Here is a 50584-nt window from a genome sequence, read left to right on the forward strand (position 1 = left end):
AAAAAAAAGTGCTCCCAAAGTTGTTAGATTATGTCTAACAATTTTAGAGCACTTCAGTTTGGCGGCTTTTTTGTATACTTATTATTTTGTTGGTGCAATTAAATCAATCAAACGATTAACTAATTGAGTCACACGGTTAGCATCATTGGCAATTACATCAACGCCACGATTGTTGATCATCGTATGTGTTACTTGTAGAAGCCCAATTGAATCGGTTTCATCGTTAAATTTAGCAATCGGTAAAGTTACATTATGGTCATACATAGGAACGTTCCCCGCTTCAACTTTCACGATTTTAGCTCCCTCAGGCATACTGAGAATATAACTTTTGATTCGTTTAAGACTGAAATTGTCTTGGTAAAAGCCATAAATGACTTCCAATTCACTAATAATAAATTTTATTTCATTATTCATCTTAATCACCTTTTACAAAAATAGTTTCTTATTAAATAATTACTTAGCTCTCCATTTTATTGCAATAAAAATAATCGATTGACAGATTATGATCAACACTGCAAAAGCAGCCAAAACCAATAAACTGATTAATCTAGTTTGGTCAGTTTGAGCTACACCTGCACCATCAACTTTACGAACCATGATCCACAAGACACCGATTGCAAACATCAATAACCAAAAGAAATTAAATTCCCACCAAGATTTCATATAAAAACACTTCCCCCTCAAAATGATGTTCATACATTAAGTATCACGCAAATGACCTTAAATTGACAAGTGATATTCCATAAACAAATAAATTTGGACGATCAAATAGCAAAAACGCTCCATCAACGATAAAGTACTGTAACTTTATTCATCAATCGAGCGTTTTTTAGTTTTCATAAGTTGGTAATTCTTGGCCTAATTCTTTCATTCTGTCAGTATTTACTACCTCAACTCTAGTGTCTTTGAGATAACGATTCTTACCTATTTTCCACCACTGTTGTCCCTTGATGGTTACTTGACTAGCTTTCCAAAAATTTATTTCAGATTCGTTGTGAAGTTTAACAAATTTAGAAGTTTTAAACATCTTCTTTTTCTTCAACTTGTAAACTCGATATTTATTCGAATCAGATTTACTTGATGCTGAAATACAAATAGTTTGTTCACCCTCATAAGTCTTTGATGATGCGTTAACTGTTTCAACATTAGTTACTAAAACTAACATCAAACTCATAAATAATGGGGCTAATACTTTTTTCATTATATCCACCTTTCTATTCTCAGATTTTAATTCATCATATAATTATTATTATGACATTTTTTACAATCAATTGCCAATGACGAAAAAAACTGAGCACCCTATCCGCAGATGATAGCATACTCAGTCTTTTATTTTGTATTTTTGATTAAACGGGCGATGTTCTCTGATACTTGTTGAAGATTCTTGTCAGTATCAGCAATGGCTTTGGATAAATCTTCTACCCCCGGAACACAAGTGAAGATAGCATCAATACCCAAAGGATATAACTCAGAAATTTTTTTGCCGACGGAACCAGCGATGGCAATTACTGTTGCATTGGGATTGACAGCCTTCGTAGCTTTGGCAACCCCAATGGGAGTTTTACCGAATTTAGTCTGAAAATCGATCTGACCTTCGCCAGTTATAACGACGTCAGCATCTCGCACAAACTCTTTTAACCCGGTATAGTCAACAACTATGTCGACCCCTGAACGCATTTGTGAATTAGTAAACGCTAGAAGTCCAGCTCCTAATCCACCTGCGGCACCGGCACCAGGTGTTTGTTCTAAATCTTTTCCTAAATCACGCTTTAAAACATCGGCATAATGTGATAGAGCTTCATCTAAGAAATCAGCCATCTCCGGACTAGCACCTTTTTGTGGTCCAAAGACGTGACTAGCACCATCTTTACCAGTTAAAGGATTGGTAACATCAGAAGCAATGATAACTTTGACATTCTTTAATTCTGGTAACATTTCAGAAATATCAATATGGTCTAATTTTTTGAGCACAGCACCACCATATTGCAATTCTTCGTCTTTGTCATCTAACAATTTAGCACCTAAGGCTTGGGCCATTCCGGCACCACCATCATTTGTGGCAGAACCACCGATTCCAATAATGATAGTCTTAGCACCCTTTTGAATAGCTGATTTGATCAATTCACCAGTTCCAAAAGTTGTTGTAACATAAGGATTTTGAGTGAATTGATTAATAAATTGAATCCCACTAGCTTGAGCCATTTCAATAACAGCTACTTGGCCATCATCGATCAGACCATATTGAGCTTGTGTTTTGTTACCTAAAGGATTAACCACTGTTTCCGTGATCATTTGACCATTTCTTGCATCAACCAATGATTGGACTGTTCCTTCACCACCGTCAGCCATAGGTACATTGACGAATTCGGCATCAGGATAAACTTTGGCAAAGCCCTTTTTCATTGATTGAGCAACTTGTTTGGCAGTTAACGAGTTCTTATATGAATCTGGAGCTAATACTATTTTCATTTATACATCACCTCTAGAACAGATTTCCATACATCAATGTTGCAACAATTGTCATCGAAAGTCCAACTAACATTTCCCACAAAACAACACTCATTCTTTCCTTAAAGTGCATTTGAACAGCTTGGGCTGTAACGTGGAAATAATTACCGTGTGGCAATTGATCGATTACCGTGGCACCAGTGTGAACCATTGCAGCTGCACCAGTCCCTGAAATTCCAAATGACATAATTGATTTGGCAAATGAGTTTGAAGCTAAGATAACACCGGTTGAAGTTGAAGCTGTGGCTGCAGCCATCAAAATACCAGCAATTGGAGCTAAGAAAGTGCCAGAAATTCCAGTTGTTTGGACGATTTCAACTACTTTTTGTGGCAAGTTAGAAGCTGAAACCAACCCTGCAATCGCACCAGCACCAATCAAAATCATCACAACGTCAGTCATTCTAGCTAAACCTTTAGCCATATACTGCAAAAATTTCTTACCTTGTCCCATAGCTAAGGTCCCAACTAAGCCAGCAATTGGCAAGATATACATTGCATCAAGGTTAAATGAAGCTAAAATCTTAATCCCAAAAATATCTCCAACTGGTGTGATCAAAAGCAAAACCACTGCTACCAAAGGTGTAACGATGGAAGCTTTTAAACTTGGCAAATCAGCTTGTTTTTTCGACTCAAATTTTTGATACTCTGGTACAAAAGAACCACGATGCTTAATTAAAGTAGCCAATAAAACCGTAACGATCAAGCCAACGACCGCTGGCACAAAATCAGCAATCATCACTTGTGATAAATCAACATTGAACCCTTTTGCGGCCGCAATTGTATTAGGATTAGGCGAGATAACGTTACCCGCTTTACCCCCACCAGATAGTGCCACTAATAATGAAAGCTTACTGTAATGCATCTTTTGACCAACTTCTAGTGCAATTGGTGCAACGATCAAAACTGCTACTGGAATAAAGATCCCAACACCTGTCAAAACCATAGTTGAAAGTGCTAAAGCTAAAATTGCTAATTTATCATTAAAACGATCTACGATATTAGAAGCAATCACATTAGCCGCACCAGATTCCATCATGACACCTGCTAAGACTCCGGCTGCGATTACACGAATAATCGTCCCCATGACACCGGAACTACCTTTGACGATCGTATTAGTCGTTTGTGTCAAAGACATCCCACCGACTAAACAACCAATAATTGCGCCAAAGATCAAAGCATAAACCGGATTAACTCTGAATAAAATCAATCCAATTGCTAAAAGCAACCCCAAAAGAGCTGCCCACCATGCAATAACCATCCTAAAATAACACCCTTTCTTAACTTCTCCAGCCAATTGTTAAATAATTAACAATTGAGCAACGTGAGTATAATACCTTTTTGCTTTTTTAAAATCAATGTACATTTGCACAAATTATAATGTCAAAATGATGAAAATTTATTTTTTTTAACTGATAAATCAATGTTTTATTACTCAAAAATATTGTAAAATAAATACATGCACAATTTTATGCTTTACGCTTTCATTAATGCTTGAATATTTTTTAACAAGGAAGAATACTAATATGAAATTAGACCCGAATCTGGCACAGTCTATCGTTGATAAAATGATGAAGAGTGTGCCTTATAACATTAATATGATGAACGAAAAGGGAATTATTATCGCTAGTGGTGATAAGTCTAGAATTCATACTTTACACATCGGTGCTGTTGATACCATCCAAAGTGGTAAAACTAAACCAATGATCCAGTCATTTGGCAGATATGGTCAACCCGGCGTCAATATACCTGTACAATTCAACAATGAAACTATTGGCGTGATCGGCATCACAGGTGACCCTCAAAAAGTCACTCCCCTAGCTTCATTGCTGAAAATTTCAACTGAATTATTGATTTCTCAAATTAATAACACAAAAGTTGAAGGTCGTCGTAAAGAAAGCTTAAACCACTTTTTATACGAATGGACCAATACAGAAAACGTCTTGTTGAATGATGAATTACAGTTGCGAGCTGAGACTTTGAACATTGATTTATCTATTAATCGTTACATAGTATTGATTGAAACAAATGATTTGAACGACTTACAAATTAGTCCCTTTGATTTTTCTTTCAAAAAGACTCCTGGAGAATATTTACTTATTGTTAGAAATGAAAACGATCTGAAACGGTACCTTAACTTTAGTAAGGAACATCATTTGATGATTGGTATCAGTAATAAAATGACTAATCTCAAGCATGCATTGCATCAAGCTCAAGATACGATAACTGTTAGTAAAGAACTACAACTAGAGGGCTTTTTCTATTTCAAAGAGATTCGCTTCCTCAATCACATTCTTGACAGTAATTTATATTCAAAAAAAGCCTTGAGTATTTTTAAGAGTTTTCTCAAGACTAAATCGGGTCTAGAATTACTTGACACTATCGATTGCTACTTCAAGCATAACGGTAATGTAACGGAGACTTCTAAAGCCCTAAATGTTCATCGTAATACAACTAACTACCGACTTAACAATATTTCTGAATATTTTGGCTTGGATTTAAAAGATTTGACTGATGTTTTACAATTGTATGTTAATTTCCTCTACTTCAAAAAATATCAGTATGAACATCGTTAAAATTGAAATTCTTTAAAAGATTGCTTATTATTTGAGTGAATAAAATCATATTGTGAGGTTTATCATATGGTATTAATGAATTTAAATTACAGAACCAATTACTTGCACACTTATTTCAAAACCACAGTCGTACTTCCTGATACTAATGAACCAGCTTATACAACAGTCTGGTTACTCCATGGTTATACTGGTGACGATAGTGCTTGGATAAGGCATGTTAACGTTGAGAAATTAGCTCGTCAGCACAATGTTGCGATTGTTATGCCTGAAGCGAGAAATTCATTTTACTCTGATTCCAATTTCATACCTTATTACTCTTATTTCATCAATGAGTTTATCCCCAAAATGCAGCATATCTTACCTATTTCAAAAGAACGTGATAAGAATTACATTGTCGGCTCTAGCATGGGTGGTTACGGTGCGTTAAGAATAGCCTTTTTGAATAATGACTTATTTAGTAAGGTTGCTGCTCTTTCACCAATCACCGATATTGAGCATTTTCGTGATAATCCTAAGAGCCCCATGCCTAAAATTACCTTTGACAGTATCTTCGATAGTCCTGAAAAATTAGCTAAAAATCAATTAACTAATATTTACAACAATCGCCAACCTAAGCAACAAATTTTAACTCTTTGTGGTGATAGTGATTTTATGCATGAAGATAACGTCATGTTCAAAAATTTCTTATCAATTCATGCTAAAGGGCGCTACACTTGGATGCCAGTTAAAGGAGATCATTCTTGGAACACTTGGAGTCAAAACATCGAGCAAGTCTTTGACTGGTTAGAAAAATGAGCAAAAAAAAACCGCTAATCTTGAAGTTAGCGGTTTTTATTATTACCAAACGAACAATCCAACAAATGCGGCTGACAATAATGATACCAAAATACCTGATAGCAACATGTAACCAACATTCTTAGAAATAGCATCGTTCTTTTCTTTATCAACGATACCTTTGAAACATCCGATAATCATTCCCAAAGTTGAGAAGTTAGCAAATGATGTAATGAAGACTGTTAAAACAGCCTTGAAGTGAGGATCAAAACTCTTAATGATTCCTGTAACTTTACCCATTACAACAAATTCATTGGTAACTAATTTTGTTCCCATGTATTGAGCCATCTGGAATGAATCATGTCCATTCAAACCAAGCAACCAAGCAAATGGATACATCACGATACCTAGAATGTGTTCTAAAGTTAACCAAGGATTTACCAATTGCAAAATTTTATCGATCAAAGCAGCCAAAGCAACAAAAGCAATAACATTAGCGGCAATAATCAAAATCAAACGACCAGCACCAAGAATTGAGTCGCCAAGAAATGAGAAGAATGGTTCTTTCTTACCATCTTCACCATGAAGCTTAGCAATCGTATCTTCTTCTGGTTCAACTGTAACAGGATTCAATAAACTTGTTACGATAATTGCATTAATAATATTGATAGGAATAGCTGTTAAAATAAATTGACCTGGCATCATTTGGATATATGATCCGATGATTGAGGCAGTAACACAACTCATTGACATCATTGCCAAAGTAACGTTACGTTGTGCTTTGATTTGTTTTAACTGCAAACTTGATACGGCTAAGGCTTCCGTATTACCTAAAAACATCATTTCAACGGCAAAAAATGATTCGAACTTAGGCTGACCAGTAACAAATGACAATCCCTTACCGATCCACTTAATAATAAAAGGTAGAACTCCAATATATGTCAAAATGTCAAACAGTGGCACAATTAACAAAATTGGTAGTAGAGCACTAGTTACAAAGTCCATGCTCTTTACATGAACCCAACTAGGTAGAGCGAATTCGATACCGGTGTAAGCAACTTGAACTAACCAATTAAACCCATCAGCAGCTCCAGAAACAATTGCACGACCAACACCGAAACTAGTTAGAAACCATGCCAAGAATAAGTTCAAAACGACCATGATGGCGATCGATTTCCATTGGATTCCCTTACGATTCTTCGAAAAGAGGAATCCGATCCCTAGAAAAATAAACAGACCTAAAATATTAACTACTAGGTACATACTCATCTATACTTAACCCCTTTTTTTATTTGAAGTCAGAATTCGTTAAACTTTTCACTTCTTTTTTTATATTACATGGCAAAAAAGCCTTTGTAAATGAATTTTTACAATTTGGAGGGATTAAATCGTCTTCATTTCATAATTAATACGATTGGCTTTATAATAGTAATGTTATCCCTTACAACGTTATGTTTCATAATTACTTATTTAATATCGAAAGCGAGGAATAGTTTTGAAATCAATTACATTCAATCATCAAAATACTTCAGCCATTGGGATGGACTCTTGGCACATCGGTGAAGGCAATCAAACTAGAACTGAATCAGAAATGGCAGCTTTAAAGTTTGGACTCGATCATGGCATCAACGTCATCGATACAGCAGAAATGTACGGTGAAGGAAAATCAGAAACTCTAATCGGCAACGTCATTAAAGACTATTCACGTTCAGATTTTCAATTAATCTCCAAATTTTATCCATTTCACGCTACACCTAAATTAATTGAACAAAGCCTTAAAGCTAGTCTTAAACGATTGCAAACTGACTATTTGGATCTCTACTTACTACATTGGCGTGGTCAAACTCCACTAGCACAAACAGTTGAAGGATTGGAAAATATGGTTCAAGCCGGCTTGATCAAAAACTGGGGTGTCTCTAACTTCGATATCGAAGATCTCAAAGAATTGGACGCTCTTCCTGCTGGTAAAAATTGTCGTGTCAATGAAGATCTCTACAACATCGGCAGTCGAGGTATTGAATATTCAATATTACCTTGGCAAAAAGAACATCACATGTCATTTGTCGCCTATTCACCTTTTGGTTCAGACGGCAGTGAATACTTAAAGATTGCTCCCGTTATTCAAGAGATGGCTAAACAAAAACACATTACAGCTTATCAACTATTATTAGCTTGGGTAATCAGAAATCATGATTTATTGAGCATCCCTAAGTCTTCTTCTGTAGAACATACGAAACAGAATATTGAAGCAGTTGACGTTAGTTTTTCAGCGGATGAATTGGAGTTGCTTGATAAAACTTATCCAGCTCCTAAAGGTGAAAAACCACTCGATACGATTTAAAATATGGCATAAAAAAATCAGTCCATTGATTTGGGCTGATTTTTTTATACACATTATTATAAAGCATATTTTTCAATTGCTTGTGCTACGCCATCGTGATCGTTATCGGCTACCACGACATCACTTAAATCTTTTACTTTAGAAATGGCATTCCCAACAGCGACACTGAATTTTGCAGCTCGAAACATCGGCATATCATTATCATAGTCCCCAATAGCCATGACTTCTTTGGGACTGATTTTTAGATATTTAGTTAGTCTCTCTAGGGCATTACCTTTGTTGACATTCTTTGGAAAAATTTCTAATTCTTTTTCACTCGTTTGAACAACAAAATAATTACTATCATATTGCTCATGTACTAGCTGCAATACTTCTGGTAGTTTATGCTTTCTAGTTTTCAATAACACTTTGACGATACCCAATTTTGGATTTAGCATGTGCTTTTCAATCCAATCTTGATACGACTGATAAAGTGTTCCCGTATTATCGATAAATTTATAATGAATCTTTTTATCTGTTAAAAAACGGGCAATTTCTTCACAATTTTCATTCTTTAAAGTCCGTTGATAAAGGACTTCTTGATCATAATTTTGAATAACACTCCCGCCATAACAAATCATATATTGATCCGATTCATTGATTCCTAATACTTTGGCACTGTCAATTATCCCATCGTAAGCTCTGCCTGAACAAAGCACTATATAAACTCCCTTTGATTTAGCTGCTTGAATTGCTTGAATATTTTTTTGAGAAACTTTTTGCTTGGAATTCAAGAGCGTACCATCCATATCGATTGCAATTAATTTATAACCCATACATAACACTCCTTAAATTACTCTTTCTATTAAAATTGTAATCCAAAATAACGATTTTGTTATATAGAGTTAATAGACAATTGGGATTGTTAGATATTTTTTTCGGCATTGATGACTTCAACGACATCACTTGCACATTCGCTACCTTTATTACCAGCTTTCCCCCCAGCTCGATTCAAGGCTTGTGACATATCATTTGTAGTTAAAATTCCATACATAACAGGAACACGGCTGTTCAACGAAACTTGGCTAACTCCTGAAGCAGACTCAGAACATACATAGTCAAAGTGAGCCGTTTCACCTCTAACGACTGCTCCTAAAGTGATAATTCCATCTACTTGCTTACTTTCAGCTAATTTCTTGGCCATTCGAGGAATTTCAAAAGCTCCGGGAACTTTAACCACTGTGATATCTTCTGTATCAACATTTAGTTGTTCCAATTTATCCAACGCACCAGATAGTAACTTATTGGTAACTACTTCATTGAATTTAGCGACTACGATACCAATTTTTAGTCCTTGACCATTCAAATTTCCATTAACTTGCTTCATTTTAATTTACCTCGTTTAATAAATGATTGAATTTTTGTTTCTTTGTTCTCAAATAATCAATGTCATTAGCATTGGGTTCAGTTTCTAAAGCTACGCGATTTACTTTTAAGCCAAACTGTTCCAATTGCTTCAATTTATCAGGGTTATTTGTCAATAAATCGACTGATTCAACACTTAATTCTTCCAAAATCGCTAAAACAACGCGATAGTCTCTTTGGTCAGCTTTAAAGCCTAGTTTCAAGTTAGCTTCAACTGTATCTAAACCCTCATCTTGTAATTGATAAGCACGTAACTTGTTAATCAAACCGATTCCGCGACCTTCTTGATGCAAATAGATCACAGCACCACTGCCATTCTTCTCAATTCTTTGAAGTGATTGCTCTAATTGTTCGCCACAATCACAACGTTTTGAACCTAAAATATCTCCAGTCAAACATTCAGAATGAACTCTTAATAACAAATCAGACTTGTTTTCAATTTGTCCTTTATAAATTACTAAAACCGGTTCATCTTTATAAGTAAATGACTTCAAACGGAAATGACCAAATTTCGTTGGTAAATCAACGTCTGAGATTGCGTGTAGTACATCAAAATTCTTTAAATAGCGATAATTGATGATATCCGCAATCGTGATGAAAGTTAAATTATTTTCTTCGGCAATTTGCTTTAACTCTGGCCTTCTAGCCATACGGCCATTTTCTTTAATAACTTCACAAATATAAGCTACCGGTGTTGCTTGAGCAATTTTGGCTAGATCAACTGCTGCCTCAGTGTGACCATCTCTTTCAAGTACACCGTTATCTCTAGCAATCAAAGGAAAAATATGACCTGGATGATAAAAATCGTTGGCGTCATTTGACTGACTTAATTTTTGTATCGTCTTGGCACGGTCAAAAGCTGAAATTCCCGTCGTGGTCTCTTTACTGTCAGTACTTACGGTAAAGGCTGTTCCATAAGCATCGTGTGATTTTGTCATCGGATGTAAGTTTAATTTTTCAGCTATTGATTTTTCCATAGGAACACAAAGTAAACCACGGGCATGTTTGATCATAAAATTGACATTTTCAGGTGTAACAAAGTCAGCCAGACCAATCATATCTCCCTCTGCTTCTCTTTTTTCAGAATCGGCAACGATAATTAATTTTCCTTGCTTTAGGTCAGCCACTGCTCGTTCAACTTTAGTAATAATTTCGTTATTTTTCATTTTGATTGCCCCGTTTCAAATCTTTATAGATGTATTTTCCTAAAATATCAGTTTCCAAATTAACTGTTTGATTGACTTTTAATGAGCCTAAGATAGTTTCATCTTGGGTATAAGGGATGATCCCCACTTGAAAAGTATCCTCAGTTACTGCAATCAAGGTCAAACTCACTCCGTCAATTGCAATAGAACCTTTCTCAACTATGTAAGGATTATATTTTTTGGGAATTGAAAATGTTAATAATACTGAATTCTTGGTCACTTGTTTTGACAATAATTTACCAATTGTATCAACATGTCCTAAAACAAAATGGCCACCAATTTCAGAGTTTGGTCTCAATGCTGGTTCTAAATTAACTCTCGTTCCAACTGACATTTCAATTAAATTAGTCCGTTTAATAGTTTCTGGCATAACCTCAACTTGAAATTGGTCTTTTTGAAAATCAATCACCGTCAAACAAATTCCGTTGATAGCAATACTGTCACCTAAACTTAGATTTCCTAAACTGTGATTAATAGTTAAACGATAATTGTCATTTGCTTGATTTATACCAGCAATCGTACCAATATTTTTAATAATTCCTGTAAACATTAGTCTTTCCTCCACGTTGTTATTTTCAAATTATCAGCCAATTTTTCTACAGTCAGTTCATCAAAATTAACAGGAGCAAAGTCGACACCCCAAACCGCCGGTAAACCAAAACCGTAAATTTTATTTGCTAAATAAATTACTAATTTTTTTACCAGACCAGCAGATAAAAACTTAGCTTGTAAGAAACTTCCACCTTCTACTAGAACTGCTTGAATCTTTTGAGTGGTCAAATAATTCAAAATACTGTCTGGCGTCCATTTGCCGACAATTACTTGAACATTTTCTGGTAGAGTCCGGTGATTCGTTGTTTCACTGAAAAACCAAATCGGTTCATCAGTTTGAAAAATCTTTAAATCCAAGGATATTTGATTAATATCTCTAACAACTACCGCCCTGATTGGTGGAAAAGACATTTTTCTATCTCTGACAGTCAAAGATGGATCGTCGACTTTCAAGGTATTCTCCCCAATCAAGATGACTTGTTGTTGACTACGTAATTGTTGAGAATCTTCAAAAGCGGCTTGATTAGATACGATTGATCGTCGGTCTTTATTTTTATTAATCTTACCGTCCAAAGTCATTGCATACTTAACAGTAACCAGTGGTTGATTATTCTCATAAAAATAATTGTATGAACGGTTTAATTTGGAATTAATCGACTGTTCTTCAACTACCACTCCGTGATCTCGTAAGTATTTAACACCCTTACCACTTACTAGCGGATTAGGATCAATTTGACCGATAACGACTTTTTTTACACCTAACTGAACTATTTTTTGTACACAAGGTGGTGTTTTACCAAAGTGGGAACAAGGTTCTAAAGTAACGTACAATGTCGCATTTTTGGCATCATCGATATCCTTTAAAGACTTGAAGGCATTGATTTCAGCATGTTCATGTCCAAAAGTTGCGTGATGTCCTTGACCTAAAACTTGACTATCTTTTACTATCACCGCACCAACTTGCGGATTAGTCCAAGTATCTTTTCCTTTCTTTGCTTCCTCAAAAGCTAATTTCATAAATCTATCCAAATCCTATTCACCCCACAAAAAAAGACCTCACATAAAAATATGCGGGGCCTAAGATAAGCTAAATAAGATTTCATACGAGAGCGACTCAAATAAGCCTACTAAGAGCATGAAATAATTATCTCTTTTTTCTTCTACCATCCAGACTATACTGTCGGTCCCGGATTCTCACCAGGTCCACCACTTGCGTGGGTCACGGACTTCAATTTCCTTGAATTGTCACCGTCGGTCGGGAATTACACCCTGCCCCGAAGAAATCTATTCAGTTTTCAATTAAAAATACTACAACACAAAAATATTTTTGACAAGTTCAATTTATTTATTATGTGCGAGCGATAAAATCCTTAAAAAGTTGTAATTGCTGAGAATCATGTTGCCAGAGATTTTCTGGATGCCATTGAACAGCTTGAACAGTTGCATCATCATTTTCAATTTCTTCAATCACGCCATCAGTCGCTTTAGAGACAACTCTCAATCCTTCAGGAACATTTTTAATTGCTTGATGATGTCTAGAATTGACAAAGACATTATCCCCAATCGACTTAAATAATTTAGAATCATGATTGACTGAAACAAAGTGAGTTGGTTGGTCGCCAGGTGATTGCTGATGATGCTTTAATAATTTCCCTGGATATTGACTTGATAAATCTTGATAGACTGAACCACCCAATGCTACGTCGATAACTTGGGCTCCTCGACAGATTCCTAAAATAGGGATTTTCTTAGCGACTGCAGTTCTAGCTAAAGCAATTTCAAATAAATCCCTAGTTCGATTAGTCACGCCAAGATTAGGTATCGGTTCCTCGCCCATAAAAATCGGATCAATATCAGGACCACCAGGAAAGATAATCCCATCTAATCGAGCAATTAATCCATTAACCTCTTCTTTAGGAAGTGATGGTAAACTAACTGGAATGCCACCAGCAGCGATAACCCCATTAACGAGTGGACGTGGTACAAAATCCATTAATTTTTGATTGATCACGTCGGTAGCACCTAAAAAAATGTCTGCGGTAATTCCAATTACTTTACTCATGAGCAATCGCTCCTTTTCCAATTTTATTTAAGATTAGCACTCTATTTTAATCTGTCAAACTATTTATTAATAATATTAAATATTTTCTAATTATAATTCAAGTATCTATCCTTTATAACGAGTAAACCATAACCTTTTTTAAAGAATCGTAAGGCTTTAGCAAATTCTAATTTTTATTTAATAAATACAAAAAAGGATTTATTTCAGTCAAAATAATGTCTGATTTACATCATTTTCGAGAAACAAATCCTTAGTTTATTAGAATTTTACTTATTTTGATTTAAACCATCTTCTTGCGTGATTCGCTGAATATGGATAATAAAATATAACAATTCTTTACTGCTTAATTCTACCCCCATTGCTTGTTTAATCTCGTAAGATATCTGTTTAGCAATACTCGTCGAACCAGGATAATCTCGTTCCATTTCTAACTCGATTTTCTTATCGAAATTAGTATCTTGAGATTTATTTTTCAATCTCTGTGATAAGTACTGCAAATGAACCATGAAACGATCATAGTAATTACTATTACTTTTAGTTCGAAAAATATTATTTTTTATCATTATTTGTTTAATGAGTTTATTAAAATCGACTTTCACTTTATCGTTATGCTTAGGAATCTTTTTATCGGTTTTAGCATTGATAAAATGTAACGCTATATTCTTAATTTCTGAATCTGGCAAATGAATATTCAAATTGTAATTTATGATATTCAATCCCTTACTAGCTATCAAATATTCGTCCAGATAATTATCACTCATATCGGGAATATGGCTTTCCTTATATTGGCCACTATTGTAACGCTGGTACGCTCCAAAAATATGATCACTGAGCGTTATATAAATGTAATCCATAACCGAATAATTAAATTTTTTCTTGGCATAATCGACTATTTCATACGTAGTCGTTACCACATCAATCGGAATATCTTTTAGTAAAAAATATAAATCCTTTTGCGATTCCTCAGAATCTAAATAAAAAATCCTTTCTATTTTAGAACTATCTAGAAAGGATTTTTTAGATTTATTGAAGGCTATCCCTTTACCTTTAACTATCGCATGTTGGTCATCCCCCAAATTAACGACAGCTGTGTTGTTGTTAAATACTTGTTCAATCAGTAATCGCATAATCCCCTCCTCATAATTTTAATTATTAAAGTAGTTCCAGGCATTTGCGGTCAAATCAAGCAAAATAGTGAAAGCGCATGCCAAAAAGTGATTATATTTTTACAAGGCAAATTTCTCAATTGCCAAACCGACGCCACTGTGGTTATTATCGGCGGTTACAAAATCAGCAGCTTCCTTTACTTGTGGCATCCCATTTTCCATAGCAATTCCTTTACCGACGATTTTTAACATGGGAATGTCATTGTCACGATCCCCCATTGCCATTACTTCAGAGAGATCTAAATTTAAGTTCTTTGTTAAAATTTTAATAGCATTGCCTTTGTTAACGTCTTTAGGGAAAATCTCTAAGAAACCAACGCCAGTTCTGACTACAAAATAATCTTTAGCAAATTTCTCGTTAACCATTGGTGTGATAGCATCTAATTTCTTTTCATCACCATTGATGATTGCCTTAGTGATTTCAAAATTATCTGGTAAATCTTCTGGTTCTCGAACAAATAGACCATTATCATTTTCGTAGGCTTGCATAATAGTGTATTTATCAAACCAATCACTTTGACTAGTGTAAGTCTTGCCTTGGTTGTCAACGACGTTATAATGTAGATTATTTTCTTTAATGAAATTTACAAATTCACGATAAAAATCATTACTCATCATCCGTTGATAAATGATTTTACCCTCTAGATTTTCAATAATTGCACCACCATTAGTGATCATATATTGATTTTCGCCATCAATATCCAATTCTTTAGCATAATCTACCACCGCATTGTGAGTTCTCCCCGAGCACAAAACAACTTTTATTCCTTTAGAAAGAGCTTTTTGAATCATCTCTTTATTCTTATCTGATATCGTCTTTTGAGAAGTTAAAAGCGTATCATCCATGTCTAATGCAATTAATTTGTAAGTCATCACAATCCTCCTATTTATTTACTTCTATTGTAATAGAAAAAAGAACCTTGAGACTTTTTATTATCTCAAGATTCTAAATAGTTATTAATTCATTCCTAGCTTCTCTTCAATCTTGTTGATACGTTCATACTCATCTATGAAAAATTTGCATTGATCCATTAGCATCATCGTATTCATTAAAGTATCTTGACCATGCACCATAATAAATGTTACATCCATATCCATACCGCCAGCTTCATTTGCCAATAATTTAGTTTGCTCATTATGAGCGTCTACAATAGACTTATTGGCTTCCTCAACTAATTCTTTAGCTTCTTTAATTTTTCCTTCACGCGCATTATCTAGTGCCTTTATTAAGGCAGTCTTTGCATCTCCTGCATATGCTACGATTGCAAAACCCGTCATTGATATTTCTTCCTTTGTAACTGCCATTTCTCTTACCTCGATTGTTTATTTTTTAAAATAAAAAACGAAATTACAAATAATGGTAGGAAAAGTGTTTATTGCAATTCTCCAATCATCATTTAGTAATTTCGCCTAATTTAATAGTAACAACTTACTAATCACTATTTCTTTATATAAATAAGTATATACTTTTAATCCTCAATTGTAAACGATTACATATATTTAACAAAAAAAGATTGAAATTCTTCATTCCAATCTTTCTAATTATTTTTTAGTCAGAGATTACGTGTGTTTCACTTAGTTTTTTAAACCAATATGCGCTCTTCTTGATATATCTCTTTTGAGTAGGAAAATCTACAAAGAATAAACCATAACGCTTGCTGTAACCATTTGTCCATGAGAACTGATCTTGCAATGACCAAATGAAGTATCCTTTAACATTAGCACCTTCATTAATAGCATCAGCAATTGCACCGATATACTTCTTCAAGTAATCAATTCTCTTAGGATCATCAATTACAGTATCATCTGTGGCATTTTCAGGTAATGATTCCTTCAAACCAATACCATTTTCTGTGATATAAATAGCAGGAACCAAAGGATAATCGTTATGAATACGCATTAAAATATCATGCATCCCCTTTGGATAGATTGACCAATCCCAATCAGTAGTCTCAATACCATCAGGTTTCTTCTCTTCACCGATACCATGAAGTCTGGCAACTGAAGTACCTTTAGCACCAGTCCCATTGTGGATGGTCTCTGAAGCACCATTATATTCGCGAATCCACTTACTGAAGTAATTATTTACACCGACAAAATCGAGTTGATGAGCAGCCTTACTCAATTCTGCTAATTCTTCATCAGTGTACTTAAACATTGGTTGATTGTTAGCATCCAAAATTTCTTTTACCAACGATAAAGTTTCTTTGTGATATTCACCAGCTAGAGTCCCGTCCAAATATAATCTATTCTCTAAGGCATCTTGCAGAGCGGCAGCATGCTTATCTCCTGGAGTATCGCTGTATGGATAAACAGTTTGCAAAGCATGAACAATTCCAATTTCTCCACCGAGATTCATTGATTTATATAAATTAACTATCTTAGCATGTGCAACCATTTGATTATGTTCAGCTTGGAAAGTCTTATCAAAACGACCGCTTTCTGCTGGTGGAAATGTGCCACTAGTATATTGTTGAACTGCCATAGAAGTTGGTTCATTAATTGTAATCCAATATTTAACTTCTTTAAATTCATTAAAGCAGAACTTAGCATATTCAACGAAATCATCAAGCATTTCTTGACTTAACCAATCACCTTCATTATGTAATCTTTCAGGTGTATCAAAATGATGCAGTGTAACAAAAGGTATGACATTATGTTTAGCACAAGAGGCAAACAAACGATGGTAATAATCAACTCCTCGTTGTTCAACTTTTCCGGCACCATCAGGGAAAATTCTTGACCATGCAATCGATACACGAATTGCTTGTACTCCAAATTTTTCTGATAATGTTAAATCCTCATCATAACGATGGTAAAAATCAGCAGCAGGATCCGGACTGAAACGACCTTGTTTTTCAAGAAAGTCATCCCATAAAACTCTTCCTTTTCCATCTTCTTTAGTAGCACCCTCAACTTGGTAAGCGGCACTGGCACCACCCATTAGAAAATCTTTTGGTAATGTCTTACTCATAGAATATATCCTCCTCAAAAGTTAAATTACAAGTTAGTTTCAACAAAGTTCAAAGCTTTGTCTCCATTATTAGTCAAATCAATATACTGTCTACCAGTTGTTGTAACTAGTTTTACACCATATTTATCAGTAATCTTCTTCAAATTACCTTTCATACTTTCCATTTGTGGAGCCAAGATGACCATATCCATATCTTGAATTAGATCCATATCTTGACCATAAGCACGAGCAGTTGCCGATAGTTTCAAATCTTGCTCTTTGGATAACTTATTCAATGCATTAGCTAAAATACCAGAGGTACCACCACCAGCACATAGAACTAAGACATCAACTTCGTTATTCTTGAAGTAATCTTTTGCATCAGCAGATGGGATAGCATCTTTATTGTCTGAAGACATTGCTACTTGAGCACCGGATACATCATTTCCACCTTCAACAGCATCATCAGCGTCACTGTTTTCCATTTCAGCTTCTTTAGCTTTTTCTTGAGCAAGCAATGTACTGTCATATGTACGAATGAATGGGAAGTAAATTAAAATATCCACTACCAATGCCAATAGAACATAAACAAACGCTAATGGAGCAAAACTACTTGAAATCAAAATACCAATTGGGGCAGGAACCGTCCATGGCATAGTGAACATGAAACTATTCATGCCTAATACATTAACGAAGAACTTGAACATGCAAATATTAGCAATAGGTGTTAATAAGAATGGAACAAAGAACATAGGATTCATGATAATAGGCATACCGAACAATACAGGTTCATTAACTGAGAATGATCCTGGAATAAAGGCAGCTTTACCAACAGCTTTCAATTGAGCTGAACGAGCTGCAAATAACATGATAAAGGCAACAACAAATGTTGAACCAGTACCACCAAAGTTCATAACATAGTCCATTGTATTCATTGCTAAAACGTGTGATGCATGTGCACCAGCTTGATATTGTTGCAAGTTTTGTGCAGTATTAGCAATCATAATTGGAACAACAGCAGGTTGAACGATTGATGGACCTTGAACACCACAGAACCAGAAGAAAGCCATGGCTCCGGCAATAATTGAAAGTCCAATATATGAATCACTAGCTTGGAATAGTGGTGATAATACTTGGATAATCCAACGAGGAAGAATTGTTCCTGTTGCGGCTTTAAAGACAACGCCGAACAACCAGAAAATTGTTACAGCTGATGCCATAGGAATAAGATCTTTAAATGTTTGAGAAATATTTTGTGGTACTTGTGGAGGCAACTTAATTGTTACATTATTTTTAATACAAATATAATAAATATTTGGAACAATCAAACCAACAATATAAGCACAAATCAAACCTTGAGTACCCATATAAGTTAAATCATTACCTGTCTTCAAGGGAATGATTGAAAGGATAATAAATGCAATTTCTGAAGCAATAATTACAGAAACCGGATTAACTTGATTCGTCTTAGGCAAATCCAAATTTTTACTATCAGTTAAGTTCTTGGCTGTGGTACCAGCGACGAACAATGCCAATAGACCCATTGAGTAATTGTAAGCAATCAAAATAATATTGGTAATCTTAGTGGGCCAATAGAACCCCCAAGCATTTGGAACATATGCAATCATCATGAAAATACTGGAGAAGATGATGATTGGCATACAAGCAATAAACCCATCACGAATTGCAGAAACATATCTGTTAGCAGCAATCGCTTCAAAGGCAGGTTTTAATTTATCAAAAATACTATTACTACTAGCGCTATCACTACTCATAATACTTTCCCCCTATTATTATTTTTTAATATCTAATTTACTCTCAATCTTGTTGATTCTTTCATACTCATCGATGAAGAACTTGCACTGATCCATCAACATCATTGTTGTCATCAATGTATCTTGACCGTGGACCATGATGAAAGTAACATCCATGTCCATGCCACCTGCTTCATTAGCAAGAAGTTTAGTTTGTTCATTGTGAGCATCAACAATAGATTGATTTGCTTCCTCCACCAACTTTTTAGCTTCATTGATTTTCCCTTCTCGGGCATTATCTAAGGCCTTAAGTAAAGCAGTTTTAGCATCACCAGCATAGGCAACAATGGCAAAGCCAGTCATAGAAATTTCCTCTTTTGTTACTGCCATAACCAATTCCTCCTAATTAGATTTCTCTTGAATTAATCGTTGAATATGAATAATAAAATATAACAGCTCGTTACTATCAAGTTCGACACTTAATTGAGATTGTAATGAATCATAAATTTCTTTAGCTATTTTGAAAGATTCTGGATATGAATTTTTCATCTCTCTCTCAAGATTCTCGCTAAATTCTTTATCATCTTCATCACTATCATTTAGACGTCCCGCTAAATACTGGAGGTGAATCATAAAACGATCAAAATAGTTACTATTAGCATCAATACGAAAAATTTTATTTGCATTCAAAATTGATTTAACAATTTGATTGATTCCTTTCGTAGTATCTTCTTTTAAGTCACTCTTTTGACTCTCAGCACCTTTAGCATTTATGAAATGTAGAGCAATACTTTTAGTTTCGGATTCTGGAAATTTAATGTCCAAATTTTTATAAATAATATCTAATGCATGATGCGAAATTAAATATTCAACTGGATATTGATTACTCATATCCGGTATTAAACTTTCTTGATATGTATGTGACAAAATTCGCTGATATGATCCAAATATATGATCTCCCAAAGTTATATACGCATAATCCAAAACATTATAATCAAATTTTTTGATTGCATAATCAATAATTTCATAAGTAGTTGTAACGATATCAATTGGAATATCTTTAATTAGAAAATACAGATTCTCTTGCGCTGTTTTAGTATTGAGATAAAAAATTTTTTCTACTTTACTTGAATCAATTTGATTTCCTTTTGTCCGTCTAAAAGCGATTCCTTTGCCTTTCACAATTGCTTGACGATGGTCTCCTAGGTTGACTAACGCACTGTTGTTGTTAAAGACTTGGGCAATCTCTACCATTCCATTCCCCCCTTTCTAACAAAAAAAGAGACCACCAACGACTTTTTAAACAGTACTCCCAAACAGAGTATCCATTTAAAAAATCGTTAAGTGATCTCGCCTAATTTAATAGTAACAATTCACTAAAAATATATTTTTTCTTTCAACACAAGTTAGTATAAAACATTCACAATATTTTGTAAACGGTTTCAGTTAATTATTTTTTAAATCAATTATTATCTTAATTTAAGTCATACTTCTCAAACGCTGTTGCTATGCCACTTTCGTTATTATTCGTAGTCACAAAATCCGCCAATTTTTTTATTGAATCGTCCGCATTTTCCATCACTACAGCCACACCAGCTTGCTCTAACATTGGTATATCGTTCTCCCCATCGCCGATTGCTAGTGTATCGTCTATACCAATTCCTAAATACTTGGCTAAATGCAATAATCCATTGCCTTTATTAACGTGCTGGGGCATAATCTCCAAGAATCCAACATCCGTTCTTACCACGTAATGATTGTCGCCAAACAAACGATTAACCTCAGGCGTAATTGCATCCAATTTCGGTCCATCTTCATTTAAAATAGCTTTTACTATTTCAAAATCATTAGGCAACTCTCCTGGACACTTGATAATTAACCCTTTATTATTTTCAAAAGCTTGTAAAACGGTATATTTGTCAATAAAATCTCGATTGCTCGTATAAGTATTTCCTTTAACATCCACTGCATTGTAGTGCAAATTATTTTCGACTACGTATTTATCAATCTTTCGATAAGCGGCATTAGATAGAGTTTGTTGATAAATTATCTTTCCAGAAACACTTTGGACCACTCCTCCACCATCGAGAATCACGAACTGATTATCACCATTAATTCCTAGCTCATCTAAATATTCAATCATTCCATTGAAAGTCCGGCCTGAACTGAGTACCACCTTGACTCCTTTCTCCAAGGCTTTTTGAATAGCCACCTTATTTTTTAAAGAAATATTTTTTTTATCGTCTAACAAAGTATCATCAATATCCATCGCAACTAACTTGATATTTGACATATTCTGTACCCTCCTCGTACTTTACTATTGATAATAGCTTATAAATTAAGCGCTTTCAATTCAGTTAAAAAAAAAGACCACTTATTCAGTAGCCGTCTCATCACGTAAATATTTTTTATCCAGCATCTTAATAAATGGCAAATAAATCATAACACCAATAATAATCTCCACAATTTGTAACGCCGCTCCTCGCCAACTACCTGTTGTCAACCAGCCTGAAACGATTGGTGGTGTTGTCCATGGCAGCATAACACCATTAGTGTATGGCACTAGGTGGATTGAGAAAGCTAATCCTGAAAACAAAACATTCACTACCGGCGTTATTACGAATGGTATAGCAATGACCGGATTCAGGACAATTGGTAGTCCATAAATAAGTGGTTCGCCAATGCCAAAAATACTGGGAATAATGGTTAATTTCCCCAACTCTTTGATCCGTTTAGATTTGCAAATAAATACCATCACGATAATTAACGATAAAACGCTGCCGCCACCACCATAAGTCGCAAAATCTTCGATGAATTGTTCAGTATAAATGTGTGGCAATGAATGCCCGGTTTGAAAAGCTTTTAGATTATCCTGACTCAAGACAAAGAATATCGGTGACCAAACACTATTTACTACTGACGGTCCATTAATACCAAAACACCACAAAATTGAAGCTATCAAAATATATAAGAAAACTGAACCTAAAGAATTGCCAACGTGTTTCAATGGTGCTTGCAAAATTGTGTAAATAAAATTATAAGCTGTTTCCATCGTTGTTAAGCTAAAGATAATTCTTATCAAAAAGAAAATTAAAATCACAAAACCACTTGGCAACAAGACGTCAAAAGATTCACGAACCATATCTGGAACCCCATTAGGCATCTTAATCGTCCAATTACGCTTTTTGGCAAATCTGAATAATTCAACACTGACCAAAGCCGTAAACAGCCCTAAAAAGATTCCATTAGGTCCAAGATATAAAGTTTTGACGGCTCCAATCTCTTGCTTGCCAACCGTTAAGGTCATCGGCGTTAAAATAAAAAAAGAAACTAAGGCCACGGCCGTAGCGTGAACTGGTACTAAATCACGATTCTTACCATAAGCATAAGAAATCCCAAAACAAGATAATAACCCCGTGAAATTAAAGACTGACCCAGAGACAGCACTGAACCACTCGATCCACTTGTGCCCAAATATTCCCATCCAAAATTTCGTCCAACCTGGAATCGGAAAATTACCAATCAATAAAAAGATTGAAATAACAATAATCAAAGGCGTAATAATCAAGAAACCATCACGTAACGATTTCAAAACGACGTTTTCAGCTAATTTATCAGCTAAAGGCATCAATTTTTTTTCAAATTTTTCTTGCACGAAAATATCCCCCATATAATCCCTGTTAAAAGTATACGTTAGGTTATTTTTATCTGACAAGATATAATTTTATAAATTTACAATCTTCACAAAACAATATCGGTAAAATTTTTACAAAAAGTCTGCAATTTTTATTTATAACGGTTTAAACAGTTTTTTAAAAGAATGTAAATTTATCTATAGCACTATTTGTAATCGCATCCAACATATATATTATTGGTAATTTCATAACGATAAAAACCGATATTTCACACTTTCAAGTATCTTTCAACTAAAATACGAACTATTTACTATTTATTTACATTATCATTCATGTTATTCTTACGTATATAAAATTTAAGGAAGTGTTAGATTATCACCTATCAAATAGTTATTGAGGGAACTATTATTTCTTCAGTTTCGTTTGACAAGGCGGATTTTACACCAGAAGTACTTATATGTGTAGATCAGTCAGGAATTATCGACCGAGTTATATCCGCTACTGATAGCGATTATCAGTCCGTCAAACAAACTGCGCAACAAATCGGTTCCTATTACCAAGTTGCAAAAGATAGTTACGTTCTACCAGGATTCACTGATTTGCATATTCATGCGCCGCAATGGCCCCAAGCCGGTTTAGCTCTGGACAAACCGCTGAATGAATGGCTAAATTCTTACACCTTTCCATTGGAAGCTAAATTTAAGGATAAAGAATATGCCGAAAAAATCTATTACAGTCTAATTAAAGAACTCTTGGCTAATGGGACGACAAGCGGACTGTTCTTCGGTTCGATCCACAACGAAGCCAATCTGATCCTTGCTAAAATCTGTGCAGAGCTTGGTCAAAGAGCTTTCATCGGTAAAGTTGCGATGGATAACCCCGAGCAAACGCCAGATTACTATCGTGATCAAAACTCACAAGTCGCCTTACAACAAACTGAAGAATTTATCCAAGCGATGTTCGACTTGCGAAATCAAAACAAAGCAGAAATAACCCCCGTTATAACGCCAAGATTCGTTCCTAGCTGTACCGAAGAAACTTTACAAGGCTTAGGACTGTTAGCGAAGAAATATGATTTACCGATTCAATCTCACTGTAGTGAAAGTATTTGGGAAGATCACTACGCCCAAGAACATTACAATTTACGAGATACTCAAGTTTTGGACAAATTTGACTTATTAACTGATAAATCAATCATGGCTCACGGTACTCAATTAAGTGATCAAGATTTAGATACATTCAGCAGCCGTCAAACGGCCATTGCCCACTGTCCAATTTCTAATATTTATTTTGGCAATTCAGTAATGCGTGTTCAAGATGCTCATCAAAAGAATGTCAAAATTGGTTTAGGAACTGATATCTCTGGAGGTTTCTCTCCTAGTCTTTATCGTAATATGCAACAAAGTATCATGTCGTCACAAGTTTTAACCGACCAAGGACATGACAACGCACGTATTTCAGCCGCAAATGCTTTTTATCTCGCCACTGTCGGTGGAGCGCAAGCTTTGCATATCAAATCTGGACAAATTAAATCAGGTTTCAAAGCTGATTTGCAAATTGTTCAAGATCAATATTTCGATATCTCATCAAACGAACCACAAGAAATATTTGAAAGACTGATTTACCACACGAATAAAGAAAATATCAAGCAAGTTTATGTATCTGGAAAATTAGTACATAACAAACTAGGAGAAGAATAATGGATAATAATAAAAGTAGTTTACTTGTTGGTCCTGATGACAAAATCGGCATGGGAGAAGCTGGTTTCTTAGGATTACAGCACGTTTTAGCGATGGATATCTACGTTCCACCAATCGTTTTGGCTGGTATGATGGCAATGGGTCTGGGTGACCAAATGGGATTGTTGCAATCAACTTTCTTAGCTGCCGGAATTGGAACAATTTTACAAACATTCGTCTTCATGAAGATGCCGGTTTCTCAAGGTCCTTCATTTGTTCCATTAGGAGCTGCCGCTGGTGTTGTCTTGGCATCGGGCGGTCTCAAAGGCAACGGAATGGGTACTCTGATTGGTGCCACATTAATTGGTTCAATTATATTGATCATCTTAGGTGCCACAGGAATTTTCCAAAAGATTATCAATCGTTTAGTACCCGCTTTAGTTGGTGGGACGATCATTACTTGTGTTGGCTTATCACTGATTCCAACTGCTTTAAACAGCAACATCTTCAACGCTCCAGGTAAAATTGACAACAATATTATCTTAGCTTCCGTTACTGCCTTAACTCTTTTAGTTTCTGTTGGTATCAGTTTGAAGTTTAAAAAAGTTCGTCGTTTCTTTAGAACTAGTTCAATTATTTTAGCATTGGGTGTTGGTACGATTGTTTCAACTATGATGGGCATGTTCAATTGGAAAGAAGTTAATGAGGCCGCTTGGTTTGGTCTTCCTGAAAGAACCATCTTCCACTGGGGTATCAATTTTAGTCCATCAGCAATCATCACTTTCATCATCATCTACGCCGTTATAACGACTGAAACAACTGGTACTTGGTTCGCTATGGGTGCCGTTACCAATCACGAAATCACGGACAAGCAATGGAATCACGGAATCATCGGTGAAGGTCTTAGCTGTATGGTAGCTTCACTACTTGGAACTACTCCTGTTACTGGATATTCGACAAATGCCGGCGTTATTTCTATCACTGGTGTTGCAAGTAAACGTGTCTTCTTATTCGCCGGAATCTGGTTCTCAATATTAGGATTCTTCAGTAAACTATCAGCTTTTCTAGCCGCTATCCCAGCACCAGTAATCGGTGGAGTCTTCGCCATCATCACTGTAACTATTATGTTGAACGGTTTAAACGTTATTCGTGGATTAGAAACTACAGACCGTGATCTTTATATTATCGGTATTCCAATCGTCTTAACCTTAGCTTTAGTTTTATTACCAGCTAATGTTACTAAAAATGCACCACAAATCTTACAATACTTATTAGGTTCTCCAATCGCTGTAGCTGCTATTGCTGCTATCATCTTGAATTTGGTCATGCCTAAAAGTAATCCTGAAGTAACAACAGTCTAACAAAAAAAGAAGGAATACTTTAACGGAATTCCTTCTTTTATTTTGCTGTAATTTGCATCCGGCCATTATCTTTTGATTGATACAGGTTCGCATCGACCCGCTTGTAAAAGTCATTAGGATCATTATCTTTTTTAGATACCTCAGAAACTCCTATCGAGACTGTGAAAACAATGTGTTGTCCATTGAAGTCGATTCCTAAATGGTTCAAAGCATTGAAGATTTGAGGGACGACCTTTTGAGTTTCTTCCAAATCATAGCTTGGAAATAAAACATTGAACTCTTCTCCACCTGTCCGATACAATTGAATCCGTGAATCATTCTCATCAATTACGGTTTGAACAACATCAACCACATGCTGCAAAACCTTATCCCCTGCTAAATGTCCGTAAGTATCATTGATATGCTTAAAGTGATCAATATCAAACATCATCATCGACAAATGTAACTTATTGTTATGACTATTTTGAAATAAGTCACTCACTTCAGTCATATAAGCCGCATAATTCTTAGCCTGTGTTAAAGCATCATGATGAGCGGAACGAGCTAGATTATTTTCTAAACGCTGATTCTTATTCAACATTCTAATGTAACTGTATAGTAATGCCTGAAATACTAAGAAATAACTAATTTCTTGAATAAAAATATACCATGATAACGAAAATTTAATTTTAACTAGGAACCATAATATCATTCCAAAAAAGGTTCCAGTCGAAAAGTAGACTAAAAAAACGTAATTGTGTTTTTGAGACCATTTGTAGACGTAATTCATACTCCAATAAAAGAAAATGATTGCTAGTGAATACGTCCAAGACTCCCAATACGAAAGTGATGAATTGATCCACATAAATAATACAACAATCGGCAAAAAAGCCTTAAAAGGAATATGAATAGCCAAAAAGTAAGCGCAAAAAATTACTGCAATCAATTGGAAATTCATAAATAGCCAAGAAATATCTTGCCCGGCAATTCCTAACTGTAGACTATAGACAAAAATTAAAATATAAATGACACCGAACCACGACTCAATCGTATGTTCTCGGATTTTTGGATATTTTAAACGTATCTTTGATTTTAGCCAATCGACTAAAACTACGTATAATGTAAAAACGCCCAAAATGAAAAAGACACTCGTAACTACCGGCGTCACTCGCCAAACAGACCAAGTCATTAATCATCCCTCCCATCTCAGGTATTAACTTCTAGCTTTATTCTACTACAATTTTATTATTATTCGTTTATGAAAAGACTTATTTTTATCATATTTCTTGTATCAAAAAAAGAGAACATCAATAATAAGATGTTCTCTTTAAATTGTCGTAATTTGTATACGGCCATGCTTCTTCGAATAATAAAGATTATTATCAACTCGTTTATAAAAGTCATTTGGTGTAACATCTTTGTTTGAAATTTGAGAAACTCCCATCGAAACAGAAATTTCAATCTCCTTATTATCAAAAGATACCTTCAAATGATTCAAAGCGGTGAATATTTCCTCAACGATTATTTGCGTTCCCCTTAGGTCATAATTTGGAAATAGCACATTGAACTCTTCTCCACCTGTCCGATACAGTTTTACTGACGAGTCATTAGCGTTCAAAATTGTCTGTACAACATCGACTGTATGTTGTAAAACTCGATCACCTGCTAAATGTCCATAAGTATCATTTACTCGTTTAAAATGATCGATATCAAACATGACCATTGAAAAACTTAAATTATTGTCCCTACTATTCTTGAATAAATATTTAACTTCGGTTTCATAAGCTGAATAGTTCAAAGCTTTCGTCAAGGCGTCATGACTAGCAACCTCAGCTAATCGAGCCTTTAAGCGGTCGTCTCTGAAAAGCATCCTGACATAGGAATATAATAGTAATTCAAAAATCACCAAATATGATAATTCCTGTACATAAGTCGTCCAAGAAAAACCAAATTTCACCTTCATGAAATACCAAAGTAACGCTCCGAAGAACGTCCCCGTGGCTAAATAAAAGAACAAAGGTGATTTGAGTTTTCGCGACCATAAATAACCTTTATTCATTACTGTATAAAATATTATCAACGTAATTGCGTGACACCATGATTCCCAATATTCAACTGAAGAATTATAGATCATAAACAGTAAAACAATCGGAAAAAGAAAGTAATATGGAATGCGAATATTCAAAAAATACGCACAGAACACGATTGCTATCAACTGAAAATTCATGAATTCCCAAGAATACGATTGTCCTAAGATAGAATATTGCATACCAAAAGAGAAAATCAGCATGTAAGTTATTCCGACAACAGATTCAACCGTATGGTCCTTAATATTAATGTCTTTTGAATGTAGCTTTACTTTAATCCAATCAACTAATACTTCAAAGAGTGTGAAAACACCCAAAATGAAAAAAATACTAGTAATAAATGGTGAAACTCGCCATACAAGCCAAGTCAACTATACTTGTACCTCCCATTTGTAGTAAACCATCGATTAAATCCATAAAGAATGGTACTTCCTAATATTACTACAAAAAGCCGCACTTGCGATAAATATTTTTATATTATAGCAATTTTCATCAAGTATATTACAAGTATATTAGAAGTAATCTATTAATTGAGGCTTTTCTTTCACAAAAAGCGCGGACGTTACAGCAATCTTTTTCTTGTCTCCCTTTATCAAGCCGTATTCAAACAATGAATTCAAACTACGATAGCCAAACATCGCTTTGGTTAAGTTTTGAATCGTCACTTTAAAATCTGGCTCTTGTTCATCAGCAATCTTTAAATCAACGATTCCGTCATTGATTGTTAATGACCAAATATGACTATTCCAAGCACAACTATCTTCTACTTTGAAGTTGATTCGAGGTAGATTCTTCTTTTGAATTGGATATCGCTTTAAGAAATCTTCTAAGTTTACTATCCTTGCCATCATATAAGGTACGACTTCCAATTTAGCAGCGTTAGGATTTTCCAATAAGTCAGCTTTGAAGTCAGCATCTGGAGATTCATAAATAAAGTTTTCAAAAATAGATTGGTGCTTAGTAACAAATTTCAGTAGTAATTGTAAACTCAACGGATTACTGTTGACCCATTCATGAATCACAAAATTGACGCCTTCATTGTAGTAAACTAAGTAGCCAATCATTTTATTGGCTTGATATGCTAAAGCCAATTGATATTCAGGATGCTTGTCGATCATATGATTCCACCACCAATCAGCTCGAGACATGCCGCCAAGGCGGTTCTTCTCTAGATATAATCGTTTTACTGAATCAGGTAGTTCAGTTATTTTAACTCTTTTAACAATTCCTTCTTGAGTATTCTGTACTCGTGGCAATTCAGAATTCTTGATAGTTATTCTGGTATGATCAAAAACTTGTTCAAAGCCAAATTGACGGTAGTATCCATATGAAAATGGTGCTAGATAAGATAATGTTACACCGTCGTTATGCATATCCTCTAATGCCTGATTCATCAGAAAACTAGCTCCACCGCGGCCACCAAATTCCGGAGCACTCATAACATCACCGATTCCATTCATTTTAAAATCAACGTCATGAAAATTAACATTAAAAGGAATGCTAAACAAGCCACTACCTAGCTTGTCTTCATTCATGATTCCATAAACGATGGCATGATCAAAACGTTCTTTTAAGACTGACCTTCTTTGTTGTGAGTCAGGTCGATTGAATGAATATAAATACAATTCATAAAATTGATTAAATTTATCTTTGTCGAGCAAATATTTATTCATATTTTTCTCCCCATAAAAAAATACTATTCAATTGAGAATAGTATTCTTTATTTTATTCTGCTAACTTAAAACTACTCCAAGGCTCGATATAACTCAATAAGAAAGCCTCATTAGAATTCAAATGTCCAACGATGTTGCGACGTCCGTCATTCTTAATATCACGAAGTGCAATTTGCGTCTCACCTTTATATTGTCCGTAGCTTTCATTAACTATAATGATATCACCGCGTTTAATGTCTTGAGTATCATGGGCAGGGAATTTCCCATATTTATAAATTACTCGAGTCATTGTACTACGTAACAAATAATCAGATGCATCACCACGATAAACGTGAGTAGATTTCAAAATAACTTCTTTTTCTAGATCAGTAATGTCAGAAGATAGATCAACTTTCAATACTGGAACTGGTGCATAAAAAGCATCTGCAGCTTCTTTTAATTCTTCATCCGATGCATACGTGTTACCAATGATGACATCATCAACTACCCCGCTCAACAATAAATGTTTTACTTGAGTAGAAATTGGTAAATCACGATCATCTTCAAGTGTTGGTAAACCATCTTGAACTGGCCAAGGACCAAAAGTAGCACTGTGTGAACTGACAAACGCAGCCGAGTGAATGTTACGTTCTTTAAAGAAGTTCGACCACTTGATGAAGAACTCTTCACCTAATCCAGTATATCTTTGAGGGTAAAAGTTGTGACAACCGAGTAAATTATCCTTATTAGGATGGTAGGAAAGAATATTATCTAAGTAGTGTGTACCTGAACTCATATTGATTTCAATTTTTAACCCATAAGGATTACGCGTCATCTTTGCTTCTTCCATTCCAGAGAAACCTTCATCCAAACGGACACCAAAGGCCCCTAGCTCGTGGAAAAATGATAGATCATCGTAACTGATATCTAATGCTTTAAATAGTCTAGGATTCATATCCACGATCGTTACAAAACCGAGTTTATTTCCATAAGCAATGGTTTCTTTAAAGCGATTGATAGTTTTGTCCTTGTCATCACCTAATTCGAGCAATGAAGCAAAGATTCGTGAGTAACCTAATTTACTAGCAGTATCAAGATACTTCTTATCTTCTGCCAAAGTTGAATGTTCAGGATATAGTGATAATCCTAGTCTTCTCAAAACATGACCTCCAAAAAATTGTTATTTAGCAGCTTCTTGTGCTTGACCTAATTCTTCAGCCAACTTGTCTTTATCCATTGACTTGAAGAAGTACCAGTACATCAATGTATCAAGCACAATATTGATAATTTGCATTACAGCACCAGAAATATGACCAGTTGAAATGAAACCTGATAAAATTGGTGGAGTTGTCCAAGGAATGTAAACACCCATTGGTCTAGCAACCAAGTTTGTAGCCATACCAATATATGTTGTTGTTACGTTGATAAGTGGTGTTAGAATAAATGGAACTAACATCTTATAGTTCATAACAATTGGTAGACCGAAGAGAATAGGCTCATTGATATTGAACAAGGCAGGTCCGGCAACCAGCTTACCTAAGGTCTTTAATTCTTTACTCTTTGCAGCAAAGGCTAGCAAGAATGCCAAACCGATTGTAGCACCTGAACCACCCATGTGAACAAAGTTATCAAAGAATGATGTTGTAACAATGTTTGGTAGAGCTTTACCAGCAGTAAAGGCTGCATGGTTTTGGTTCAAAGCTGTCAACCAGATAGGCATCATAACACCAGAAACAACGTTAGCACCGTGAATACCGAAAATCCATAGGAAGGAAATCAAGAATTCAGCTACCAAAGCACCTGGCAATGTGTTACTCAAGTGACCTAGTGGATCAGCCAAGAAAAAGGAAATGATGTTTGGAATACTTTGCATTGGTGTAGCTTCAACACCGATACGTACTAACCAAACTAGAAGCAATACAATCATACCTGGGAACAAAGCAGCAAATGAGTTACTTACTGCTGGTGGAACTGTATCAGGCATCTTGATTGTCCAGTTCTTGTGAACCATCCAAACATAAAAGTCGGTAATAAACAAACCAACAATAATAGCTGTAAATAGACCAGCTGAATCAAATTGTGTCAATGGAATCCACAATGCTCCAGCCTTGTCTGTCTTCAAAGGAATTGTTAGGACGAAAGCACCTAATGAAACGATTGAAGCAGAGATAGGATCAACCTTATAACTCTTAGCCAAGTTATAAGAAATACCAATAACAGCAATCAGACCCATGATGTGGAATGATGCGTTTGTTGGATATTGTAATACTGTTGCCCAGTTCTTGCCGAAGATACCAGCCATAAAGTCTAGATAGGCTTGAATTGGAAATTGCGCGATAATCATAAAGATAGAACCGATGATGATCATTGGAACAGCCAATGTCATACCATCACGCAATGCGATCAAATGACGAGAAGAAGCAAGCTTACCAGCAAGAGGAATAATTTTCTCTTGGACGAAGCTGCCAGATTTCTTTTCAGCCATATGCAAAACCCCCTCAAATATAATTTGTTACTAAGCAGAAACACTGTTATCCGCTTACAAGAACCATTGTAAACCTTTACATTAAAATATGTGTGTTTTTATAAACTAAATAATAAGTTAACGTAGAAAAAACGTGTTACTTTTCTGTGACATGTTCCGTAAAGCGATTATCGATGTGGTCTACCATCTTATGATAAGCGCTATTAGCAATCTGTTCTAAGGTATAAACGATTGGTACCTGAGTCGTCACATTGATATGTCCTTTGCGGTTTTGTGGCGTATCGTAAGAGATCGAAAAATCAGTTATTTGGTTCAAAACCGAATACGAATTTGCGGTCAAAGCAATCGTCTCTGCTCCGTTTTTTTTGTAGTAACGTGCTTGCTCTAAAACTTGATCTGTCTCGCCTGAAATCGACACTAAAACCAATAATGTCTTTGAGAAATCACGGTCGGAAAATGGTTCTGGTTGAAAAGGATCAAGAATAGGCAATGAATAAACCCCGTAACTTGAAAGGATACTGGCTCCGTATTGCGCAATTCTGCCACTGTTACCTACTCCGAAAAACAATACTAAATCGGATGCATTAATCATGTCAGCTGCTTGATTGACCTTATCGTCAAATGGTTCCTCATCGGCAACTAATTGAAAAAAGTTCTTGATAGGCTCCATACTAGGGTCTTGTTGAGATTTAACTGGTTGTTTCAGGCTCTGCTTTAAAGCAAATTTGAATTCTGAGAAACCACTATAATCCATTTTCTTCAAGAAACGTAAAATCGTCGTCGTTGAAACATGTGCCGCATCCGCCATTTCTCGAATTGTCATATTTTGAACCTCTTTAGTATGACCAATAATGTACTTATAAACGATTAGTTCCAAGCGATTGAGCTCATGCACTTTTTGATATGGAAACATAGATCTCCCTCCTCTTTAATTGGTCTATATCATTTTTAGTAAAGATATTTTAATTATATATGTAACAAGTTACTTATTCCAGAAAACAAATAAGCTGAGACAAACTAATTTGGCTTTGTCTCAGCTTATTTTAATAGATTCAGTCTAAGTCTGATCCGTTTGAACGGATAACTTTTTGATACCAGTAGAATGAATCTTTCTTTGAACGTTCAAGTGTTCCGTTACCTTCATCGTCTTTATCAACATAGATGAAACCGTAACGTTTGGACATTTGACCTGTTCCAGCAGAAACCAAATCAATACATCCCCAAGGTGTATAACCAAGAAGATCTACGCCATCTTCATTAACCGCCGTTATCATTTGTTCAATATGTGCTCTCAAATAGTCAACACGGTAATCGTCATGGATCGAACCGTCTTTTTCGACCTTGTCATAAGCACCAAAACCATTTTCAACAATCATCAAAGGCTTGTGATAGTGTTCAGTTAACCAATTCATTGAATAACGAAGACCAACTGGATCAATTGGCCAACCCCAATCGTTATACTTCATATTAGGATTTTTAACCGTCTCACGGTCACCAACGAATTTAAATTCTGGATTGTCATCACTATATTTAACAGTCATAGAATTGTAGTAACTGAAACCAACATAATCGACTGTTCCTTCACGTAAAACAACGCGATCTTCAGCCGTGATGTCTGGTCTTAAGTTGTGATTCTTGAAGTAGGCTTCCATACCAACTGGGTATTCACCTAGTGTCTGAACATCTGACCACCAGTAACGTCTTTGCATAGCCTTTTCAGCCAACAAGATATCTTTAGGATCTGACGATGCTGGATAAACGGGTGTAAAGTTGACCATATTACCAATCTTGAAATCAGGATTGATCTTGTGACCAATCTTAACAGCCAAAGCACTAGCAACAACTTCATAATGAGATGCTTGATACATTAAAGCTTCACGTTCTTGTTCTGATTCGTTGTCCCAGAAAATCAAACCTGAATCAGTCGCAATTGAAAAGTCATTAGTATAAGTAGTTTGGTTGTTTATTTCGTTGAATGTCATCCAATACTTAACTTTATTCTTGTAACGTTTGAAACAAACTGTCGCAAATTTAACGAAGAAATCGATCACACGACGATCTCTCCAGCCACCGTATTCTTCAACTAAATGATATGGCATTTCAAAATGTGACAACGTGATCACAGGTTCAATACCATACTTCAAACATTCATCAAATAGATCATCATAAAACTTCAAACCCGCTTCATTAGGTTCATCCTCATCGCCATTTGGAAAGATTCTTGTCCAAGCAATTGAAGTTCTAAAACACTTGAAGCCCATTTCAGCAAACATCTTAATATCACCCTTGTATTGGTGATAAAAATCGATTGCTTCGTGGTTTGGATAATTTTTACCAGGAATAATTCCCTTAGTAATTTCACGTGGCTTTTGGTAAGCACCAGCTGTCATAATGTCTGAAACGCTGACACCTTTGCCATCGACATTCCATGCACCCTCAAGTTGGTTGGCAGCTACAGCACCACCCCAAAGAAAATCTTTTCTTAATCCACTTTTTGTCGTTTCAGTCATTTATTACCCCTCAATTCTTTTTTATTACTCTGTTAAATCTTCACCATTAGAAGCGATAACCTTCTGATACCAAGCAAACGAATCTTTCTTGTAACGCTTGAGGCTTCCATTACCCTCATCATCTTGGTCAACGTAAATCATGCCGTAACGTTTCTTCATTTCTCCAGTACTTGCTGAAATCAAATCGATGTGCCCCCATGGAGTATATCCAATCAAATCAACACCGTCCTCGTGAACAGCTTTTTCCATTTGTAAAATATGGTCGTGGAAATATGAAATGCGATATGGATCATGAATACTATTGTCATCTTCTAATTTGTCATAAGCACCAAAACCGTTTTCAACGATAAACAATGGCTTGTGCCAACGAGTAGTCATCCAATTCATTGCGTAACGAAGTCCAACTGGATCGATTTGCCAACCCCAATCAGATTTTTCTACGTAAGGATTAGAAACTAGATCATTGTGTTCGTCATAGTCAAAATGAGTTTCCCCATCTTTAGCTTTAGTTGTGAATGACATGTAATAACTAAAGCCAACATAATCAACTGTGCCAGCCTTGATATCCGCCAAATCAGCAGCAGTGATGTCCAAATTATAACCTTTACGAGCCCAGTACTTAGTAATCCATTCAGGATAAAAGCCAAGTGCTTGAACATCGCCAAAGTAATAACGATATTGCATTGCCCGTTCAGCTTTCATAATATCGGTTGGTTTAGAGGTCAACGGATAAACTGGACACATGGCAATCATTGAACCAACCTTTAAGCTTGGATCAATCTTGTGGGCAATTTGAACTGCATGAGCACTAGCCACAAATTCATAGTGAGCAGCTTGGAACATTGCTTCTTCCCAGTTGTCATCCTTACCTAATTGCAATCCTGAATCTTGCAACAATGGATGTGGATCTCGCCAGTCAGTTTGATTATTAATTTCGTTAAAAGTCATCCAATACTTAACTTTGTCTTTGTAACGTTTGAAACAAACTTCAGCAAAGCGGTCGAAAAAGCCAATGACTTTACGATTGCTGAAACCACCATATTTCTTTACTAAATGATATGGCATTTCAAAATGTGACAAAGTAATTACTGGTTGAATACCGTACTTGAGACATTCATCAAACATATCATCGTAAAACTTCAGACCTGCTTCATTAGGCTTTGTTTCATCACCATTTGGGAAGATTCTCGTCCAAGCAATTGAAGTTCTAAAACATTTTAAGCCTAATTCAGCAAACAATTTAATATCTTCAGGATACTTATGATAAAAGTCATTGCCCCAATGGTTAGGATAGATTTGACCTTCCTCAACACCATCAGTAACTTTTCTAGCAACGCCCTTAGCACCAGCAGTCATGACATCAGCAATGCTGACACCCTTGTTGCCTTCGTTCCAACCACCTTCGAGTTGATGTGCAGCTACAGCGCCACCCCAAAGAAATCCATCAGGCATTTTAATTCCTTCACTCATAGAAATTATTCTCCTTCTTTGGCTAGTCTCTTGTACAAATCAACGATTTCTCCTGCTAAATCTCTAAATGTAATAGCATTCATGATGTGATCTTGTGAGTGAACCATCAACAAAGTAACTTTAGCATGTTCACCATTAGCTTCTTTTGTAAGCATATCTGTTTGTGAATTGTGAGCATCTACTAAGAAATCATCTGATTCCTTTAATTTTTGGTCTGCTACTGTAAAGTGACCTTTTTTAGCAGCATTGATTGCTTCAAAAGCAGAACTCTTTGCATTTCCACCGTTAATAATCAATCCCATTACTGTCTCTAGTTGTGCATCATGTTGTTCTTCAGCCATTTTTTATTTCTCCCTCAATAATTAAGCGCTTACTTGATTTTTAAATAACGAAAGGGGTGCAATCTGCGCCCCTTTTGTTTAGTTTTTATTGATGATTAGCCAATTAGTTTTACAGCTTCACGTAGAACTTTTTCACCATTCATCATTCCATAGTCTTGCATATTAATAACTTCAACAGGAATACTCAACTTGTCTTTGAATTGACCTTCCATGTATCTTACTTGAGGTCCAAGCATCAATACATCAGGATGTTTTTCTTCCAATTTTGCATCCGCATCAGCAGCAGCGGCAGCAAAGATTTCAGCATCGATACCATCACTTTCAGCAGCCTTTTGCATCTTTGATACTAGTAAACTTGTTGACATACCTGCAGCACAACATAACATAATTGTTTTTTCAGCCATAATGAAATACCCCTCTTGGTTATAAATTTATTTGTTTGTTTTTTATTTAAAACGTTTACTAAAAACGCTTTCATAGAACAATTAGAGTATATAACTCATCAAAAATTTTATCAAGTTGTTTTTATCAAAAAACAAATATTCTTTAAATTAATTCAAAAAAATAACATCTATTCAGATTACTTCAGTTTTCTGAACAAATGTTATTTAAAATTCATTTTTTAGCACTCGCTGAATCATCTTTGCCACACCATCATGATTATTATTGTCAGTCACTTTCCAAGCAACTTTTTTCACGCTCTCGATGGCATTTTCCATTGCTACACCGTAACCCACTTCTTTGATCATGTCTAAATCATTTCCATAATCGCCAAAACACATGAAATCAGTCATCGGAATTTTGGTATATTCTGAAATCTTTTGTAATGCGGCTAATTTCGTCACATCTTGACCGTTGATCTCGAAATAATAACTTCCAGAACGACTGATAGTAATTGGCATCGACGTAAATGACTCTAATTTTTTTTGCAAAGAAGTTAATTGGTTGGGCGGACAACTAAAACAAACCTTATAAATATTGATTTTAGAATCTTGATTGATCTTCATCAGATCTTCAATCGAACGAGCCTTTTTGTGATGACGGTCCATCCCTTCAAAGTAAGTCGTCCAACTGTGATTAGGATCATAAACGTAAATATCATTGAGTCCATCCAAAACAACTTTGAAATTACTGAATTCGGCTCGTTTCAAAATTTCAGTAATAACCATTGGATCCATTGGTTGATCAATAATCTTTTGTCCCTTTGGACCAACTACGACAGCACCATTTAAAACGACCCGATATCCATCAATTTTTAAATCTTTTTCAAAAAATTTATTAACTGAATGCAATGTCCTCCCCGAACATATTGCAAAGTCGATTCCAGAATTGACCGCATCACGGATAGCTTGAGCATTTTTTGTCGATATTTTACTGTAACTATTTAACAACGTCCCATCTAGGTCAGTCCCTATAAATTTGATCATTAATTAAGTAACCCCTTACATAAAATCAATTTACATTAATCATACGACACTGCCTAATAAAAACAAACACCCAATTACTTGTTAACGAGAATTTTATTCATATCGGCAATAAAACTTGGGTAAGAAACATCGATCGACTCAATGTTTTTAATTTGAAACGGACTATCAGTCAAAATTGAAGCTATACAAAGCATCATTGCTATTCGGTGATCGTTGTGACTGTCGACATCATCTTTAACTTTGATCTCCTGATTGCCATCAATTACGATTGTATCGTCGTTGACTTGCATGACTATACCCAATTTGGCCAATTCAACCCGCATATTTCGAATGCGATCTGCTAGCTGCAGATGAACATCGTGAATACCTTCAATTACCGTTTGACCACTAGCTTGTGAAGCCATCAAAGCAATCAGCGGTATTTCATCAATAATAAAAGGTACTTGTTTATTAGTAATTTTAGTACCATGCAATTTTTGATGCTTAATAATTAAATCTCCGTATGGTTCAACACTATTAACTGAACGATGATCAACATAAATATGAGCTCCCATCTGCTTAGCAACATTCAAAAGCCCAATTCTGGTTGAATTTAGGCTGACTCGAGGCAAAGTTATCTGACTTCCTTCAGACAATAAAGCCCCCGCAATATACAAAGCAGCCGATGAAAAATCACCTGGGATCGTAATACTTTGTCCTTCTAGGTGAGCTCCAGGATGAACAATAATCGTCGCTGGATCAACTGAAACATTACCACCAAAATAATTGAGTAATACTTCGGTATGATTACGTGTGGCTTGCTTGCGTATAATCGTTGTGTCACTTTTGGCATAAATACCAGCTAACATTAAACTACTTTTGATTTGAGCACTAGAAATATCTTGATGATAGATGATACCTTTTAAATTCTCACTGCCTGTTATTTTGGCCGGCAATGAGTTTTCACCTAAGGGTTGATACGTTGCACCCATTTTTTGAAGAAGCTCCACTAAGCGATGATTAGGACGTTTAGAAAGGTAATCTCCTCCAAGTACTTCATACTGATTGGGACTACTTGCTAAAACGCCGAGTAATAAACTCTCAAGAGTTCCAACATTTTCGATGTTTAATGGTTTATCTAAAGACTTTAATTGATGATCCACACCCTTAATAACCATTGCTTTAGTACTAACTTCCGTGTGAATCTTAGCTCCTAATTGTTGAAAAGTTTTAGCGGTAACAGCTAAATCATCAGCATAATTAAAATTGCCAATTTGAGTAACGCCACTAGCCAAAGATCCCAAAGTAATGGCCAAATGAGCAATACTTTTATCACCTGGGACCATCACTTCACCTTGAAACTTGAACTTGTGTGCTTTCGTATTATAGTTAAACATTTAAATACACCTCATTAATAAGCTGTTCATTATCTTTCTTCTCTCTTTGTTTTCTTACTGTTACGCTACCTAATTTCAGAGCATAAGACAAACTTTTAGTCTTGAGGACAAAAAAATAGGGCTTTCGCCCTATCAATTTTTTACGTTAAAAACATAATCTGTAGATTGCTTCAGCAAATATTTCCATAGCTTTTCTCATATCTGCTTTACTCCAATTTTCATTAGCTTGGTGCATGAAATCTGGAGTAGTTGGCAACATTCCACCAAATGCTACACAATTGTGCATGGTTCTAGCAAAGGTTGCTCCACCAGAAATTGCTGGTTGTGATTTAGTATCACCTGTTAAGTCTTGATAAGTTTGCATCAAAGTCTTAACCAAAGTACTATCCGTTGGTACATAAAGTGGTGCAACGTAATCGAAGTTTTCGTATCTCATGTCATATTTGGCTACAGCATCGGATACTTTTTGAATCAGTTCATCGTGATCGATTTTTACTGGGATTCTCATATCAATTTGTATCTTAGATTCTTCTGGTGTGATCTTCAAACTAGAAATATTGAAAGTCAATTTACCGGAAACATCATCCGATACATGACCCAATAAATTAGTAGCATTAGCATCTTCACCAAAGTCTTTCAAAAATTGCAATACTTTGATATCAGGATAAACGTCAGCTAAAGCAATTCCTAATCTAACTACAGCGTTAGTTCCTTCTGGAGCATTCATAGCATGAACTGAATGTCCATGAACTTCGATACCATCAGCTGTTTGGTCGGCTTCAAAATTATGAGCTTTCAAAGCTGCCATTACTTCATCTTGTTTTGGACCGTTGTAAATTGCCTTACCGGGTACAGCATTGAAGGCATTTTCTAAATCAATATTTAATTCAGTTGATCCAGGTCCAAATAAGTGTGACTGTTGCAAACCTTTTTCCGCGTAAATCAATGGAAATTCAGCATCTGGTGCAATACCTAAATCAATTGGATCTTCTTTCTTATTGTATTCAGCTAAGCATCTCCAAAGAATCTCTTCGTCAGTACCAAAGATCACACGAATCTTTTTATTTAATTTATAACCTTTGTCGAGGATAGATTTAACGGCATAAATAGCAGCAATTGTAGGTCCCTTGTCATCTTGAGTTCCACGACCGTACAACTTGCCATCTTTTTCAGTCAATTGATAAGGCTCTACATCCCAAGCCTCTAAATTACCAGCTGGCACTTCATCAACGTGACCTACGATACCAAAGGTCTCATCGCCTTCACCAATATCAGCATAGCCATAGTAGCCATCTGGATCTTCATAAGTCTTAAAACCTAGATTACCGATAATTTCCAAAACTTTATCCAAAGCAGCTTTAGGACCCTTACCAAAAGGTGCATTAGGTTCAGCTGGTTCGTTGTATGAGGCAACACCAACTAATTTACCTAAATCCTTAATCGCTGCATCTTGAATTTCATCTGTAATAAATTTTTCCATTATTCTTTCCCCCATTATTTAAACAAAATTACTTAAACATCGAGCAAATAACTAAGAAGACTGCAATTACCACGAATAAAATAGCAACCAACTTCCACATGTACTTCCACCATTTAACGATACTTACGTGTCCAATAGCTAAAGCACCCATAACGATACCTGAAGTTGGTGTGATCAAGTTAACTAATCCTGAAGCTGATTGATAAGCTGTGATAACTAATGATCCGTCAACGCCAGAGAACTTACCTAGTGGTCCCATGATTCCCATTGTAGCAGCAGCTAGTCCTGAAGTTGAAGGAATCAAGAATGACATAGGAATGTAGAAAATGTATGTCAAAACAATGAAGACACCAGCAGAAAGATTTTGCAATCCTGTTTCACCAGCATGTAGAACTGTAGCAGTAATGTAACCATTGTTCATGATAACTTGAATACCACGAGCAACCGCAACGATAATCGCAACACTCAAGAATTCATTCATACCATTCAAGAAAGCATCGATATATTCTGATTCTTTCATCCCAAAGATGAACATGATGATAACTGACATCATGAAGAATAGAGTTGTGATTTCTGTAAAGTACCATGTACCAAGTGGCGCAATGTCTTTACCAATCAAAGCACCTAAGAATGGTACGTTTGTTAACCATTTTGTAAAACTGTCAAAGAACGTCCAATTTGGATTCAAACTTGACCAAGGAATCAAACTAGTGATCATAACTACAAAAGTAAGTGCAAATAGCCATAGAACACTCTTTTGTTTCTTAGTTAGTTTTTCACCAATTGTTCTGTCAGCCATTGAGAATTCTTCCAAATCCTTTTGACGGCGTTCAAAAACGTATGATTGTGATGGATCTTTTTTAATTTTATCTGCATAGTGCATGACGTAAAAAATACTGATTCCAGTTACCAAAATCAAAAGAATGAAACGTGGAATCAACCCGTCACCAGGTGAAATATTGATTGTTTGTGAAGCAACACCAGTCGCAAATGGGTTAACTGTTGAAGCCAAACATCCAACTTGTGAACCAATTAAAGCTAGAGAAATCGCTGTGATCGAGTCATAACCAACACTGATCATAACTGGAATCAAGATTGGGTAGAAAGCGATTGTTTCTTCACCCATACCATAAGTTGAACCACCAATGGCAAATAATGTCATTAAAATAGGAATAAGAGCCTTTTCTTTACCCTTATACTTCTGAACGGTAGAACTGATACCATCATCCAAGGCCTTAGTCTTATTGACGACACCTAAAAATCCACCGATAACCAGGATAAATAACGAGACTGAAATTGATCCTTCAGTAACATCGGTACCAACCATTCCGTTGATCGGTGCTAAAAATACGTCCCAAATACCTTGAGGACTGCTTGCGCGGGCTTTATACGTACCTGCAATAATATTTCCTGCTTTAGTGGTTGCGTACTCACCTGCTGGTATAATCCAAGTCAAAATGGCAACTAAAATAATTAAGAAGAATAAAATTGTATATGCCGACGGCATTTGCCATTTTTTAGCTTTTTTTCCCATGAATCAACCCTCCTATATATATTTATAATATAGTTTCAGGATATACGATAAAATAAACTATTACAATGGTTTCCATGGAAATATTTGTAAATAAATTTTCCCTTAATGCCAGTTGTGTAAACGATTACAAAATATTACAATATTATTAGATTTAAGAGGGAGACATTAAAATGACTGATACGATCGAATTCGGAAAAAGAATCAATCATCGTCCATTAATTGTCAGTTTCATTGGAGGTTTTTTCGTTGGTGGTTTGGGGTTAACCGCTAACATAAAAGTTGCAATAATATCATTTTTGGCCGTTTTATTTTTATTACTTTGCATCTATTTTTCAGCCAATTTACCAAAAATTTTTGGTCACTGGCAATTAGAAAATCATGGAATTTCGTACTACAAAATGAACTCTTATTGGGATAAATTAAAAATAATTCTTTTTCCCAATCGAACTGAATTTCAATTTATCAGCTATTCGCAGATCAAGGGATTTAAAGTGATCGAGCGTGAAAAAGAATACGACTTAAACAATCTCTTAACCATTAATCCAGCTAAGCAGTCATTCTTACCTTTCCTGAGAAAACCATTTTTTCTAAGATTAGAAATCAATCAAGATAAAATTGATTTGGATCTTAGTTATAACCAATTTCACGATTCTAAAAATACTTTGTTTCGTTTGAGTAACGTCTTAAAGAAGTTGGCAGAAAAAATCAATTAATATTAAAGCCTCATCAAAATGCCTTGATGCACTTTAGTGAGGCTTTAATTTTCATCTCAGTTTCCTTTAATCTATAGTTAAATGTCCTAAGAATTCATCTTTTTGTAAAAATTCAGTTTTTCTTTGCTTTAAACGTTTTTCAAATCCTTGGCAAAGGTATTTTTCTTCGTTAGTTTCTGGAATAATTGTGGGAATTTCTATTTTGTCATTTGACTTTAAAACAATTAAAGTGCAAAAACTAGTAAAAGCGATTTCTGTTTGATCAGTTTGTATGTCATGACTAATAACCTTTGTAAATACTTCTACTTGACGATGATATACACCAGTTACAAAAGACTCCATTTTAATGAACTTATCAGTCGTAATTGGTTTCCAAAAATTAATGTGGTCATAACCTGCAGTAGCAATCTTGCCTTTGACGAATTTAAAACTCGCTAATCCAGCATTTTCATCCAATAGACTCAGGGTTTTTCCACCAAAAAGCGTCTGCTTATCATTTAAATCTTTATCAAAAATTATTCGTTCACTAATTGTTCTCGTTTGTTGACACGTCTTTTGACTCATAATCTACCTCTCTAAAGATATTTTAATAGTAGTTTTTAGTTAGAACAATCTTTTTTGACAAATGTTAACCGCTACCAAATAAATTATATTATTATAGTAGTAATACAAACTCCGGAGGAAATTATGGCATTTTTACTATGGTACACTAACTATTTTGTAGACATTAATTCTGATAAATTAATTGATCCTAAAAAGATTGATGCTTTTGAAAAACTCGGTGATATTTTTACTAATGGTGACTTTTCGTCATGGCATGTAAAATCACAATTAGATGAAGAAGATTTTAATAGACATTTGAATAAACTAATAAGTGAGCATACCGAAATCAGCCCTGATGATGTAACCGTTACCAAAGGCATTGATGGTGGTCCTCTCAAAATGCTATAAACGAACCTAGAATTTTAGGTTCGTTTTTTGATTAAATTTTTTTCAAAATTTGTTCCCAAACATAAGTAAAAAATTATATAATATATAAAATAAATTCAAAGAGGGAGATTTCTTATGATTTTAATCGCACTTTCAGCTGTTATTTTGCCCTTAATTCTTCTAGGTATTCTCAATATGCCAGCTACTAAAGGAATGTCGATCAGTGCCGCGATTGTTTTATTAGAGGGTTATTTTATTTGGAAAATGCCCAGTAAAGTCCTATTAGCTTCAGTTCTTCAATCCATCCACAAAGCCTTGCCCATCCTTTGGATTCTCTTTGGTGCTTTGATGATGTTGAACATCTTACAACACACCGGGGCAATTGATCGAATCAATTCAGGATTCCATCAAATTTCTGGAGATATGCGACTCCAATTGATTTTAGTAGCCTTTTTGTTCGGTGGCTTGATCGAAGGAGTTTCCGGATTCGGGACACCGGCAATGGTTACTGCTCCTTTAATGATTGCTCTGGGATATTCACCCATGGCTGCGGTAACTTTGTCATTAGTAGCTGATTCAACTCCAGCTTCATTTGGTGCTGTAGGAACGCCATTGACAGTTGGACTTAGTAATGTCAGCGATAAAAGTGAATTTTTAAACAATATAGGTCAACGTATTACTCAATTAGATCTATTTTCAGGAACATTTATGCCACTGCTACTTGTCTTTATGCTGATTTTCCTCTTTGGTAAAAATGACGCTCATAAAACTAAAGATTTCATGGCTCTCATCCCTTGGACATTATTCATTGGCTTAATTTATAGTTTCTTTGCTATCTTAATATCCTTTTTAATTAGTTATGAATTTGTTTCCATTTTGGCACCTTTCTTCACAATTATTATTGCGATTGCTTCAATTAAGTTTAATTTCTTATTGCCAAAAGACATTATAAAAAAACCTTGGACTACTTCAATTAAAGAAATCAAATCAACACATTCTATGTCTTTGTTGACTGCCTGGTCACCTTATATCGTAGTTATCTTGTTACTTTTAGCTACCAGAACTATCATGCCATTAAAGAATTTCCTAACTCAAAACATCAATTTATCATGGAATAATATTTTGGGATTTAAACAAATCAATTCCGACTGGGAATTTCTCTATTCACCTGGTACCTTGTTGACGACTGCCGCTATTATTGGTTTATTGCTTCAAGTTAAATCGCTCAAACCTTTCTTGCCTACTGCCAAAAAAGTTGCTCTTTCAATGAAATCTACTGCGATTGCTTTGATAGTAACTTTGATCATGGTACAAATTTTCACTAACTCAGAACTAAATCTCAAAGATATCCCTAGCATGCCAATGTATATCGCACAAGTTATTTCCAAATACTTATCTTCTGTTTGGATCGTCATCGCTCCATTCCTAGGACAATTAGGTTCATTCGTAACCGGCAGTACTACTGTTTCAACTTTGACATTCGGACAGATTCAAGCCGATATCGCTACTAAAGCTGGTGTTGGAACTGACTTAGTATTGGCAGCTCAACTGATTGGTGCTGCTGCTGGTAACATGATCTGCGTTCACAATATCGTTTCAGTCAGTTCAGTTGTCGGACTTACTGGCCAAGAAGGAAATATTTTGAGAAAAACTGCTGTACCGGCTTTAATTTATGGATTAGTCGTTGGTATCGTTGGTTTTATCTTTACACTCTTTATCTAATTATCTAATCAAAAAACTCCGTTAGAAAATCAAATCTGACTTTCTAACGGAGTTTTTCTATTTTATTCGTGAAATGATGCTCCAGAATTAGCATCCAATTCCACTTTTTTATCTTCATTAATTGGAATAACAGTTATATCTCCAGAATCTCTAATTGGAGCTTCACAAACATTTTGATAATCATTTGAATTAATAATTTCATTTTCTGATAAATATTGATTAATTTGTTTCATTAAAGTGGGGCCGTTATAAATAAAGCCTGTATAAACTTGAACTAAGCTTGCTCCAGCATCTAAAGCTACCTTGGCATCTTCAGGTGTAAATACTCCACCAGAAAACATAATTGGTAAGTTAGGAAACGCTTCATGAATCGCTCTAGTTAAACTAAGTGACTTCTTGAAGATTGGCTTACCACTGAGGCCACCGCCTTCATTTTTATGAGCTGACTTGAGGTTGTCATGAATTGGACTAGGGTTTGAAGCCGTATTAGTTAAAATAATTCCGTCCATCAAACCGTCAGTTTCTTGAATCAATTCAATTAATTGTTTGGCTGTGATGTCATTGCCAAATTTACAAAAGACTGGTTCTTTGATATGTAAATTGTGAATCTTTTGCAACAAGTTCTTAGCTACAGGGATTTCTTGTAAAGTCGTGACACCTTTTTGATTAGGACAACTTTGATTTAAAGCAATGTAATTACCAAAGGAATGGATTTCTTTGATGTCTTCAACCATCTCTTGGACCATCTCTTCACTATTCAAACCATGCCCCGGAGCCACACTGATACCGACTTTAACGTGCTTGGGAGTATTAGCTAAGTGACGTCTCGTTTCTTCAACGCCTAAATTATTTAAACCCATGCGGTTGATAATAGCGTTGTCTTCTGGCAGACGAAAAATCCGTTTTTTCTTGTTGCCAGGTTGATCATTTTTGGTGATACTACCAATTTCAACAAATCCTGCACCTAAAGCGCCTAGACTGTTATAAAATTCAGCTTTTTTATCAAAACCTGCGGCAATACCAATTGGTGAATCGAAAGTAACTCCTTTGACAGTCACCTTAATATTATTAGGCTTTTTAGCTTGAAACATTTTTTCTAAAACTTCAGGCGTTTTATTAAACATTTTCAAACCACTAGCTACCAAATGGTGGTCAACTTCAGGATCACCTTTAAAAATCACTGGACGAACTAATTTATATAGACTCATTATTTACCCCAACTTTCTGGATCTTGATACCATTGTTGTAATAATTCCATATCGCTTTCTTCAACGTAGTCCAATTTTTGAGCTACTTGAATCATGGTTGGATAATCTGTCAAAGTAAATAATTTAGTATGCGCATCGGAAAAATTCTTGGTGCTTTCTGGCAAATCATAGGAGAAAATTGCGACTGTTCCAATCACATCTCCGCCTTCTTCTTCAACAGCCTTAACAGCTTTTAAAATACTGCCACCGGTTGAAATCAAGTCATCGATCAAAACAACTTTGTCACCCTTTTGACAGCGTCCTTCAATTTGACTCTTCTTACCGTGATCCTTTTTTTGTGGACGAACATAGTTCAATGGCAAATTCAAAATATTAGAAACACCTGTAGCGTGAGGGATGCCGGCTGTGGCAACTCCTCCAATAACTTCAGCTTCAGGATACTTTTCTTTGATTAATTCAGCTAAATCATGAGCAATTGTTTGGCGAAAATCTGGATAAGCAATAGTCAAACGATTATCCGTATAAATTGGAGCCTTGATACCACTAGCCCAAATGAAAGGCTTTTTGGGGTTCAAAGTTACCGCCTTGATCTTTAATAATTGACTGGCAATATTGTTTGCGACTGATACTTTATCCATTATTTATTCCACTCCTTACAAATATTCATATATGCTTGATAACCATTTTCAGCTAAAGTAATTGGACGACCAACCACAATGGCATCACTACCTAAAGTCTTAGCTTTAGCTGGTGTAGCAACACGTTTTTGATCTTCCACTTGTGATGCTTTGGGACGAATACCTGGGGTAACGCATAAAAAGTCTTCACTAGTAGCTTGTTTGATCATCGGTACTTCCAAAGCTGAAGAAATTACGCCATCGGCTTTGTTATCAAAAGCTAATTTTGCTAGATGTGTAACGTAATCTTGAGATTGTAGTGGCACTTGCAATTCATTCTTCAATTCAGTTTGTCCTAAAGAAGTCAACTGTGTAACCGCAAGTAACTTCGTATCAGAACCTGCTAGTCCTTTTTTTGCAGCGGCAATCATTTCTGCACCACCACTGGCATGAACTGTCAACATCTGAACATCCCACTTGGCAATCATCTCACAAGTTCTTTTAACCGTGTTAGGAATATCATGTAACTTCAAATCAAGAAAAATATTGTATCCTCGTTCTCTCAAATTTCTAACAAACGGATAACCGAATTGACAAAACATTTCCAAACCAATCTTCAAAAATAATTTTTGATCCTTAGGAAATTGATTCAAAAAGTTAATACATTCAAAATCATCTGCAAAATCTAACGCTACTATTACTGGCTTATTCATTTTTACCCCTCATTCTTTATTTTGGATAGACTAGTTGTCCATCACAATAAGTTTGTTGCACTGATCCAAAAACCTTTTTTCCGATAAAAGGACTATTAGAGCCTTTAGAAATAAAATCATTTTTGTTGATTTCAAATTCATCATTTAAGTTAATGATTGAAAAATCAGCTTTTTGTCCAAGCTTAATTTCTCCGGCTTCATTTAAGTCAAAAATCCTACTTGGATTAGTCGACATCAGATTCAATAATTTTTCTAAACTAATGATGCCTGTTTTGACCAAACGACTGTACATCAATGGAAAACTCGTTTCGATACCAGTAATTCCAAAAGCACTCTTTGCAAAACCTTGATTCTTCTCATTTTCAGCGTGTGGTGCATGGTCCGTTGCAATCATGTCGATCGTGCCATCTTGTAAACCGCTGATTAAAGCCTGACGATCATTTTCACTACGTAATGGTGGATTCATCTTAAAATTAGCATCATCGATCAAAATATCATCTTCACTCAACAACAAGTGGTGTGGTGATACTTCACAGGTAACGTCGATTCCCGCATCCTTAGCCATTCTGACCAAATCCACACCATCTTTAGTTGAAATGTGACAGACATGATAGTGAACGCCGGTTTCTTTAGCTAGCATTAAATCTCTAGCCAATTGCGATGTTTCTGCTACTTGTTGGATACCTGGCAAACCTAAACGTGTCGCTGCAGGTCCAAAATTAATGACGCCCTTATTAAAGAGATTCTTATCTTCTACGTGAGCTGCTAAATGACTGTTGATAGCAGCAATTCTTTCCATAGCATCAAACATCGACTTTGCATTCATGATTCCGTGACCATCGTTTGAAAAGGCGAAAGCTCCTAGTTTACTTAGTTGTTCAATATCAACTAATTCATCACTAGTTTCATCTTTAGTAACTGGTGCATATTGCAAAGTATGAATAACTGAATTCTTTTTGTTCAATTCAATCTGCTTCGTAAACTTCTCTGCATCATCAGGCACTGGGATAACATTTGGCATCGCACCAACGGTCGTAAAGCCACCATGAGCTGAAGCCTTAGTTCCCGTTTCAATTGTTTCTTTGTGAACTTGACCGGGCTCTCTGAAATGAACGTGAATATCGACTAAACCTGGTGTAACTAGATTAAACTTGGCATCGATTATTTTACTTCCTTGGGGATGAATATTTTCAGCAATTTTTGAAAATTTCCCATCTTCAATCAAGAGATCACAATTTATTAATTTATTTGTGTAAAACAATTTTGCATTTTTGACCAGTAAGTTCATCTTCTGCGTTATCTCCTTTTAAAACTGCTTCAATCATTGCCATTCTCATAAAGACACCATTGGCCATTTGGGGGAAGATGTATGATTTGTCGCATTCCACTACATCATCCGCAATTTCTGCTCCACGATTTACTGGTGCTGGGTGCATGATAATTGCATCAGGTTTCATCATATTGACACGATCCATATCCAAACCGTATTTTTCAAAATAGTCAGCTTTGGAGAAATTCTTGTTTTCTTCAGCAGAAAGACGTTCGTGTTGAACTCTAAGTAGCATTACAACGTCCATTTCTTGGCAAAGTTCATCAACACTCATGTGTGGTCCAATTTCGGCAAATTCCGGTGTATACCATGAATCTAAGCCACCAAAACAAACTTGAGCTCCTAGTCTTGTTAAAATTTCAGCATTTGAATGGGCTACTCTTGAATGACTCAAGTCTCCGATAATACCAACCTTTAATCCATCAAAATTACCAAAGTGTTCATAGATTGTCATTAAGTCCAAAAGTGATTGTGAAGGATGTTGACCAGTACCGTCGCCACCGTTGATGATGTGGATCTTCAAGTTATGGTTGTTTACCAAATCTTCGTAATATTTGTCTTGACTGTGACGAATAACTGCTACGCTAGCGCCAATACTCTCTTCAGTTTTTACAGTGTCATAAAGTGTTTCACCCTTAGAAGTTGAAGATGTTGATGCTTCAAATTCGATTTCTTTCATGCCTAGCTTCATTTCAGCCACTTGGAAGCTAGATTTAGTTCTAGTACTGTTTTCAAAGAATAAGTTGATAGCAAATTTATCTTGCCCAATTTCTGATTTCTTACCAGTTTTGAAATCAATCGCTGAATCAATTAGATTTAGTACCTCTTCATTTGATAATTGTGACATAGAAAGTATATTTTTCATTGTTTTCCTCCAAATTAAAAGGGATAGCTTTTATCCAGCTACCCCCTAAAAGTTTGGTGTTCAACCGACCTTTCAGACCTCACTGGATCTATTTAAAAGTTCCCTGACGATTTATTTTTTAGTAAGGCAGATTGTAAAATATAACCGAACACTAGTGGACACAAAAACCCATAAAGGT

49 protein-coding genes and 1 riboswitch are annotated in these 50584 nt (G+C 35.5%); of the genes, 8 read left to right on the forward strand and 41 right to left on the reverse strand.

Annotated features, from left to right (window positions below):
* Positions 1 to 81: 81 nt before the first annotated feature.
* From FC88_RS06990 to FC88_RS07010, 5 genes are all read right to left on the reverse strand, one after another.
* Entirely contained in the window at positions 82 to 414 is a 333-nt protein-coding gene (locus tag FC88_RS06990; protein ID WP_057814190.1) for a hypothetical protein, read from the reverse strand.
* Between the two features lie 39 nt (positions 415 to 453).
* Entirely contained in the window at positions 454 to 663 is a 210-nt protein-coding gene (locus tag FC88_RS06995; RefSeq protein WP_057814191.1) for a DUF3923 family protein, read from the reverse strand.
* 166 nt (positions 664 to 829) lie between these two features.
* Entirely contained in the window at positions 830 to 1201 is a 372-nt protein-coding gene (locus tag FC88_RS07000) for a hypothetical protein (protein WP_057814192.1), read from the reverse strand.
* A gap of 128 nt (positions 1202 to 1329) precedes the next feature.
* Positions 1330 to 2469: a glycerate kinase family protein gene (locus FC88_RS07005; protein ID WP_057814193.1), complete on the reverse strand. Its 1140-nt coding sequence runs from the start codon at positions 2467 to 2469 to the stop codon at positions 1330 to 1332.
* A 13-nt stretch (positions 2470 to 2482) separates the two neighbouring features.
* Positions 2483 to 3766 (reverse strand): GntP family permease, encoded by a 1284-nt coding sequence (locus FC88_RS07010; protein WP_057814195.1) that lies wholly within the window; start codon positions 3764 to 3766, stop codon positions 2483 to 2485.
* A gap of 265 nt (positions 3767 to 4031) precedes the next feature.
* Here FC88_RS07010 and FC88_RS07015 point away from each other — a divergent pair, with 265 nt between their 5' ends.
* Together FC88_RS07015 and FC88_RS07020 are read left to right on the forward strand one after the other, a co-directional pair.
* Complete coding sequence (locus tag FC88_RS07015; protein WP_057814197.1) at positions 4032 to 5081, forward strand: CdaR family transcriptional regulator; 1050 nt, start codon at positions 4032 to 4034, stop codon at positions 5079 to 5081.
* Between the two features lie 66 nt (positions 5082 to 5147).
* On the forward strand, positions 5148 to 5876 hold the full coding sequence (locus tag FC88_RS07020) for an alpha/beta hydrolase (RefSeq protein ID WP_057814202.1): 729 nt from the start codon (positions 5148 to 5150) through the stop codon (positions 5874 to 5876).
* A gap of 42 nt (positions 5877 to 5918) precedes the next feature.
* Here FC88_RS07020 and FC88_RS07025 read toward each other — a convergent pair whose 3' ends face one another.
* Complete coding sequence (locus FC88_RS07025) at positions 5919 to 7118, reverse strand: NupC/NupG family nucleoside CNT transporter (protein ID WP_057814269.1); 1200 nt, start codon at positions 7116 to 7118, stop codon at positions 5919 to 5921.
* A 232-nt stretch (positions 7119 to 7350) separates the two neighbouring features.
* On the opposite strand from FC88_RS07025, the gene FC88_RS07030 reads away from it, so the two are divergent.
* Complete coding sequence (locus tag FC88_RS07030) at positions 7351 to 8196, forward strand: aldo/keto reductase (protein ID WP_149029848.1); 846 nt, start codon at positions 7351 to 7353, stop codon at positions 8194 to 8196.
* A 56-nt stretch (positions 8197 to 8252) separates the two neighbouring features.
* Here the strand turns inward: FC88_RS07030 and FC88_RS07035 are convergent, their stop codons facing one another.
* The 15 genes from FC88_RS07035 to FC88_RS07105 all read right to left on the reverse strand — a co-directional run bounded on the left by FC88_RS07035 (position 8253) and on the right by FC88_RS07105 (position 22947).
* Positions 8253 to 9011 carry a Cof-type HAD-IIB family hydrolase gene (locus tag FC88_RS07035; protein WP_057814204.1) on the reverse strand — a complete coding sequence of 253 codons (759 nt, stop codon included), beginning with the start codon at positions 9009 to 9011 and terminating at the stop codon, positions 8253 to 8255.
* An 89-nt stretch (positions 9012 to 9100) separates the two neighbouring features.
* On the reverse strand, positions 9101 to 9562 hold the full coding sequence (gene ribH, locus FC88_RS07040) for a 6,7-dimethyl-8-ribityllumazine synthase (RefSeq protein ID WP_057814206.1): 462 nt from the start codon (positions 9560 to 9562) through the stop codon (positions 9101 to 9103).
* A gap of 1 nt (position 9563) precedes the next feature.
* Positions 9564 to 10766 (reverse strand): bifunctional 3,4-dihydroxy-2-butanone-4-phosphate synthase/GTP cyclohydrolase II, encoded by a 1203-nt coding sequence (locus FC88_RS07045; RefSeq protein ID WP_057814211.1) that lies wholly within the window; start codon positions 10764 to 10766, stop codon positions 9564 to 9566.
* Positions 10756 to 11355, reverse strand: a complete 600-nt coding sequence (gene ribE, locus FC88_RS07050; RefSeq protein WP_057814216.1) for a riboflavin synthase — start codon at positions 11353 to 11355, stop codon at positions 10756 to 10758. Before ribE ends, FC88_RS07045 begins: the two co-directional genes overlap by 11 nt.
* Entirely contained in the window at positions 11355 to 12386 is a 1032-nt protein-coding gene (gene ribD, locus FC88_RS07055) for a bifunctional diaminohydroxyphosphoribosylaminopyrimidine deaminase/5-amino-6-(5-phosphoribosylamino)uracil reductase RibD (protein ID WP_057814217.1), read from the reverse strand. Before ribD ends, ribE begins: the two co-directional genes overlap by 1 nt.
* 122 nt (positions 12387 to 12508) lie before the next feature.
* Positions 12509 to 12643, reverse strand: a riboswitch (FMN riboswitch).
* 62 nt (positions 12644 to 12705) lie between these two features.
* The gene (locus tag FC88_RS07060; RefSeq protein WP_057814220.1) at positions 12706 to 13419 is read right to left on the reverse strand and encodes a gamma-glutamyl-gamma-aminobutyrate hydrolase family protein; all 714 of its coding nucleotides are present in this window, start codon (positions 13417 to 13419) and stop codon (positions 12706 to 12708) included.
* A gap of 266 nt (positions 13420 to 13685) precedes the next feature.
* Positions 13686 to 14546 (reverse strand): PRD domain-containing protein, encoded by an 861-nt coding sequence (locus FC88_RS07065; protein ID WP_057814223.1) that lies wholly within the window; start codon positions 14544 to 14546, stop codon positions 13686 to 13688.
* Positions 14547 to 14645: 99 nt separating this feature from the next.
* Entirely contained in the window at positions 14646 to 15458 is an 813-nt protein-coding gene (locus tag FC88_RS07070; protein ID WP_057814226.1) for a Cof-type HAD-IIB family hydrolase, read from the reverse strand.
* 84 nt (positions 15459 to 15542) lie between these two features.
* Positions 15543 to 15890, reverse strand: a complete 348-nt coding sequence (locus FC88_RS07075) for a PTS sugar transporter subunit IIA (protein WP_057814233.1) — start codon at positions 15888 to 15890, stop codon at positions 15543 to 15545.
* Positions 15891 to 16134: 244 nt separating this feature from the next.
* Positions 16135 to 17559 carry a 6-phospho-beta-galactosidase gene (gene lacG, locus FC88_RS07080; protein ID WP_057814235.1) on the reverse strand — a complete coding sequence of 475 codons (1425 nt, stop codon included), beginning with the start codon at positions 17557 to 17559 and terminating at the stop codon, positions 16135 to 16137.
* 26 nt (positions 17560 to 17585) lie between these two features.
* Complete coding sequence (locus FC88_RS07085; protein ID WP_057814236.1) at positions 17586 to 19313, reverse strand: lactose-specific PTS transporter subunit EIIC; 1728 nt, start codon at positions 19311 to 19313, stop codon at positions 17586 to 17588.
* An 18-nt stretch (positions 19314 to 19331) separates the two neighbouring features.
* Positions 19332 to 19682, reverse strand: coding sequence for a PTS lactose/cellobiose transporter subunit IIA (locus tag FC88_RS07090; protein WP_057814237.1), 351 nt, complete (start codon positions 19680 to 19682; stop codon positions 19332 to 19334).
* 12 nt (positions 19683 to 19694) lie between these two features.
* Positions 19695 to 20546 (reverse strand): PRD domain-containing protein, encoded by an 852-nt coding sequence (locus tag FC88_RS07095; protein WP_057814238.1) that lies wholly within the window; start codon positions 20544 to 20546, stop codon positions 19695 to 19697.
* A gap of 220 nt (positions 20547 to 20766) precedes the next feature.
* The gene (locus FC88_RS07100; protein ID WP_057814239.1) at positions 20767 to 21585 is read right to left on the reverse strand and encodes a Cof-type HAD-IIB family hydrolase; all 819 of its coding nucleotides are present in this window, start codon (positions 21583 to 21585) and stop codon (positions 20767 to 20769) included.
* 81 nt (positions 21586 to 21666) lie between these two features.
* Positions 21667 to 22947 (reverse strand): PTS sugar transporter subunit IIC, encoded by a 1281-nt coding sequence (locus FC88_RS07105; RefSeq protein WP_057814240.1) that lies wholly within the window; start codon positions 22945 to 22947, stop codon positions 21667 to 21669.
* Between the two features lie 351 nt (positions 22948 to 23298).
* Between FC88_RS07105 and guaD the strand changes: the two genes are divergently transcribed.
* Entirely contained in the window at positions 23299 to 24627 is a 1329-nt protein-coding gene (guaD, locus tag FC88_RS07110; protein ID WP_057814241.1) for a guanine deaminase, read from the forward strand.
* Positions 24627 to 25967: a uracil-xanthine permease family protein gene (locus FC88_RS07115; protein WP_057814242.1), complete on the forward strand. Its 1341-nt coding sequence runs from the start codon at positions 24627 to 24629 to the stop codon at positions 25965 to 25967. Before guaD ends, FC88_RS07115 begins: the two co-directional genes overlap by 1 nt.
* A gap of 37 nt (positions 25968 to 26004) precedes the next feature.
* Here FC88_RS07115 and FC88_RS07120 read toward each other — a convergent pair whose 3' ends face one another.
* The 14 genes from FC88_RS07120 to FC88_RS07185 form a co-directional block, all read right to left on the reverse strand.
* Positions 26005 to 27135 carry a GGDEF domain-containing protein gene (locus tag FC88_RS07120; protein WP_057814243.1) on the reverse strand — a complete coding sequence of 377 codons (1131 nt, stop codon included), beginning with the start codon at positions 27133 to 27135 and terminating at the stop codon, positions 26005 to 26007.
* A gap of 138 nt (positions 27136 to 27273) precedes the next feature.
* Entirely contained in the window at positions 27274 to 28404 is a 1131-nt protein-coding gene (locus FC88_RS13050; RefSeq protein WP_057814245.1) for a GGDEF domain-containing protein, read from the reverse strand.
* Positions 28405 to 28545: 141 nt separating this feature from the next.
* Positions 28546 to 29706 carry a GNAT family N-acetyltransferase gene (locus FC88_RS07130; protein WP_057814246.1) on the reverse strand — a complete coding sequence of 387 codons (1161 nt, stop codon included), beginning with the start codon at positions 29704 to 29706 and terminating at the stop codon, positions 28546 to 28548.
* A gap of 52 nt (positions 29707 to 29758) precedes the next feature.
* A complete protein-coding gene (locus FC88_RS07135; RefSeq protein ID WP_057814247.1) occupies positions 29759 to 30844 on the reverse strand; it encodes a DUF871 domain-containing protein in 1086 nt (361 codons plus the stop codon).
* Between the two features lie 21 nt (positions 30845 to 30865).
* Complete coding sequence (celB, locus tag FC88_RS07140) at positions 30866 to 32170, reverse strand: PTS cellobiose transporter subunit IIC (protein WP_057814248.1); 1305 nt, start codon at positions 32168 to 32170, stop codon at positions 30866 to 30868.
* 136 nt (positions 32171 to 32306) lie between these two features.
* Entirely contained in the window at positions 32307 to 33083 is a 777-nt protein-coding gene (locus FC88_RS07145) for a MurR/RpiR family transcriptional regulator (RefSeq protein WP_057814250.1), read from the reverse strand.
* Positions 33084 to 33222: 139 nt separating this feature from the next.
* A complete protein-coding gene (locus FC88_RS07150) occupies positions 33223 to 34680 on the reverse strand; it encodes a 6-phospho-beta-glucosidase (RefSeq protein WP_057814251.1) in 1458 nt (485 codons plus the stop codon).
* A gap of 24 nt (positions 34681 to 34704) precedes the next feature.
* Positions 34705 to 36150 carry a 6-phospho-beta-glucosidase gene (locus tag FC88_RS07155; RefSeq protein ID WP_057814252.1) on the reverse strand — a complete coding sequence of 482 codons (1446 nt, stop codon included), beginning with the start codon at positions 36148 to 36150 and terminating at the stop codon, positions 34705 to 34707.
* Between the two features lie 5 nt (positions 36151 to 36155).
* A complete protein-coding gene (locus FC88_RS07160) occupies positions 36156 to 36491 on the reverse strand; it encodes a PTS lactose/cellobiose transporter subunit IIA (protein ID WP_057814253.1) in 336 nt (111 codons plus the stop codon).
* A 95-nt stretch (positions 36492 to 36586) separates the two neighbouring features.
* Entirely contained in the window at positions 36587 to 36895 is a 309-nt protein-coding gene (locus FC88_RS07165; RefSeq protein ID WP_057814254.1) for a PTS sugar transporter subunit IIB, read from the reverse strand.
* 204 nt (positions 36896 to 37099) lie between these two features.
* A complete protein-coding gene (locus FC88_RS12635; RefSeq protein WP_083484594.1) occupies positions 37100 to 37918 on the reverse strand; it encodes a Cof-type HAD-IIB family hydrolase in 819 nt (272 codons plus the stop codon).
* A 74-nt stretch (positions 37919 to 37992) separates the two neighbouring features.
* On the reverse strand, positions 37993 to 39294 hold the full coding sequence (gene aroA, locus FC88_RS07175) for a 3-phosphoshikimate 1-carboxyvinyltransferase (protein WP_057814255.1): 1302 nt from the start codon (positions 39292 to 39294) through the stop codon (positions 37993 to 37995).
* A 145-nt stretch (positions 39295 to 39439) separates the two neighbouring features.
* A complete protein-coding gene (locus FC88_RS07180; RefSeq protein ID WP_057814257.1) occupies positions 39440 to 40774 on the reverse strand; it encodes a M20 family metallopeptidase in 1335 nt (444 codons plus the stop codon).
* 28 nt (positions 40775 to 40802) lie between these two features.
* Positions 40803 to 42308: a YfcC family protein gene (locus FC88_RS07185; RefSeq protein ID WP_057814258.1), complete on the reverse strand. Its 1506-nt coding sequence runs from the start codon at positions 42306 to 42308 to the stop codon at positions 40803 to 40805.
* Positions 42309 to 42478: 170 nt separating this feature from the next.
* On the opposite strand from FC88_RS07185, the gene FC88_RS07190 reads away from it, so the two are divergent.
* Positions 42479 to 43021, forward strand: a complete 543-nt coding sequence (locus tag FC88_RS07190; RefSeq protein ID WP_057814259.1) for a hypothetical protein — start codon at positions 42479 to 42481, stop codon at positions 43019 to 43021.
* Positions 43022 to 43087: 66 nt separating this feature from the next.
* Here FC88_RS07190 and FC88_RS07195 read toward each other — a convergent pair whose 3' ends face one another.
* Positions 43088 to 43585, reverse strand: a complete 498-nt coding sequence (locus FC88_RS07195) for an acyl-CoA thioesterase (protein ID WP_057814260.1) — start codon at positions 43583 to 43585, stop codon at positions 43088 to 43090.
* Positions 43586 to 43708: 123 nt separating this feature from the next.
* Here FC88_RS07195 and FC88_RS07200 point away from each other — a divergent pair, with 123 nt between their 5' ends.
* Together FC88_RS07200 and FC88_RS07205 are read left to right on the forward strand one after the other, a co-directional pair.
* A complete protein-coding gene (locus FC88_RS07200; RefSeq protein ID WP_057814261.1) occupies positions 43709 to 43972 on the forward strand; it encodes a hypothetical protein in 264 nt (87 codons plus the stop codon).
* Between the two features lie 114 nt (positions 43973 to 44086).
* Positions 44087 to 45673, forward strand: coding sequence for an L-lactate permease (locus FC88_RS07205; RefSeq protein WP_057814262.1), 1587 nt, complete (start codon positions 44087 to 44089; stop codon positions 45671 to 45673).
* Positions 45674 to 45735: 62 nt separating this feature from the next.
* On the opposite strand, the gene FC88_RS07210 is transcribed toward FC88_RS07205, so the two are convergent.
* Genes FC88_RS07210 through FC88_RS07230 form a run of 5 tightly spaced genes read right to left on the reverse strand, consistent with a single transcriptional unit; the run spans position 45736 to position 50406 of the window.
* Positions 45736 to 46881, reverse strand: a complete 1146-nt coding sequence (locus tag FC88_RS07210) for a quinone-dependent dihydroorotate dehydrogenase (RefSeq protein WP_057814263.1) — start codon at positions 46879 to 46881, stop codon at positions 45736 to 45738.
* A complete protein-coding gene (gene pyrE / locus FC88_RS07215; protein WP_057814264.1) occupies positions 46881 to 47519 on the reverse strand; it encodes an orotate phosphoribosyltransferase in 639 nt (212 codons plus the stop codon). The genes FC88_RS07210 and pyrE overlap by 1 nt, the downstream gene beginning before the upstream one ends.
* Complete coding sequence (pyrF, locus tag FC88_RS07220; protein ID WP_057814266.1) at positions 47519 to 48211, reverse strand: orotidine-5'-phosphate decarboxylase; 693 nt, start codon at positions 48209 to 48211, stop codon at positions 47519 to 47521. The genes pyrE and pyrF overlap by 1 nt, the downstream gene beginning before the upstream one ends.
* Before the next feature lie 16 nt (positions 48212 to 48227).
* Positions 48228 to 49499: a dihydroorotase gene (locus tag FC88_RS07225; protein WP_057814267.1), complete on the reverse strand. Its 1272-nt coding sequence runs from the start codon at positions 49497 to 49499 to the stop codon at positions 48228 to 48230.
* Positions 49456 to 50406: an aspartate carbamoyltransferase catalytic subunit gene (locus tag FC88_RS07230; protein ID WP_057814268.1), complete on the reverse strand. Its 951-nt coding sequence runs from the start codon at positions 50404 to 50406 to the stop codon at positions 49456 to 49458. The genes FC88_RS07225 and FC88_RS07230 overlap by 44 nt, the downstream gene beginning before the upstream one ends.
* Positions 50407 to 50584 lie beyond the last annotated feature (178 nt).

The sequence above is a fragment of the Companilactobacillus futsaii JCM 17355 genome (genome assembly GCF_001435505.1).
Lineage (GTDB): Bacteria > Bacillota > Bacilli > Lactobacillales > Lactobacillaceae > Companilactobacillus > Companilactobacillus futsaii.

Bases quoted from the DNA above. Each gene is read 5' to 3' on its own strand.
- FC88_RS06990 (WP_057814190.1), bottom strand. From the start codon at position 414: ATGAATAATGAAATAAAATTTATTATTAGTGAATTGGAAGTCATTTAT.
- FC88_RS06995 (WP_057814191.1), bottom strand. From the start codon at position 663: ATGAAATCTTGGTGGGAATTTAATTTCTTTTGGTTATTGATGTTTGCA.
- FC88_RS07000 (WP_057814192.1), bottom strand. From the start codon at position 1,201: ATGAAAAAAGTATTAGCCCCATTATTTATGAGTTTGATGTTAGTTTTA.
- FC88_RS07005 (WP_057814193.1), bottom strand. From the start codon at position 2,469: ATGAAAATAGTATTAGCTCCAGATTCATATAAGAACTCGTTAACTGCC.
- FC88_RS07010 (WP_057814195.1), bottom strand. From the start codon at position 3,766: ATGGTTATTGCATGGTGGGCAGCTCTTTTGGGGTTGCTTTTAGCAATT.
- FC88_RS07015 (WP_057814197.1), top strand. From the start codon at position 4,032: ATGAAATTAGACCCGAATCTGGCACAGTCTATCGTTGATAAAATGATG.
- FC88_RS07020 (WP_057814202.1), top strand. From the start codon at position 5,148: ATGGTATTAATGAATTTAAATTACAGAACCAATTACTTGCACACTTAT.
- FC88_RS07025 (WP_057814269.1), bottom strand. From the start codon at position 7,118: ATGTACCTAGTAGTTAATATTTTAGGTCTGTTTATTTTTCTAGGGATC.
- FC88_RS07035 (WP_057814204.1), bottom strand. From the start codon at position 9,011: ATGGGTTATAAATTAATTGCAATCGATATGGATGGTACGCTCTTGAAT.
- ribH (WP_057814206.1), bottom strand. From the start codon at position 9,562: ATGAAGCAAGTTAATGGAAATTTGAATGGTCAAGGACTAAAAATTGGT.
- FC88_RS07045 (WP_057814211.1), bottom strand. From the start codon at position 10,766: ATGAAAAATAACGAAATTATTACTAAAGTTGAACGAGCAGTGGCTGAC.
- ribE (WP_057814216.1), bottom strand. From the start codon at position 11,355: ATGTTTACAGGAATTATTAAAAATATTGGTACGATTGCTGGTATAAAT.
- FC88_RS07060 (WP_057814220.1), bottom strand. From the start codon at position 13,419: ATGAGTAAAGTAATTGGAATTACCGCAGACATTTTTTTAGGTGCTACC.
- FC88_RS07065 (WP_057814223.1), bottom strand. From the start codon at position 14,546: ATGCGATTACTGATTGAACAAGTATTTAACAACAACACAGCTGTCGTT.
- FC88_RS07070 (WP_057814226.1), bottom strand. From the start codon at position 15,458: ATGACTTACAAATTAATTGCATTAGACATGGATGATACGCTTTTAACT.
- FC88_RS07075 (WP_057814233.1), bottom strand. From the start codon at position 15,890: ATGGCAGTTACAAAGGAAGAAATATCAATGACGGGTTTTGCAATCGTA.
- lacG (WP_057814235.1), bottom strand. From the start codon at position 17,559: ATGAGTAAGACATTACCAAAAGATTTTCTAATGGGTGGTGCCAGTGCC.
- FC88_RS07085 (WP_057814236.1), bottom strand. From the start codon at position 19,313: ATGAGTAGTGATAGCGCTAGTAGTAATAGTATTTTTGATAAATTAAAA.
- FC88_RS07090 (WP_057814237.1), bottom strand. From the start codon at position 19,682: ATGGCAGTAACAAAAGAGGAAATTTCTATGACTGGCTTTGCCATTGTT.
- FC88_RS07095 (WP_057814238.1), bottom strand. From the start codon at position 20,546: ATGGTAGAGATTGCCCAAGTCTTTAACAACAACAGTGCGTTAGTCAAC.
- FC88_RS07100 (WP_057814239.1), bottom strand. From the start codon at position 21,585: ATGTCAAATATCAAGTTAGTTGCGATGGATATTGATGATACTTTGTTA.
- FC88_RS07115 (WP_057814242.1), top strand. From the start codon at position 24,627: ATGGATAATAATAAAAGTAGTTTACTTGTTGGTCCTGATGACAAAATC.
- FC88_RS07120 (WP_057814243.1), bottom strand. From the start codon at position 27,135: ATGACTTGGTCTGTTTGGCGAGTGACGCCGGTAGTTACGAGTGTCTTT.
- FC88_RS07130 (WP_057814246.1), bottom strand. From the start codon at position 29,706: ATGAATAAATATTTGCTCGACAAAGATAAATTTAATCAATTTTATGAA.
- celB (WP_057814248.1), bottom strand. From the start codon at position 32,170: ATGGCTGAAAAGAAATCTGGCAGCTTCGTCCAAGAGAAAATTATTCCT.
- FC88_RS07145 (WP_057814250.1), bottom strand. From the start codon at position 33,083: ATGTTTCCATATCAAAAAGTGCATGAGCTCAATCGCTTGGAACTAATC.
- FC88_RS07150 (WP_057814251.1), bottom strand. From the start codon at position 34,680: ATGACTGAAACGACAAAAAGTGGATTAAGAAAAGATTTTCTTTGGGGT.
- FC88_RS07155 (WP_057814252.1), bottom strand. From the start codon at position 36,150: ATGAGTGAAGGAATTAAAATGCCTGATGGATTTCTTTGGGGTGGCGCT.
- FC88_RS07160 (WP_057814253.1), bottom strand. From the start codon at position 36,491: ATGGCTGAAGAACAACATGATGCACAACTAGAGACAGTAATGGGATTG.
- FC88_RS07165 (WP_057814254.1), bottom strand. From the start codon at position 36,895: ATGGCTGAAAAAACAATTATGTTATGTTGTGCTGCAGGTATGTCAACA.
- FC88_RS12635 (WP_083484594.1), bottom strand. From the start codon at position 37,918: ATGATCAAATTTATAGGGACTGACCTAGATGGGACGTTGTTAAATAGT.
- aroA (WP_057814255.1), bottom strand. From the start codon at position 39,294: ATGTTTAACTATAATACGAAAGCACACAAGTTCAAGTTTCAAGGTGAA.
- FC88_RS07180 (WP_057814257.1), bottom strand. From the start codon at position 40,774: ATGGAAAAATTTATTACAGATGAAATTCAAGATGCAGCGATTAAGGAT.
- FC88_RS07185 (WP_057814258.1), bottom strand. From the start codon at position 42,308: ATGGGAAAAAAAGCTAAAAAATGGCAAATGCCGTCGGCATATACAATT.
- FC88_RS07190 (WP_057814259.1), top strand. From the start codon at position 42,479: ATGACTGATACGATCGAATTCGGAAAAAGAATCAATCATCGTCCATTA.
- FC88_RS07195 (WP_057814260.1), bottom strand. From the start codon at position 43,585: ATGAGTCAAAAGACGTGTCAACAAACGAGAACAATTAGTGAACGAATA.
- FC88_RS07200 (WP_057814261.1), top strand. From the start codon at position 43,709: ATGGCATTTTTACTATGGTACACTAACTATTTTGTAGACATTAATTCT.
- FC88_RS07205 (WP_057814262.1), top strand. From the start codon at position 44,087: ATGATTTTAATCGCACTTTCAGCTGTTATTTTGCCCTTAATTCTTCTA.
- FC88_RS07210 (WP_057814263.1), bottom strand. From the start codon at position 46,881: ATGAGTCTATATAAATTAGTTCGTCCAGTGATTTTTAAAGGTGATCCT.
- pyrE (WP_057814264.1), bottom strand. From the start codon at position 47,519: ATGGATAAAGTATCAGTCGCAAACAATATTGCCAGTCAATTATTAAAG.
- pyrF (WP_057814266.1), bottom strand. From the start codon at position 48,211: ATGAATAAGCCAGTAATAGTAGCGTTAGATTTTGCAGATGATTTTGAA.
- FC88_RS07225 (WP_057814267.1), bottom strand. From the start codon at position 49,499: ATGAACTTACTGGTCAAAAATGCAAAATTGTTTTACACAAATAAATTA.
- FC88_RS07230 (WP_057814268.1), bottom strand. From the start codon at position 50,406: ATGAAAAATATACTTTCTATGTCACAATTATCAAATGAAGAGGTACTA.